Raw genomic sequence first — 55895 nt, 5'->3', positions numbered from 1 at the left:
CGCCCCGATGGAGGCGAGCAGGATCAGCACCGCCCCGCCGACCAGAAGGTCTATCCAGACCAGCCGCTTCACCGCCCGGTCGACGTCGGTCAGGTGCTGCCCGACGGCGAGCACCCGACCGTCCGGCAACTCCCGATAGAGCATCCGCCAGCGGTCTCCCCCGTCCTGTGCGGGGACATTGAACGGTTTGCCCTCCTGAGCGCGGAAGCCGGCCAGGTCTGTCGGGATCGCCGGCAGGTCGCCCGTTTGCAGGCTGCGGTCGTACCCGATGATCTGGGCCCGGTTCTCGTCGGCGAGCGCGACGACGTAGTCGGTGGGCAGCTCCGCCCGCACCCGACGGGCCTCGAGGTCGGGAAGCACCCCGCCGACCTGGATGCTGGCCGACTGCAACTCGCCGTCCACCTGACCGATCAGGTAGTTGCGCAGGAAGTACGTGGTCAGCGAGCTGATCACCACTAGCGCGGCGGCGACCAACGCCAGCACCGCCGCGACCAGCTTGATCCGCAGCGGCACACCACGCAGCTTGCCCTTTGCCTCCGCGACGGCGCTCACGCCGCCGGCTTGCGCAGTACGTACCCCACGCCGCGCAGGGTGTGGATCAGGCGGGGCTGGGTGTTGTCGACCTTGCGCCGCAGGTAGGAGATGTACGACTCGACGATGTTGTCGTCGCCCCGGAAGTCGTAGTTCCACACGTGGTCGAGGATCTGTGCCTTGGACAGCACCCGGTTGGCGTTCAACATCAGGTACCGCAGCAGCTTGAACTCGGTCGGCGAGAGTTGCACCCGCTGCCCGGACCGGTGCACCTCGTGGGTCTCCTCGTCCAGCTCCAGGTCGGCGAAGGTGAGCCGGGACGGGGCCTGCTCGCCGCTGGCCGTCCGGCGCAGCACGGCCCGGATCCGGGCGGTCAGCTCCTCCAGGCTGAACGGCTTGGTGACGTAGTCGTCGCCGCCCAGGGTCAGCCCGCGGATCTTGTCGTCGGTGGCGTCCCGGGCGGTCAGGAAGACCACCGGGGTACGCGTTCCGCCCTCGCGGAGCATCCGGATGACCTCGAAACCGTCGAGGTCGGGCAGCATCACGTCGAGGACCACCAGGTCGGGGCGGTGGTCCTTGGCGGCGCTCAGCGCGGCGCTCCCGCTGGTCGCGGTGGCCACGTCGAAGCCCGCGAAGCGGAGGCTCGCGGAGAGCAGTTCGAGGATGTTGGGGTCGTCCTCGACGACGAGCAGTCGCGCCTCGGTCTGGGTAGCGGCCATGCCGACCATCATCCGTGACGTCGCTGCGCCCATGCTGGGCGGTTGCTGGAAAAACCCTGAGAACGGCCGCCGGGCCGGTCAGCGCAGCAGGTGGCGCAGCCCGTCCAGGGCGCCGTCGAGCACCCGGATCGCCGTACGGAGCTGGGCGTCGCCGAGCCGGCCGGCGCGAACCAGGCCGCCGACCTCGACGGTGAACGCGGCCAACCGCTGGTCGAACTCGGCCAGCAGGGGCGACTCCCCCGCCGAGGCGGCCGGCCGCGCCGGGCCCCGGGGCGGCGGCTCCCACCTCGTACGCCGGGTCTGCCGGGTGGCCTCGCGCAGCTCCCGCTTGAGGTCCTGGACCGAGCCACGCACCTCGGAGCGGATCTCGCCGGCCAGGGCGGAGAGGTCCGCCACGGAGGCGCTGATGTCGGACTCCAGGGTGGCCAGTTCGCCGGCCCGCTGGCGCAGCTCGGCCCGGCCCGGCTCGGTGATCTCGTAGACCTTGCGCCCACCGGCTGCGGTGTGGGTCACCAGCCCTTCGACCTCCAGCCGCTGGAGCCGGGGGTAGATGGTGCCGGCGCTGGGCGCGTACAGGCCGAGGAAGCGGTCCTCCAGCAGGCGGATCAGCTCGTACCCGTGCTTGGGGCTGTCGTCGAGGAGCTTGAGCAGGTAGAGCCGCAGCCGCCCGTGGCTGAACACGGCGGTCACGGCAGCTCCTCCTCGTCGTCGTCGACCGGGCGGGCGAGCAACGCGATGCTGCCGGAGGTCGCGGACGCCCAGAGCTTACCCGCGCCCGTGCCGATGACCCCCTCGCTGTCCCGCAGGCCGCCCAGCCCGGACCGGTCACGCACCTCGGGGAACCCGCTGGTGATCCGGCCGGCGGTGGTGTGCAGGTGGACGGCGAGGTCGCTGTCCCGGCGGACCCGGACGGTGATGGCACCGGAGATGGTGCTGAGCTGGATCTCGCCGTCGCGCGGGTTGTCCAGGTCGCAGGTGATCTCGCCGGAGACGGTGTGCGCGCGGACCGTGCCGGCGGCGCTGTCGGCGAGGACCACCTCGCCGGAGACGGTCTCCAGGCTCAGGTCTCCGGCGACCCCCAGCGCCTCCACGGGCCCGGAAACGATCTTCGCTGAGGTCCGGCCCCGGACACCCATCAGGATGATCTGCCCCGACGTGACGTCGGCCCGGGTCTGCCGGCACAGGCCCGAGGCGACCAGCGCCCCGTCGACCAGGGTCAGGTCGGCCGGCACGTCGGCGGGGACGGCGATCGAGACGTCGGCCCGGAAGCGCCGGCCGAACTGACCGAGCCACCAGAGCATCCCGGGCATCCTCGGGTGCCGTTCGTGCCGGACGGTCAGCACCCCGTCCCGGTGCTCGACGATCAGCGACCGACGGCCGATCCGGGTGACGTCCACCCGGGCCGGCCCGTCCGCGCCGACCACGTTGAGCCGCCCGGAGACCAGGTGGACCTCCAGCGAGGTGACCGGCCCGTCCAGGGTGAGCTGCTGCGGGCCGTCGACGGTCCAACTGGCCATGGCTACCTCCCCGCCCGGACGCGTCGGGGCGGCGCGTCCATGCGGAGAGAGTAACGCGATACATCGCGACTGAACAAGACTGTCGCGTGTCGGGGAGGCGTCAGGCGGCCAGGCCGACCTCCCGCGCCGCGTCGGCGGCCCGGCTGCCCCGCCCGGTCGGCAGCGGCTCGACCGGCGCGGGGACCCGGGCCGGCACCAGGTGCACGGCCGACTCGGCGACCCGGGCGAGCTGCCGCCGGTCCGCCGCCCGCCCGGGGTGCAGCGCGGCGGCGACCGTCACCGCCACCGTCAAATCGCGGGCGGCCAGCACCCGCCAGACCGACCGGCCGAGAGTCTCCTCGCCGAGGAACGCGGCGACGGTCGTCGGCGACCCGCCGCCGGGACCCGCCCCGCTCCCGGCCGTCACGCCGGTGCCGGCGCGGACCGAGGTGCCGGCGCGGACCGAGGTGCCGGCGCTCAACCGGTAGCCGATCCGGACCGGGACGACCGGCGCACCGGCGTCGATCGCCGCCTGGAACACCGCCGGCCGGAACCCGCCGCCCGGGCGGCACCCGATCGCCGCGCCGCACCAGGTCGTGCCCTCCGGGAAGGCGGCGACCGGGTGGCCGGCCCGCAGCGCCGCGGCCACCCGGCGCACCGTGCCCGGCAGCGCCCGGGGCCGCGCCCGGTCCACGAACACCGTGCCCGCGGCGGCGGCCAGCGGCCCGACCAGCGGCCAGCCGCGCACCTCGCGCTTGGCCACCATCCGGGCCGGCGCCACGGCCAGCAGCGCGAGCACGTCCAGCCACGAGCCGTGGTTGGCCACCACCAGCGCCCGCCGCCGGGGCAACCGGCCCCGGACCACCAGCCGGACGCCGAACGCCCGGACCGTGCCCCGGGCCCAGCCGCGCAGCGCGGCCCGCCGCTCCCGGGCCGGGAGCACCGGCAGCAGCGCGGCCAGCCCGACGCCGGCCACCAGCATCGCGAGCACGGCGACCAGCCGGCCCAGCCGCCGGGCGACCGGCACGGCGGGGATCTCCCCGGGCCCGGGCAGGCAGTCCGGCCCGCAGTCGGAGGCCGGCCGCCAGAGGCCGTGGCGGGCGCTCACCGCTCGCCCCCGCCGAGGAAGTGCCGCAGGTAGCGGGGGTTCATCCGGTCCAGCGAGAACAGCACGTAGAAGTCGGCCACCCGGAAGTCCGGGTCGTACGCCGGCTCGCCGGCCACCCACGCGCCCAACCGCAGGTAGCCGCGCAGCAGCGGCGGGAGGGCGGTCCGGCCGGCCGCCGCGGCCCCGACGCCCGGAGCGCGCGCGCCGACGGTGGGCGGAACGCCCGCGCCGACGGTGGGCGGAACGCCCGCGCCGACGGTGGGCGGGGCGGCGGCCGGCGGCTCGGCGAACCAGGGCCGCAGCGGCCTGACCCGCAGCGGCGGCGGGGCCAGGTGCCGGGCCCGGACCTCGTCCCACACCCCGGCGGCGAGCAGCCCGCCGTCGTCCACCGGGACCGAGGCGCAGCCGCCCAGCCAGCTCGACCCGCGCAGGTGCAGGTAGCGGGTGATGCCGGCCCACATCAGGTTGATCACCGCGCCGGAGCGGTGGTCGGGGTGGACGCAGGACCGGCCGGCCTCCACCAGGACGTCCCGGAGCGGGTCGAGCGCGGTCAGGTCGAACTCGGTGTCCGCGTACCGGCGGGTGGTCCGCCCCGGCGGCAGCAGCCGGTACGTCCCGACCACCGCCCCGGTGCGTTCCTCGCGGACGATCAGGTGGTCGCAGTGGGCGTCGAACTCGTCGGTGTCGAGGCCGGCCGGGTCGGGGCGCAGGGCGGCCCCGAGCTCGGTGGCGAAGACCTCGTGGCGCAGGCGTTGCGCAGCCGCGACCTGGATCGGGTCGTCGGCGATCAGCACGGAGTATCCGCTGGTCGTCAGAGGTACGCCAGCGGCGGGCAGAACGGCCATGAGCACTGTGTAGGTGCCCCGGGTGCCACCAGCGGGGACGACCGGTGTCGATCCGGTGAACGCCGCCGGACGGTCGGCCCCGATCGGGATGAGAGGGTGGTCCACGACAGCGCGGACGTCAGGAGGACCCGTCCATGGCAGTGATCATCCCGGCCCGGTTCAACGGTCCGCCCGGCACCGGCAACGGGGGCTGGACCGCCGGCACCCTCGCCGCCGCCGACGGGCACGACGGGCCGGTCGAGGTGACGCTGCGGCAGCCACCGCCGCTGGAGACCCCGCTGACCGTGTCCGGCGGGCAGGTCCGCGACCCCGAGGGTCGGCTGGTCGCCGAGCTGCGGCCGGCCGGGGACGCGCCGGAGGCGGTGCCGCCGGTCGACCTCGGCACGGCGCGGGCCGCCGCGGCGGCGTACCCGGGGCTGGGAGAGCATCCCTTCCCCGGCTGCTACGTCTGCGGGCCGGACCGGGCCGACGGCCTGCGGATCTTCCCCGGCCGGCTGCCGGACGGGCGGACGGCCGCGCCGTTCACCGCGCCGGTGGAGGTCACCCCCGCGACGGTCTGGGCGGCGCTGGACTGCCCCGGCGGCTGGACGGTGCTCGGCCCCGGCCGCCCGTACGTGCTCGGCCGGATCGCCGCCGTGCTGGACGCGCTGCCGGACCCCGGCGACGAGTGCGTGGTCACCGGCGTGGCGGACGACACCGGCGGGCGCAAGGCACTGGTCCGCACCGCCCTGTACGGCCCCGACGGCCGGCTGCTGGGCCGCGCCCGGGCCACCTGGATCGCGCTGACCGGGGCGTGACCCGGCGGGGGCGGGACGGGCGATCTCGTCCCTGGGGAGGACCCTCTCCTGCCTGAGACGGAGACGGGTGTAGGTGTCGCGCCTGATTGACCTGGTTGCGCCGGCTTGCCACGCTGTGCGACGGCGCATTCGCAACGGCGCCGCACACGTCGGCGCGTTCACGCGCCACGCACGGGAGGAGAGCAATGTCTGACGGGCAGCGAAGCCCCACCACCGGCAGCGGTCAGATCGTGGTGTCCGGCCTGACGAAGCAGTACAAGAACGTCCGGGCGGTCGACAATCTGTCGTTCACGGTCGAACCGGGGCGGGTGACCGGCTTCCTCGGCCCGAACGGCGCCGGCAAGACCACGACGCTGCGCATGCTGCTGAACCTGGTCACCCAGAGTGGCGGCAGCGCGACCATCGGCGGCCGCCGGTACGCCGACCTGGCCGACCCGCTGCGCCACGTCGGCGCGGTGCTGGAGGCGTCCAGCGCGCACAAGGGCCGTACCGGGATCAACCACCTGCGGGTGATCTGCGCGGCGGCCGGGCTGCCGAAGCAGCGGGCCGACGAGGCGCTGGCCCTGGTCGGGCTGACCCCGGCGGCGAAGCGCAAGTTCAAGGGCTACTCGCTGGGCATGAAGCAGCGGCTGGGCATCGCCGCCGCGATGCTCGGCGACCCCCGGGTGCTGATCCTCGACGAGCCGGCGAACGGGCTCGACCCGGAGGGCATCCGGTGGATGCGCGGCTTCCTCAAGGGCCTGGCCCACGAGGGCCGTACCGTGCTGGTCTCCAGCCACCTGCTGTCGGAGATGCAGTTGCTCGCCGACGACGTGGTGATCATCGCGGCCGGCAAGCTGATTCGGCAGGGGCCGGTCGAGCAGGTGCTCGGCTCGATGGCGCAGGGCGGCCGGGTGCGGGTGCGCACCCCGCAGCCCGAGGAGTTGGTCGCGGTGCTGCGCGAGCAGTCCGCGACGGTGGAGACCGACGAGCACGGCGTGCTCCTGGTCGGCGGGGTGGACGCCCCGGCCATCGGCAAGGCCGCCCTGGCCGCGAAGGTGGAACTGCACGAACTGACCCCGGAGCGACCCGACCTGGAACGGGTCTTCCTGGAGCTGACGGCCGGAAAGGCGGGCATCCGATGAACCTCGTCCGATCCGAGCTGCTCAAGATCCGCACCACCAGCACCTGGTGGATCTTCGGGCTCATCTCGCTGCCGCTGTGGGCCCTCACCCTGCTGATCAACTGGTTGCAGACCGACGCGCTGGCCAGCGGCAACTTCGGCGACGTGCCGCCCGAGCAGGCCGAGCAGATCCAGGCCGTGCAGGCCGTGGACAACCTGGCCGCCAACGTCTACACCAACGGCCAGTTCTTCGGGCTGCTCATCGTGATGCTGCTCGGCATCATCGTGGTGACCAGCGAGTTCTTCCACCAGACGGTGACCACCACGTTCCTCACGGTGCCGCACCGCACGGCGGTGATGGTGGCCAAGCTGGTCGCCGCGGCCGTGCTCGCGATGCTGTTCTGGCTGGTCACCACCGTGCTCAACCTGATGTTCGGCGCGCTGATCCTGAACAGCGTGGACGTCGGCGCCCAGCTCGGCAACGACGCGGTCTGGCGGGCGCTCGGGCTCAACGCGGTGGCGTATCTGCTCTGGTCGGTGCTGGGGGTCGGCATCGGGGTGCTGATCCGCAGCCAGATCGGCGCGACGGTGACCGGCATCCTGCTCTACCTGGGCGGCTCGATCGGGGCCGTCGCCGTGCTGAGCATCCTGGCCTCCCGGTACGGGGAGTGGATCAACAAGCTCCAGGTGGTGGTGCCCTCGCTGGCGTCGTCGCTGATGGTCAGCGGGACCGAGATCCCGGGCAACCCGCCCCGCTGGGCGGGCGCGGCGGTGCTGATCGGGTACGCCGTGGTGGCCGGCCTGATCGGCGCCCTCACCATGCGGCGGCGGGACATCTCCTGACGCCCACGGACGACGGAACCCCGGCCCCGGGGCGTGATCCTGTGATCACGCCCCGGGGCCGGGCCCGTTTCCGGCCCACGGTCAACAGGACACGCCGGACTGACCGAACTTCTGGCATCTTCTGTGAAACGGACCACGCGCCGGAGGCGGAAATGCTTAGCGTATTCCTACGGCGTAGCCTGGGAGCCGTCTCCCGTCCACCCGCACAGCGGGGGGACGGCGGACACCGCGTGACACACAAACCCGCGTGAAAGAGGCGATTACCGGCCGTGTCGACCCAGCAGACTTCGCAGGAGAACCCACTGGCGGGTTTCGGCCCGAACGAGTGGATCGTCGAGGAGATGTACCAGCGCTACCTCGCCGACCCAAGCAGCGTCGATTCGGCCTGGCACGACTTCTTCGCCGACTACCGGCCGGCGCCCGGCGCCGCCGCGCCGCGTCCCGACGGCCAGGCCGCCCGGGCGGCTGCCGCCGCGCCGGAGCCCGCCGGGCAGCAGGAGGCCGCCGCCACCGTCGCCCAGCCCGCCGCGAAGGCCGAGCCGGCCGCCCCGAGGGCCGCCGAGCCGAAGGCGGCGCCGGCCGCGCAGCCCACCCCGGCGAAGGCCGCGCCCGCGAAGCCCGCCCCGGCCGCCAAGCCCGCCCCGGCGAAGCCGGCCGTCTCGGGCCCGCAGACCACCCCGCTGCGCGGCGTCGCCGCGAAGATCGTCCAGAACATGGACGCCTCGCTGAGCGTGCCGACCGCGACGAGCGTGCGGGCCGTCCCGGCCAAGCTGCTGGTGGACAACCGCATCGTGATCAACAACCACCTCACCCGGGGGCGCGGTGGCAAGGTCAGCTTCACCCACCTGATCGGGTACGCGATGGTCCGGGCGCTGGTCGAGCACCCGGAGATGAACAACTCCTTCGCCGAGGTCGACGGCAAGCCGGCGATGGTCCGCCCCGAGCACGTCAACCTGGGCATCGCGATCGACCTGGCCAAGCCCGACGGCACCCGCAACCTGGTGGTCCCGTCCATCAAGGGCTGCGAGCGGATGGACTTCCGGCAGTTCTGGCAGGCGTACGAGGACGTGGTCCGGCGCGCCCGCCGCAACGAGCTGACCATGGAGGACTACTCCGGCACCACGATCTCGCTGACCAACCCGGGCGGCATCGGCACGGTGCACTCGATCCCGCGCCTGATGACGGGGCAGAGCGCCATCATCGGCGTCGGCGCGATGGAGTACCCCGCGCCGTACCAGGGGATGAGCGAGGCCACCCTGGCCGAGCTGGCGGTCAGCAAGATCATCACGCTGACCAGCACGTACGACCACCGGATCATCCAGGGCGCGCAGTCCGGCGAGTTCCTCAAGGTCATGCACGAGCTGCTGCTCGGCGAGCACGGCTTCTACGACCAGGTCTTCACCTCGCTGCGCATCCCGTACGAGCCGGTGCGCTGGATGCGGGACGTCGCGGTCGACTCCGAGGGCCAGATCAACAAGACCGCCCGGGTGCACGAGCTGATCCACGCGTACCGGGTGCGCGGCCACCTGATGGCCGACACCGACCCGCTGGAATTCAAGATCCGCAAGCACCCGGACCTGGACGTGCTCCAGCACGGGCTGACCCTGTGGGACCTCGACCGGGTCTTCCCGGTCAACGGCTTCGCCGGCAAGCAGCGGATGAAGCTGCGGAGCATCCTCGGCGTGCTGCGCGACTCGTACTGCCGCCGGGTCGGCGTGGAGTACATGCACATCCAGGATCCGGAGGAGCGGCGCTGGCTCCAGGAGCGGGTCGAGCGCAAGTACGAGAAGCCCAGCACCGACGAGCAGAAGCACGTGCTCAACCGGCTCAACGCCGCCGAGGCGTTCGAGACCTTCCTACAGACGAAGTACGTCGGCCAGAAGCGCTTCTCGCTGGAGGGCGGCGAGTCGCTGATCCCGCTGCTCGGCGAGGTGCTGGAGTCCTCCGCCGAGGCGGGGCTCGACGAGGTCGTCATCGGCATGGCCCACCGCGGCCGGCTCAACGTGCTGGCCAACATCGTCGGCAAGCCGTACGAGAAGATCTTCTCGGAGTTCGAGGGGCACCTCGACCCGCGCTCCACCCAGGGCTCGGGCGACGTGAAGTACCACCTCGGCCAGAACGGCAAGTTCACCACCCCGGACGGCGAGCACGCCGTCAAGGTGTCGGTGGTGGCGAACCCGTCGCACCTGGAGGCCGTCGACCCGGTGCTGGAGGGCATCGTCCGGGCCAAGCAGGACCGGATCGACCTCAAGCTGGAGGGGTACACGGTGCTGCCGCTGGCGGTGCACGGTGACGCCGCCTTCGCCGGCCAGGGCGTGGTCGCCGAGACGCTCAACCTGTCGCAGCTACGGGGTTACCGCACCGGCGGCACGGTGCACGTGGTGGTCAACAACCAGGTCGGCTTCACCACCGCACCGGAACACTCCCGGTCCAGCCTCTACAGCACCGACGTGGCCCGGATGATCGAGGCGCCGATCCTGCACGTCAACGGCGACGACCCCGAGGCCGTGGTCCGGGTCGCCCGGCTGGCGTTCGAGTACCGGCAGGCGTTCAACAAGGACGTCGTGATCGACATGGTCTGCTACCGCCGGCGCGGGCACAACGAGGGCGACGACCCGTCGATGTCCAACCCGCAGATGTACAAGATCATCGACTCGAAGCGGTCGGTCCGGAAGCTGTACACCGAGGAGCTGATCGGCCGGGGCGACATCACCGTGGAGGACGCGGAGGAGCTGCTGCGCGACTACCAGTCGCAGCTGGAGCGGGTCTTCAAGGCCACCCGGGACGCCGCCTCGGCGCCGAAGCAGCCGGCCCGGCAGCGCCGCGAGGACGAGCCGGAGCCGCAGGTGGAGACCGCGACCAGCGTCGACGTGGTCAAGGCGGTCGGCGACGCCCACGTCAACCTGCCGGAGGGCTTCACCCCGCACAAGCGGATCCAGCAGCTCCTCGACCGGCGGGCCAAGATGTCCGTCGAGGGCAACATCGACTGGGGCTTCGGCGAGATCATCGCCTTCGGCGCGCTGCTGCACGACGGGGTCACCGTCCGGCTCGCCGGGCAGGACTCGCGCCGTGGCACGTTCGTGCAGCGGCACGCGTCGGTGGTGGACGCCAGGACCGGCGCCGACCACCTGCCGTTGCAGTCGCTCACCGCCGACGGCGAGCGGTCCCGGTTCTTCGTCCACGACTCGCTGCTCAGCGAGTACGCGGCGATGGGCTTCGAGTACGGCTACTCGGTGGAGAACGTCAACGCGCTGGTCTGCTGGGAGGCCCAGTTCGGCGACTTCGTCAACGGCGCCCAGTCGGTGATCGACGAGTTCATCTCCTCGGGCGAGGTGAAGTGGGGCCAGCGCTCCGCGGTCACCCTGCTGCTGCCGCACGGCCACGAGGGCCAGGGCCCGGACCACACCTCCGGCCGCCCGGAGCGGTTCCTCCAGCTCTGCGCCGAGGACAACATGCGGGTGGCCATCCCGACCACCCCGGCGAACTACTTCCACCTGCTGCGCCGCCAGGCCCTGTCGCCCAAGCGCAAGCCGCTGGTGGTGTTCACGCCGAAGTCGCTGCTGCGGCACAAGCTCTGCGTGTCCCCGGTCGAGGACTTCACCACCGGCACCTTCGCCCCGGTGCTGCGCGACACCGCCGCCGGAGCGCCGGAGCAGGTGAAGCGGGTGCTGCTCTGCTCGGGCAAGGTCTACTACGACCTGTTCCAGGCCCGGGCGGACCGGGGCGTCACCGACACCGCGATCATCCGGATGGAGCAGCTCTACCCGCTGCCCGTCGAGGAGATCCGGGCCGCCCTGGCGCAGTACCCGAACGCCGAGGACTACGCCTGGGTGCAGGAGGAGCCGGCCAACCAGGGCGCGTGGAGCTTCGTCGCGCTCAACCTGCTGGAACACCTCAGCGAGGTCCGGCTGCGCCGCATCTCCCGCCCGGCCGCCGCCGCCCCGGCGGTCGGCTCGGCCAAGATGCACGAGGTCGAGCAGAACGCGCTGATCGAGGCGGCCCTGCCCCGCCCGTGACCTGACCGCACCGCCGCGCAGCGGGGCAGCGACCGTCGCCACGACGGGCCGCTGCCCCGCTCGCGTCGACGGACCACCGACCGGCCGCCGGCCGGAGCCAGGAATGAGGACGTACGGATGTACTTCACCGACCGTGGGATCGAGGAACTGGTCGAACGCCGGGGCGAGGAGTCGGTCAGCATCGAGTGGCTCGGCGAGCGGCTGCGCGACTTCGTGGACCTGAACCCCGAGTTCGAGACGCCGATCGAGCGGTTCGCCACCTGGCTGGCCCGCCTGGACGACGAGGACGAGGACTGAGCCGCCGCGCGGCCGGAGCGGCCGGGGCCGCCCTGGCGCTGCTGCTCGCCGGCTGCGGCGCCGACCCCGCGCACCAGGCCGCGCCGGGCGGCGACGGCGGGGCCGCGCCGACGGCCCTGCCGCCCGTCTTCTACGTCGACCCGGCGAACCCGGCCGGCGAGCAGGCGGACCGCTGGGCGGCGCGGGGGCGCACCGCCGACGCGGAGGCGCTGCGCGCGATCGCCGGCCGCCCGAGCGCGAAGTGGCTCACCGGCACGCCGGCGGTCCGCGCCGAGGTGGACGCCTTCCTGGCGGCGGCGGCCGTCGCCGGGCAGACGCCGGTGCTGGTGGTGCACAACGTGCCGGACCGCGACTGCGCCCGGCGCGGCGCCGGCGGGGCCGGGGACGCGGCGGACTACCAGCGCTGGATCCGGGACCTGGCGGCCGGGGTGGCCGGCCGACCGGTCACCGTGGTCCTCGAACCCGGCGCCGTCGCGGACGCCGTGGCCGGCTGCGTACCCGACGTCGCCGGCCGGCTCGCGCTGCTGCGGGACGCGGTGTCGGTGCTGGGCAGCACCGGCAGCGCGCGGGTGTACCTCGACGCCGGACACCCGGGCTGGATCGCCGACGTCGACCGGCTCGCCGCGGCGCTGCGCCGCGCCGGGATCGCCGACGCGGCCGGCTTCGCCCTGAACGTGGCGAACTTCGTCGGCACCGAGGAGAACGTCCGCTACGGTCACCGGCTCTCCGACACGCTCGGCGGGGCGACCCGGTTCGTCGTCGACACCAGCCGCAACGGCAACGGCCCGCACCCGGCCCCCACGGTGGACGGCGCGCCGAGTTGGTGCAACCCGCCCGGGCGGGCGCTGGGCGAGGAGCCGGCGGCCGACCCCGGCCCGGACCGGGTGGACGCCCTGCTCTGGGTCAAGTACCCGGGCGAGTCCGACGGCGCCTGCCGCCCCGGGGAGCCGGACAGCGGCGTCTGGTGGCCCGAGTACGCCCTCGACCTGGCCCGCCGCGCCCGCTGACCGTCAGCCGGTGCCGGCGCGGGCGGTCGGGCGCAGGCCGGTGCGGCGCAGCTTCTGCCAGCCCAGCCGGCCGCCGGTCAGCGCGGTGACCACCGACTGGATCATCACCAGGTACATCAACTGCCGGTAGACGAACTGCTGCAACGGCAGCACCCAGAGCACGCCCAGCCTCTCCCGGTCCAGCCGGAACGCCACCACCGCGGTGAGGAACTGCACCGCCAGCATGGCCAGCCAGGCCACCACCGTCGCGGTCCGGTCGAGGAAGAACAGGCCGTACAGGGCGAGCAGGTCGATCATCGGCGCCAGTAGCGGCAGCAGCACCCCGAACAGGCTCAGGAACAGCAGGCAGCGGCGGCTGAACCGGCCGGACGCGCCGTGGTCGAGCAGCGAGCGGCGGTGCTTCCACATCGCCTGCATGGTGCCGTAGCTCCACCGGTAGCGCTGCTTCCACAACTGTCCCATCGTCGCCGGCGCCTCGGTCCACGCCCGGGCCGTCTCCTCGTACACCACCTTCCAGCCGGCCCGGCCCAGGGCCATGGTGATGTCGGTGTCCTCGGCCAGGGTGTCGTCGGTCAGCCCGCCCGCGTACCCGAGGGCCTGCCGGCGGAAGCCGCCGATCGCGCCGGGCACGGTCGACATGCACCGCAGGGTCTCGTAGAGGCGGCGGTCGAGGTTGAACCCGATGACGTACTCGATGTGCTGCCACTTGGCGATCAGGCTGTCCCGGTTGCCCACCTTGACGTTGCCGGCGACCGCGCCCACCTGCGGGTCGGCGAACGGCTGGACCAGCCGGCGCACGGCGTCCGGCTCGAAGACGGTGTCGCCGTCGACCAGCACCAGCAGCTCGTGGCGGGCCAGCGCCACGCCGGTGTTGAGCGCGCTCGGCTTGCCGCCGTTCGGCTTGCGGACGACCCGGACGTTCGGCAGGCCGAGCCCCTCGGCGATGTCGGCGGTCCCGTCCGTCGAACCGTCGTCGACCACGACGACCTCGATCCCCCCGGGGTGGTCGCCGGTGGCCAGCGACCGGACCGCCGCGGCGATCCCCTCCTTCTCGTTGTACGCGGGGACGATCACCGACACCGGCTCGGTCACCGGCGGCCCCCAGGCCCAGTCCCGGGCCCGGCGGCGCCGGGCGTGCCGCCCGGCGAGCAGGAACAGCAGGACGGTGCGGCCGACGGTGAGCACGCCGACGAGCACGAAGAGCACGCCGAAGACGGTGAGCGTGCGGTCGGCACCCCGCACCGCCCAGACCAGCATCCGGCCCCGCCACCGGTCCGCCCCGGACGCGGCCGGGTTCCCGGTCACCTGGTGGTCGACCCCGGCCACGGCCAGCGCCAGGTTCAGCCCCTCGGTCGCGGTGGTGAACCGGTAGCCGCGTTCCTTCATCAGCGGGATGAAGCGGTCCAGGGCGGCGACGGTCTGGGCCCGGTCCCCGCCGGCGTCGTGCCACAGGCTGATCGCGCCCGAGTAACCGGTCGGCGTGGCGTTGGCGACCGTGACGTCCACCCCGGGCAGCGCCCAGTCCCGGCTGTCGGTGTCGTTGAGCACGGTGAGGTAGCCCAGCTCGCCGGCCTCGGTGACCAGTGGCCAGTCCCGGTCGTCGATCGCGTCGGCGTGCGAGGAGTACGGGAACCGGATCAGCGAGGACCGGACCCCGGCCGCGCCGGCGAGCACGAGCTGGGTCTGGGCGTACTCCAGGCGGCGCCGCCAGCCGGGCAGCGTGGTCAGGTCGGGGTGGGTGAAGGTGTGCACGCCGACCTCGTGCCCTCCGGCGACCAGCTCCCGGACCAGCCCGGGGTGCCGGGCGGCCTGCGACCCGACCACGAAGAAGGTGCCCTTCACCTGGTGGGCGTCGAGGACCCGCAGCACCTCGCGGGTCCACGTCGGGTCGGGACCGTCGTCGAAGGTGAGCGCGACGGTGCGCGGGGGCAGCCGGTAGGAGCGGTGCTGGCCGCCGGCGGCGTTGATGATCGGGCCGCCGTCGACCACCTCGGTGGGCACCCGGTCCTGGCCGTCGTCGTGCTGCGCGCGGTCGGGGACGAAGGCGGCGTTCGCGTACGCCCCGACGAAGAGCACGCCGGCCAGGACGACGAGCACGACGCCCAGCAGGGCCCAGCTCGGCGGCGGCGCGGTCCGGCGGGCCCGCCGGCTGCGGCGGGCGGGCGGCGGGGGCCGACCGGTGAACGGATTGGCGGCTGTCCGCACGCTACTCGCCCGGTTCCGGGAGGGCCGGCGGGCCGACCGGGGGCGGGGCGGTCGTGGGCGGCGCGGTGCTGGGCCGCACGGTCGTCGGAGGCGCGGTGGCGCTTGGCGGCGACGCGGCGCTCCGGCTGGGACGCGGGCTGCCGGTGCCGGCCGCCGGGGGCGACGGCCGGGACGACGCCGTGGCGGGCGCGCGCCGGGTCGACGTGGCGCGGGTCGGTCCGGAAGCCGGTGTGCCGGGTTTCGCGGTCGTCGGGGCGAGGGCCGGGGCGTCCGGCGGCGCGGGCGCCTCCCAGGGTCGCTGCGTCGACTCGACGAAGGGCAGCACGTTCTCCGGGCGCACCGGCCCCCCGGCGAAGCTCAGCCCGACCAGCGCGGTGTACGCCAGCCCGGCCAGCCCGGCGGCGTACGCGATCCGCCGCAGCCGGGTCCCGCGCCGCCCGCTCGGGTCGACGAAGACCGGCGGCAGGTCGGGAACCGCGGCCAGGACGGTCGTCGGCACGTCGGTCACGGGCGGCAGGACGACCGTCGGACGGTCCGTCACGCAGAGTACGACCGTCGGACCGTCCGTCACGGGGAGTGCGACCGTCGGACCGTCGATCACGGGCCGCACCGCCGTCGGACCGTCCGGCACGGCCCACCCGACGGTCGGCTGCTCGGGCGGGGGCGGGACGGTGGTCCGGCGATCGGTCACGAGTGGCGAGTCTAGGAGGCACGGATCCTGAAGTCCCTGGTCAGCGGCCCGAGTGAGACGAGGATCCCCCAGGTCAGGATGGTGCCAGCGGCGCTGCGGGCGGCGATCTTGTAGCGTGGGTGCGTGGCCCGGAGCGTATATCTGACCAGTGTGGGTTCCGGCGGGGGAAAGTCGACCATCGCGCTCGGCCTCGCCGAGCTCCTCTCCCGACAGGTCGAGCGGATCGGCGCGTTCCGGCCGCTGGTCGCCGGCAAGGGCCCCGACCCGATCCTCGCCCTGCTCACCGACCGCTACCGGATCGACCTGCCGGTGGCCGACCTGCACGGCGCCACCTACCCGCAGGCCACGGAACTGGTCGCCGACGGCCGGCGCGAGGAGCTGATCTCCCGGCTCGTCGCGCGGTACCGGGACGTCGAGCGGCGCTGCCCGGCGATGGTGGTGGTGGGCAGCGACTTCGCCGACGGCGGGGACGGCGCGGGCCCCCGCGAGCTGGCCTTCAACGCCCGGCTGGCCACCGAGTTCGGCAGCGTGGTGGTGCCGGTGGTCGACGGCTTCGGGCAGGAGCCGGAGGCGATCGCGGCGGCGGCGCGCGGGGCGTACCACGACCTGGCGGACCTGGGCGCGACGGTGCTGGCGGTGATCGCCAACCGGGTGCCGGGGGAGATGACGCTGCCCGAGCTGCCCGTCCCCGCGTACGCCATCCCGGAGGTGCCCACCGTGTCGGCGCCGACGGTGGCCGAGGTGGCGGCGGCGCTCGGCGCCACCCTGCTGGCCGGCGACGAGGCCGCGCTCGCCCGCGACGTGCTCGACTACGTGGTCGGCGCGGCGCACGTGCCGACGCTGCTGGACCACCTGACCGAGGGCGCGCTGGTGATCACCCCGGGCGACCGGGCGGACCTGCTGGTGGCGGCGAGCGCCGCGCACGTGGCCGGCCAGGTCTCCGTGGCCGGGCTGGTGCTCACCCTCGGCGAGCGGCCCGACCCCCGGGCGATGCGGCTGGTCGAGGGGCTGAACACCGGCCTGGCGGTGCTGTCGGTGCCCAGCGACAGCTACGACACGGTCGAGGCGTCCAGCCGGATCGAGGGCCGGCCCAGCGTCGCGAACCCGCGCAAGGTGGAGGCGGCGCTCGGCGCGTTCGAGGCCTGCGTGGACACCGACGACCTGGCCCGCCGGCTGCGGGTCAGCCGGTCCGAGCGGGTCACCCCGCTGATGTTCGAGTACGACCTGATCGACCGGGCCCGGGCCACCCGCCGCCGCCTGGTGCTGCCGGAGGGGGCGGAGGAGCGGATCCTGCGCGCGGCGGAGATCCTGCTGCGCCGGGGTGTGGCCGACCTGACCCTGCTCGGCCGCACCGACGACGTCGCCCGGCGCACCCGGGAGCTGGGCATCGACATCACCGGCGCGGCCGTGGTCGACCCGGCGACCAGCGAGTGGCGCGACGAGTTCGCCACGGCGTACGCGAAGCTGCGCGCCCACCGGGGCGTCACGCTCGACCTGGCGTACGACGTGGTCGCCCACCCGAACTACTTCGGCACGATGATGGTGCACACCGGGCACGCCGACGGGATGGTGTCCGGGGCCACCCACACCACCGCCGCCACCATCCGCCCCGCCTTCGAGATCATCCGCACGGTGCCCGGGGTCTCGGTGGCGTCCAGCGTCTTCTTCATGCTGCTCGCCGACCGGGTGCTGGTGTACGGCGACTGCGCGGTCAACCCCGACCCGGACGCCGCCCAGCTCGCCGACATCGCCATCTCCTCGGCCGACACCGCCGCCCGGTTCGGCATCGAACCCCGGGTGGCGATGCTGTCGTACTCGACCGGGGACTCCGGGGCGGGGGCGGACGTGGAGAAGGTCGCGGCGGCCACCCGGCTGGTCCGCGAGCGCCGCCCGGAACTGCTGGTGGAGGGCCCGATCCAGTACGACGCGGCGATCGACCCGAAGGTCGCGGCCACCAAGCTGCCCGACAGCGCGGTCGCCGGGCGGGCCACGGTGTTCATCTTCCCGGACCTGAACACGGGCAACAACACGTACAAGGCGGTGCAGCGCTCGGCCGGGGCGGTGGCCGTCGGGCCGGTGATGCAGGGCCTGCGCCGGCCGGTCAACGACCTGTCCCGGGGCGCCACCGTCCCGGACATCGTCAACACCGTCGCGATCACCGCCATCCAGGCCGCCGCCGGGGAGTCGTCATGAGTCGGGTGCTCGTCCTCAACTGCGGTTCGTCGTCGGTCAAGTACCGGCTGTACGACGGCGACGAGGTCCGCGACTCCGGGACGGTGGAGCGGATCGGCGAGCCGGGGGGCGGCCCGGCCGACCACGAGACGGCGGTCCGGGAGATCCTCGGCCGGCTCGACCTGGCCGGGCTCACCGCCGTCGGGCACCGGGTGGTGCACGGCGGGCGGCGCTTCGCCGAGCCGGTGCTGGTCGACGACGCGGTGTTCGCGGCGATCGAGGGCCTCGTCCCGCTCGCGCCGCTACACAACCCGGCGAACCTGGCCGGCATCCGGGTCGCCCGCGAGGCGCTGCCGGGCGTGCCGCAGGTGGCCGTCTTCGACACCGCGTTCCACCACACCCTGCCCGAGGCCGCCGCGACGTACGCGATCGACCGGGACACCGCCGCGCGGTACGACATCCGCCGGTACGGCTTCCACGGCACCTCGCACGCGTACGTCTCGCGGCGCACCGCCGAGCTGCTGGGCCGGCCGTACGAGGAGCTGAACACGATCACCCTGCACCTGGGCAACGGGGCCAGCGCGTGCGCCGTGGCCGGCGGACGTAGCGTGGCCACCTCGATGGGGATGTCCCCGCTGGAGGGCCTGGTGATGGGCACCCGCAGCGGCGACCTCGACCCGACCATCATCTTCCACCTGCGCCGCGAGGGCGGCCTGGGCGTGGACGAGATCGACGACCTGCTCAACCACCGCAGCGGCCTGCTCGGCCTGGCCGGGGTCAACGACATGCGCGAGGTGCTGGCCCGCCGCGACGCCGGGGATCCGGCCGCCACCCTCGCCTTCGCCGTCTACACGCGTCGGATCACCGGGTACGTCGGGGCGTACTACGCCCTGCTCGGGCGGGTGGACGCGGTCACCTTCACCGCCGGGGTGGGCGAGCACGCCGCCGCGGTGCGGACCGCCGCGCTGGCCGGCCTGGAGCGGCTGGGCATCGCCGTCGACCCGGGGCGCAACGCCGGCAGGGGCGACCGGGTGATCTCCCCGGACGGCGCGGAGGTCACCGTCTGCGTGGTCGGCACCGACGAGGAGCGCGAGATCGCCCGGGAGACCCGCGCGGTGGCCGGGGCGACCCGCTGACCCCGCCCCCGGCCCGCTGAGCCCACCAGCGCCTCCGCCGACCCCGGCCCACTACGGCCGGTTCGGTGCGGCCGGCCTGGTGCGGCTCGGCCGGTTCGGTGCGGCCGGTCAGGCCAGGGCCAGCCAGGCGACCACGGCCACCAGCACCACCACGGCGACCGCAACGCCGGCGACCAGGGGCGTCCGGGACGCGTCCGGGGCGGTCGGCCCCCCGGCCTCCGGCGCGTGGGCGAACGCCCGGAACTGCTCTGTGTTGCCGCTCGGGTCCACATACTTGTCAGACATGGGCCAGACCATAGCCAAGGCGGCCCGGCCGAAGCGTCCCACGCGGGCGAAACGCCGCAGGACCGCCCGTTGGGGGGAGCCGCCCCCAACGGGTGGCTTCGCCGACCGGTCCGGACGGCGGGGCCGCCCCGGGCCCCGGGCCGCCTAGCGTAGGGGCGTGGGGGTACGACGGCTGGTCGCCGTGCTGATGACGGCGCTGCTGGCCGGCTGCGGCCCGGCCACCGCCGCCGCCCCCGGCGGGGAGCCGCCCGCCCGGTCCGCGCCCGCCGGGGCGTACCCGGTCGGGGTGCGGACGTTCACGCTCGACCCGGCGGGCGCGCGCCCGCTGCCGGTGACCGTCTGGTATCCGGCCGGCCCCGGCGGGGTCGCCCGGGGCCGGTTCCCGGTCGTCGTGTTCAGCCACGGGCTGCACAGCCTCCCCGAACTGCACGCCCCGCTGACCACCCGGTGGGCCGCCGCCGGGTTCGTGGTGGCCGCCCCGGCGTACCCGCACACCCGGCGCGGGGCGGTCCGGTTCACCCGGGCGGACGTACGCAACCAGCCGGCCGACGGCTGGCGGCTGATCCGGCACCTGGTCCACCTCGACGCCCGTCGGGGCGACCCGCTCGCCGGACACCTGGACGTCGCCCGGTTCGCCGCGGCCGGGCACTCGGCGGGCGGGTTCACCACCGCCGGGATGCTCACCTCCGGGCACTCCTCCCGGCTGCGGGCCGGTGTCGTGATCGCCGGGGGTGGCCTGGCCGGCGCGTTCGCCGGCCCCGCCGCGCCGGTGCTGTTCGTGCACGGCGGCGCCGACCCGGTGGTGCCGGTGACCGTCGGCCGGGCCGCGTACGCCCGCGCGCCCGGCCCGGCCGCCTTCCTCACCGTCACCGGCCAGGGCCACGGCGCGTACCTGATCCCCGGCCACCGGGGCTTCCCCCAGGTCCTGGCCGCCACCACGGACTTCCTCCGCTGGACCCTCTACGGCGACCCCGCCGCCCTCCACCGCCTCCCCACCGCCGCCCGCTCCCCCGGCACCACCACCTGGCTCTCCCGCCTCCCCACCCCCTAGTCGGTGGGGCCGAGCCCACTGCCCGGGTGATTGGCCGTTCGCCTGCCGTCGCGATGCTGGCCGGCGGCCCCGCGCCGCGAGGCACAATCGGATTCATGCCCCGTCGTCGCACCGCTGCCCTGCTGGCCGCCGCCCTGCTCACCGTCGGCGTGGCCGGCTGCTCGGGCGACCCGGGGCCCGCCTGGCGCGCCGCCGCCCCGACGGAGTCGCCGAAGGCGACCGCCCCGGCCCCGCGCGTACCGGCCGGCACCGCGCCGAGCGAGCCCTTCGCGGTCGGGGTACGTCGGCTGGAACTCAACCGGGACGGCGACCGGCCGCTGCCGGTGACGATCTGGTACCCGGCCCGGGGCACGGCCGGCGGCTCGGCGGAGCAGTCCGCGCCGGCGGCGACCGGCCGCTTCCCCGTGGTGATGTTCAGCCACGGCCTGAACGGCCGGCCGGACGACTACGCGACCCTGCTCACCCGCTGGGCGGCGGCCGGCCTGGTGGTGGCCGCGCCGACCTTCCCGCACACCGCGCGGGGCGCCGACGGCAACCCGCTGGACGTGCTCAACCAGCCCGCCGACGTGTCGTACGCGCTGACCCGGGTGCTCGCCCTCGACGCGAAGACGGGCGACCCGCTGCGCGGCCGGCTGGCCACCGACCGGGTGGCCGCGGCGGGGCACTCGGCCGGCGGGGTGACCACGATCGGCCTGTTCACCGCCGGGCGGGACGACCGGCTCGACGCCGGAGTGGTCTTCGCCGGCACCGCCCTGGGGGTGGGCACGGCGTTCGCCGGGGCCGCCGCGCCGCAACTCTTCGTGCACGGCGAGGCCGACGAGGTGGTCGGCTACGCCTCCGGCCGGGCGGCGTACGACCGGGTGCCCTGGCCCAAGGCGATGCTGAGCCTGCCGAAGGGCGACCACGGCCGGGCCCTGCTCACCGACGGCGCGGCCCTGCGGGTGGTCTCGGACACCACCGTCGAGTTCCTCCGTTGGACCCTGTACGGCGACGCGGCGGCCCGGGACCGGCTGCCGGCCGAGGCCACCCGTGGCGGCCTCGCCACCCTCGACGACCGGCTGTGAGGCCGAGGGCGGCTCAGGCCGTGTGATCGATGACGATCTTGCCGAAGACGTCGCCCGAGTACAGCCGGGCGAAGGCGTCCGCGACCCGGCTGAACGGCAGCACGCTGTCCACCACCGGACGCACGTCGTGCTCGGCGCAGAACGCCAGCAGCTCGGTCAGCTCGCCCGGGGTGCCCATCGAGGTGCCGATGATCTCCAGTTGCATGGCGAAGACCCGGCGCAGGTTGATCTTCGGCTCGTGCCCGGCGGTCGCCCCGGAGACCACGATCCGGGCCATCGGCGCGGCCGACTTCAGCGAGTGGTCGAAGGTGGCCGCCCCGACCGTCTCGATCACCACGTCGACCCGCTCCGGGAGCCGGGCGCCAGGCGCCAGCGCGGTCGCCCCCAGCTCGGTGATCCGCTCCCGCTTGCCGGGGTCGCGGCTGGTCGCGTACACCCGCTTGCCGAGCGCGACGGCGAGCGCGACGGCCGCCGTCGCGACGCCCCCGCCCGCGCCCTGGACCAACACCGACTCGCCGTCGGAGACCCGGCCCCTGGTGGTGAGCATCCGCCACGCGGTGAGCCACGCGGTGGGCAGGCAGGCGGCGTCCGTCGCGGACACGCCGGCCGGCAGGGGCAGCAGGTTCATCCGGGGTACGGCCACCCGCTCGGCGAGGGTGCCGGGGAAGTGCTCGGAGAGGATGGAGGTCCCGCGCGGGTCGCCCGGGTCGGCGACCAGCGGGTAGACGACCACGTCGCGGCCGTCCGGGTCGGTGCCGACGGCGTCACAGCCGAGGATCATCGGCAGCCGGTCCGCGCCGAGCCCCACGCCGCGCAGCGACCACAGGTCGTGGTGGTTGAGCGAACTGGCCCGCACCTGCACCGTGACCCAGTCGTCCTCGGGGTGGGTCGGCTCGGGGCGCTCGCCGACGGTCAGCGCGGCGAGCGGGTTGTCGGCGTCGAAGCTCGACGCGAAGGCGGCACGCATGATCCGCACCGTAACAAGGACCAGGGGCGTTGCGAAGGGCCTCCTCCCATCCCGAGTGCGACGGGAAGGGGCCCTTCCACCACGCCTCAGGCGCGGGCGACGCCGTCGCGGCGGGCGGCCTCGGCGACGGCCGCGGCCACCGCGGGGGCGACCCGGGGGTCCAGCGGGGACGGCACGATCGCGTCGGCGGTCAGCGCGTCGGCGACCACGCCGGCGATCGCGTCGGCCGCGGCCACCTTCATCCCGTCGGTGATCCGGGTCGCCCGGGCGTCCAGCGCGCCCCGGAACACGCCGGGGAAGGCCAGCACGTTGTTGATCTGGTTGGGGTAGTCGCTGCGGCCGGTGGCGACCACCGCGACGTGCCGGGCGGCCACCTCGGGGTGCACCTCGGGGGTCGGGTTGGCCAGCGCGAAGACGATGCCGCCGGGGGCCATCCCGGCCACCGCCTCCTCCGGGATCTGCCCGCCGGAGACGCCGACCAGCACGTCCGCGCCGCGCAGCGCCTCGGTCACGTCGCCCCGGCGGCCCTCGGCGTTGGTGTCGGCCGCGAGGGCGGCCTTGGTGCCGGTGAGCCCGGTCCGGTGCCGGCCGATGATCCCCTTCGAGTCGCAGACCACCACCCGGGCCGGGTCCACTCCCCCGGCGATCAGCATCCGGGTCACCGCCACGCCGGCCGCGCCCGCGCCGCTGACGGCCACCCGCAGGTCGCCCAGCTTACGGTTGAGCAGGGCAGCCGCGTTGCGCAGCGCGGCGAGCACGACGATCGCGGTGCCGTGCTGGTCGTCGTGGAACACGGGGATGGGCAGCGCCTCGTCGAGCCGGCGCTCCACCTCGAAGCAGCGCGGGGCGCTGATGTCCTCCAGGTTGATCCCGCCGAACGAGGGGGCGAGGGCCTTCACCACCGCGACGATCTCGTCCACGTCCTGGGTGTCCAGGCAGACCGGCACCGCGTCCACGCCGCCGAACTGCTTGAACAGCACCGCCTTGCCCTCCATCACCGGCAGCGCCGCGCGCGGGCCGATGTTGCCCAGCCCGAGTACGGCCGAGCCGTCGGTGACGACCGCGACGGTGTGCCCCGCCCAGGTGTACTCGTCGGCCAGGGCCGGGTCGGCGGCGATCGCCTCGCACACCCGGGCCACCCCGGGGGTGTACGCGAGGGAGAGGTCCTCCCGGCTGGTCAGCGGGACGGTGGAGGCGACGGCCATCTTGCCGCCGACGTGCAGTTGGAAGACGGGATCAGCGGGGTCCACAGTGGACGAAGACATGGTGACTCCAGGATCTGTCGAGCAGACGAAGCAGCCGGCGCGGGCGCAGGTGAGGCGACGAGCGGCGGTGGCGCGGTGCGGGGGGTCACCCGGGCACCTGCCGAGCATAGTGTCGCGGGCGCCACCCTGATGTGAGTAGGGTCATACTGGCGGGTAGCTCAGGGGTGACGCAGGCGGCCCGGGCGGGGCCAGTACCGGGCCACCACCCGGCCCTGCACGTCGGCCACGCCGTACACCCGGGAGTCGTCGGTGACCAGGTCGTTGTCGCCGCGTACCCACCAGCCGCCGTCCTGCGGCCGGACGGCGCGCTTGACCACCAGCAGCTCCGGGCGACTGCGGAAGACGGCGACTACGACGTCGCCGGGGTGGACGGGGCGGCCACCCCTGCGGACCAGCACGGCGTCGCCGTGGCGCAGGGTGGGCGCCATCGAGGGACCGGCCACCAGCACGGCGGCGAGCGGCCCACGCAGCCGGTCCGCGGCCCGGGATTGGTCAGGGCGCACCCGGGTTTCACCTCCGCCCCGCCGGGGAGCATGTCCAGGAGTAATGTCGTCTTGGATCATCGCAAACTTCCCATGGAGGATCCCGATGCGACTTCCGCGCATCCTCACGCCGCGCGTCACCGCCAGCGCCCACTGCGACCTGCCGTGCGGTATCTACGACCCGGCCCAGGCCCGGATCGAGGCCGAGTCGGTCAAGGCGATCGCCGAGAAGTACCAGGCGAACACCGACCCCGAGTTCCGCACCCGGGCGCTGATCATCAAGGAGCAGCGCGCCGAGCTGGTCAAGCACCACCTGTGGGTGCTGTGGACGGACTACTTCAAGCCGGCCCACTTCGAGAAGTACCCGAACCTGCACACCCTGTTCAACGAGGCCACCAAGCTGGCCGGCGCCGGCGGCGCCAAGGGCAGCGTGGACCCGGCCAAGGCCGACGAGCTGCTGTCCAAGATCGACGAGATCTCGAAGATCTTCTGGGAGACCAAGCAGGCGTGACCGCCGGCCTCACCCCGACCGTACGGCCGGCACGTTCCGAGGACGTGCCGGCCGTCGTCGCGATGGTGCACGAGCTGGCGGAGTACGAGCGGGCGCCCGACCAGTGCCACCTGAGCGCCGAGCAGCTCGACGCGGCCCTCTTCGGCCCGGCGCCGGCGCTGTTCGGTCACGTGGCGGTGGACGACGCCGACGCCCCGCTCGGCTTCGCGCTCTGGTTCCTCAACTTCTCCACCTGGGCCGGCGGGCACGGCATCTACCTGGAGGACCTGTACGTCCGCCCGGAGGCCCGGGGCAGCGGCGCGGGCCGGCGGCTGCTGGCCACCCTGGCCGCGATCTGCGTGGAGCGGGGCTACCGGCGGCTCGACTGGTCGATGATCGACTGGAACCCGGCCGCCCGGTTCTACGCCACGGTGGGCGCCGCGCCGTTGGCGCAGTGGGTGCCGTACCGGCTGACCGGGCCCGCCCTGCACGCCCTCGCGGCGCAGGCGACCGGCGGCGCGGCCGCCCACCCGTCGGCCTGACGGGGTAGAGTCCCCGCCGGGGGGATGAGGCGTGACTCAACTGACCGGCCAGCCAGCGACCGACGACGACGTGGTGCACCTCACCGTGCCCGCCGACGGCGGTTACCTCGGCGTGCTCCGCACCGCCACGGCCGGCCTCGCCGCCCGTCTCCAGTTCGCCCTCGACGAGATCGAGGATCTGCGGATCGCCGTGGACGAGGCGTGCGCCATGCTGCTCGCGATCGCCACCCGGGACGCCGAGCTGGAGTGCCGGTTCACGGTGACCGACGACGCGCTCACCGTCGAGGTGACCGTGCCCACGGTGCGCGGCGCGACGCTGCCCTCCGAGTCGTCCTTCGCCTGGAAGGTGTTGACCGCGCTGACCACGGCCGCCTCGGCGAACGCGGCGAACGGCCGGGCCACCATCTCCCTGCTCACCCGACGCGCCTCCCGCTACTGACTCCCCGCGGTGCGGGGCGGCGGGCCGGCTAGAAGCCGAGGGCCCGGGTGGCCGGCGGGCTGACCAGCAGCGCGGCCACCCCGACGCCGAGCGCCATCAGCGGCAGGCCCAGCCACCCCAGGCCGCCCTGGATCATGTACCAGCCGACCGGCAGCAGCATGAGCTGGAGGACGATCGCCGGGGCGCGGGCCCCGGCCCGGCGCCGACCCAGGGCGCCGCCGAGCCCCCACAGCGCCGCCGCGCCGCCGAGGGCGAACGCGGTCACCAGCAACGCCGACGGCAGGTCGGTCGTGTCGGCGGTGAGGTCGGCCCAGATCAGCCAGCCGGCCACCAGGCCGAGCGCGACCGCCTCCGCCCGGAGCAGCCGGACCGCCCATCGCAGCGCGGTCGGATTCCGGTCCGAGTCGATGGTCACGCGCGACACGATACCCGCGCTGGATCGCGGTACAGTGCCGCCCATGCGGGCCGTCCTGGTCGTCAATCCGAAGGCCACCACCACCAGCGAGCGCAGCCGGGACGTCCTGGTCCGGGCGCTGCGCAGCCAAGTCGACCTGTCGGTGCGGTACACCCGCCGGCGGGGCCACGCCACGGACCTGGCCCGGGAGGCGGCCGAGGAGGGCGTCGACCTGGTGGTCACGCTCGGTGGTGACGGCACGGTGAACGAGGTGGTGAACGGCCTGATGACGGCCGAGCCACCGACGATCCGCACCGGCGGAACACCCGCCGAGCGCCTGCCGGCGCTGGCCACCGTCCCGGGCGGCTCGACGAACGTGTTCGCCCGGGCGCTGGGCCTGCCCCGGGAGTGGCCCGAGGGCACCAGCATGATCCTGGAGGGGCTGCGGCTAGGCCGGTCCCGGACGATCGGGCTGGGCCGGGCCGACGACCGCTACTTCACCTTCTGCGCCGGCTTCGGCATCGACGCGGCGGTCATCCACCGGGTGGAGCAGGCCCGCCGGCGCGGTCGGGTCTCCACCCCGGCGCTGTACCTGCGGTCGACGGTGAACCAGTACTTCCTCCGCTCGGACCGGCGCCACCCCACGATCACGCTGGAGCGGCCCGGGGAGGCCGCCGTGGGCGAGCTGGCCACCGTCATCATCCAGAACACCGCGCCGTGGACGTACCTGGGCGAGCGCGAGATCAACCCGAACCCCGAGGCGTCCTTCGATCTCGGGCTGGACGTGCTGGCGATGCGTCAGCTCCGCGTGGCGAGTACCGCACGCACGGTGACTCAGGCGTTCTCCCGGGACCCGGACCCCCGAGGCCGCCAGGTGTTGCGGCTGCACGACGTGAACGAGTTCACGCTGCTCACGAGCCGTCCGCAGGCCTTCCAGCTCGACGGGGACTATCTCGGCGAGCGGGAGAAAGTTAGATTCGCATCCATTCCCGCCGCACTGAGAGTAATCTGTTAGGTCTCGGGTACAGCCCTTGGTCGAGCGGTCCCCCACACCGCACGACGCGGTGGCCGCCACACCGAGGGCGAGGTGCCGGAAATGTCAGCAATGTCACGCGGACTGTACTATATTGATCCTCGACTGTGGTACACCGGGCAACTGGATCACTCCGGAACCCGGACAAAAGGGTCGTGAGCTTGCTCACCGCCCGGAGTTTTTCCGAGCGCCACCCTTGACATCGCGTGAGTTCGTGAAAGTATTCACAAGCGAACTTGAGTTACCGGGACATTGCCTGGATACGCTCATCATGTTGAGCTGTTCCAGCAGGTCCCAGGGTCACAAGAGCCTGCTCACGCAGCGCCGAATTGATGGACGCGAACCGTCACCATTCGGCGTGCGGACGCATATAGGAAAAGCACCAAAGCAAATCTGCCACCCATCCAGAATGAGGAGTGTTGCCGCCATGGACTGGCGTCACCATGCTGTCTGCCGCGACGAGGACCCGGAGCTGTTCTTCCCGATCGGGACGTCCGGTCCGGCTCTCCTGCAGGTCGAGCAGGCCAAGGCCGTCTGCCGGCGCTGCTCCGTGACCGACCAGTGCCTCCAGTGGGCGCTCGAGTCCGGTCAGGACGCCGGCGTCTGGGGCGGGATGAGCGAGGAGGAGCGGCGCGCCGTCAAGCGGCGCGGCGGCCTCCGGGTGCTGCGCGCTCACTCCGCCTGACCGACACCGCACCACAAGGCATCCACGCCCCGGCAGGGCAACCCCTGCCGGGGCGTTCTGCCGTCCGGGCGGTGGCGGGTGGTCAGGCCGGCCGCTCACCGCGTCGCGGCGTCCACCCGACGCAGCACCAGCGCGGCCAGTTCCGGGGCGTCGGTGAGCGGCCCGGACACCGTCACGGCGCCGGCCGACCGGGCCCCCGCCAGCACGGCGTCGTGGAAGAGGCCGGGGGCCAGGAAGTACGCCGACACGGCCACCCGGCGGTGGCCCGCCGCGCGCAGTCGGGCCACCGCCGCGCCCGTGCGCGGTGGGGCGGCCGAGGCGTACGACACCCGGCAGGGCACCCCGAGGTCGGCGCCGAGCGCCGCCGCGACCCGCCCCACCGAGCCGCGCGCCCGGTGGTCCCGGGTGCCGGCCGCCGCCAGTACCAGCGCGTCGAACCGGCCCGGCTCCGCCTCGGCCAGCCGGCGTCGCAGCCCGGCCAGCAGCGCGGCGTCGACCACGCCGTCGGCGGGACCGAGCACGTCGGAGACGCGTACGTCGATCGGCGGACCCGACTCCCGGGCCGCCGCGACCGCCGCCGGGACGTCGACCCGCCGGTGGTACGCGGCGGTGAGCAGCAGCGGCACCAGCACCGCCCGGGGGTGGCCGGCCGCCGCGAGCGACCGCAGCACCGCAGTCGGCCCGGGCTCGGTGTGGTCCAGCCAGCTCGCCGCCACGGTCATGCCGGGACGGGCTGCGGCGACCGCCCGGGCCAGCGCCAGGGTCGCCTCGGCAGCCCGGGGCTCCCGGCTGCCGTGCGCGACCAGGACCACCGGGTCCGGGGCCGCAGGCGACGCGCCCGCGACCCCGACGACAGTCAGACGTGCAGGCCGCACTCGGTCTTCTCGAACATCGCCCACCGCCCGGCCCGGGGGTCCTCCCCCGCCTTGGTCCGGCGGGTGCACGGCCAGCAGCCGATCGAGCCGTAGCCGCGCTTGAACAGCTCGTTGACCGGGATGTCGTGGCGGGCGATGTAGGCGTCCACGTCCGCCTGGCTCCAGGCGGCGATCGGGTTGACCTTCACCTTGCCGCGCCGGGCGTCGAAGGTCACCACCGGCGTGTTGGCCCGGGTCGGCGACTCGTCGCGGCGCAGGCCGGCGGCCCAGGCGTCGTAGCCGGTCAGCGCCCGCTCCAGCGGCTCGACCTTGCGGAGCTGGCAGCAGTCGTCCGGGGAGCGGTTGAACAGCCGGGGGCCGTACTCGCCGTCCTGCTGGCCCACGGTGAGCCGCGGACGGATCGAGCGGACGTTGACGGGCAGCCGCCGGGCCACCTCGTCGCGGACCCGCAGCGTCTCCGGGAAGTGCAGGCCGGTGTCGAGGAAGACCACGTCCACCCCGGGGGCGACCCGGGAGACCAGGTGGGCCAGGACGGCGTCGGCCATCGAGCTGGTCACGCAGAACCGGTCGCCGAAGGTCTCGGCCGCCCAGCGGGCGATCTCCGGTGCCGGCGCGCCCTCCAGCTCCCGCCCGGCCCGCTCGGCCAGCGCGCGCAGTTCCTCCGGGCCGCGCCGGGCCGGGTCGGCGGGCGCCGGGCCGCCGAGCCCGACCAGCCCGAGGCCCGCCGCGGAAACGACGTTCATCGGGTCACCGCCCGGCCGAGCAGTCCGGCCAACCGCACCGTGAAGACCCGGGCGCAGGCGTGGCACTCCCAGGCGCCGTGGCCGGCCTCGCTCGGCCGCAGGTTCTCCTCGCCGCAGTACGGGCAGTACAGCGGCACCGACCGGGTCTCACTCATCGCGACACCTCGCTTCGCTCGCTCATCTGAGTTCCTCCTCGTCGACCCTGATCACCCAGTTGGCGAACGTCTCGCCCGCGGTCCGGCCGGCCAGGTAGCGGCGGGCCAGCCGCTCCACGTACTCGGGAAGCTCGTCGGCGGTGGTCTTCAGGCCGCGCAGCTTGCGGCCGAAGCCGGCGGTCTGCCCCTGCGCCATGCCCAGGCCGCCGCCCAGGTGCACCTGGAAGCCCTCCACCTGGCGGCCGTTCGGGCCGACCACGAGCTGGCCCTTGAGGCCGATGTCGGCGACCTGGGTGCGGGCGCAGGCGTTCGGGCAGCCGTTGATGTGGATGGAGATGTCCGCGTCGAAGTCGCGCAGCCGCTCCTCCAGCCGGGCCACCAGTTCCTCGCCACGTGCCTTGGTCTCGACGATGGCGAGCTTGCAGTACTCGATTCCGGTGCACGCCATGGTGCCGCGCCGCCAGGCCGACGGCCGGGCCTCCAGGCCGATCCCGCGCAGCGCCGCCACCAGCGAGTCGGTCCGCTCCGCCGGCACGTCCAGCACCAGCAGCTTCTGGTACGGGGTGAGCCGCACCCGGTCGCTGCCGTGCGCCTCGACCACGTCGGCCAGCCGGGCGAGCTGGGGGCCGGAGACCCGGCCGACCACCGGGGCGGCCCCGACGTAGTGACGCCCGTCGCGCTGCGGGTGCACCCCGATGTGGTCGACCGGCCGCTTGGGCAGCTCGGGGGCGGGACCGTCGAGCAGCGTGCGACCCAGGTACTCCTTCTCCAGCACCTCGCGGAAGCGCTCCACGCCCCAGTCGGCGACCAGGAACTTCAGCCGGGCCCGGTTGCGCAGCCGGCGGTAGCCGTAGTCGCGGAAGATGCCCACCACGCCGGCCCAGACGTCCGGCACCTCGGCCAGCGGCACCCAGACGCCGAGCCGCTTGGCCAGCATCGGGTTCGTGGACAGGCCGCCGCCGACCCAGACGTCGAAGCCGGGGCCGTGCTCGGGGTGGTCGACGCCGAGCAACGCGATGTCGTTCGCCTCGTACGGGGTGTCCACCAGCCAGGACATCGACGTCTTGAACTTGCGCGGCAGGTTGGAGTACCGCTTGTCGCCGACGTACCGCCGGACGATCTCGTCGATCGCCGGGGTCGGGTCGAGCAGCTCGGCCTCGGCCACCCCGGCGACCGGGCTGCCGAGCACGATGCGTGGGCAGTCGCCGCACGCCTCGGTGGTCTGCAGGCCGACCGCCTCCAGCCGGCGCCAGATCTCCGGCATGTCCTCGACCCGGATCCAGTGGAACTGGACGTTCTGCCGGTCGGTGATATCGGCGGTGTCCCGGGCGAACTCCCGGGAGATGTCGGCGATGACCCGGAGCTGGGCCAGGTTGAGCTGCCCGCCGTCGATCCGGACCCGGAGCATGAAGAACTCGTCCTCCAGCTCGTGCGGCTCCAGCACGGCGGTGCGCCCGCCGTCGATGCCCGCCTTACGCTGGGTGTACAGCCCCCACCAGCGGAACCGGCCGCGCAGGTCCTGGGGGTCGATCGAGGCGAAGCCCCGGTGGGCGTAGATGTTCTCGATCCGGGCCCGGACGTTCAGCGGGTCGTCGTCCTTCTTGATCCGCTCGTTGGGGTTGAGCGGCTCGCGGTGGCCGAGCGCCCACTGCCCCTCCCCGCGCGGGCGGCGGGGGGCCCGGGCGGCGGGTGCCGTGGGTGCGTCGGGCCGGGCGGGGGTGCTGCTGACCGCCATCGCGGCGTCCTCCGTTGTCTGCTGTGCCTCAGAGCGCGGGCGCGCGGCCGGCCCGTGGGACGGGCCATGGACGGCAGTGTCGGACGGCCGGCGCGGGAACGCGCCCGAGACGAGTGGGTCGGGCGTCGTCAGTGGGCCGGACAGATGGCGCTGCGCACGCGGCCGTAGTCGACGTGGCGACGGGCCACGAGGCGACGGACGACAGCGGCAAGCATGCGGCCATGCTCCCACACCCCGGGGGGCCCGACCAATGACAGCGTGGGTGATCCCACATCACGGGCCGCCGATGCGAGCGAAGGGCAAGATCGCCCTCGATCAGGGGAACCGTCCCCTCCCCGTCGCGCCGGGGGCACTGTCCCCGGGTTCGAGCGCGATGTCCGCTGGGCCGCCCCGGGGCGGCCGGCGCTGTGGAAGGCTCGGCACCGTGGACGAATCGCCCCCGATGCGGCAATTGCCGGGGTGGCTCGGCCCGGTCTGGGCGTGGCCGGCGCTGGTGACCCTGGCGGTGACCGGCGCGGGGGTGGGCGCCGCCCAGCCGTGGCGGGACGAACTGGCCACCTGGAGCGCGGCCACCCGCCCGCTGGGCGACCTGGCCCGGATGGCCGGCGTCATCGACGCGGCGAGCTGGCCGTACTACCTGCTCCTGCACGGCTGGGTGGCGGCGTTCGGCGACTCCCCCACGGCGCTGCGGCTGCCGTCGGTGCTGGCCGCGGCCGGTACGGCCGGGCTGACCGCCGCCCTCGGGGGCCGGCTGTTCGGCCAGCGGGCGGGGCTGCTGGGCGGGCTGCTGTTCGCGGTCCTGCCCGGCACCTCCCGGTACGCCCAGGAGGCCCGCCCGTACGCGTTCGTCGCCCTGTTCGCGGTGCTGGCCACGCTGCTGCTGGTCCGGGCGCTGGACCGGCCGGGATGGCGCTCCTGGGCCGGCTACGCCGCCGCCGTCGCCGGGCTCGGCCTGGCCCACCTGGTCGCCATCACCCTGCTCGCCGCCCACGCGGCGACCGCGCCGTGCGCCCGCCGGGCCCCCGCCCCGCCCCCGGTCGGGGCGCCACGGGCCGTCCCCGGGCGCGCCCGTCGACCCCGGCCGCCGTGGGGCTGGCTGGCCGCGGTGCTGGCCGCGCTGGTGGTGCTGGCCCCGCTGGTGGTGCTGGCGGTCGGCCAGCGGGGCCGGCAGCTCGACTGGGTCGACCGCGCCCGCCCGGCCGACCTGACCGCCCTGCCGGGCGCGCTGGCCCAGAGCGGCGCGGTGGGCGGGCTGCTGCTGGGGCTCGCCGCGCTCGGGGCCGCCCGGTGGGGCCGGCGCGCCCTGCTCCCCGCCGCGTGCGTGGCGCTGCCGGTGCTGCTGGTGTTCCTGGCCGGGCTGGCCGGGCCGCTCTGGGTGCCGCGCTACCTGTTCTTCACCGTCCCGTTCGCCTGCGTCCTGGCCGGCGCGGCGCTGGGCGCGGGGGCGGCTCGCCCTGCGGCGTCGGTGCCGGCGGGCGCCGGGGTGGCGCTGCCGGCGGCGCTGGCCGTGGTGCTCCTCGCCGGCCTGCTCGGCCTGCCCGACCAGGCCGCGCTGCGGCGCAGCCACGAGTGGCCGCGCGACGCGCTGGTCGACTACCGGGGAGCGGCCCGGGTCGTCGACGAGGGACGCCGGCCCGGGGACGTGATCGTCTTCGCCCCCCGGAACGGCTGGCTCTTCCTCGACCTCGGCGTCCGCTACCACCTCGGCGACCGGCAGCCCCGCGACGCCCTGGTCGTCCGGGACCGGAACGCGCGCGGGGACTACTGGGCCGACGAGTGCCCACGCCCGGCCGAGTGCCTGGCCGGGGTCGACCGGGTCTGGCTGGTGGTCGCCGGCCGGCGCGCGGACCCGGTCGGCGCGGTGCCCGGCGTGGCCGGGGACGCGCTGCGCGACGGCTTCACCGTCGAGCGGGTCCGCCCGCGCCCGGGCCTGACCGTGGCGCTGCTCACCCGCTGACGGCGGCCCGCCGGTCAGGGGCGGACCAGGGGGACCACCAGCACCGCCTCGGTGCCGCCCTCGGCGCCGTTGCGCAACTCGATGGTGCCGCGCAGCTCCCCGGTCACCAGCGCCCGGACGATCTGGAGGCCGAGCCGGCTGCCGCGCTCGGTGTCGAACTCGGCCGGCAGGCCGCGCCCGTTGTCGGCGACGGTGACGTGCAGCTGCTTGCGGAACCGGTGCGCCGAGACGACCACCAGCGGCGCGGCCACCGGGCGGGGCTCCGTGGCGACCGGCAGGACGGGGCCCGCCTCCGGTCGCGCGGCCCCGCCCGCCGCCGGGGACGCGACCCCCGGCGCCCCAACCGCCGCCGGGGTCCCGGCCAGCGGGGCGGGCCCGGTCGCCGGGGCCTCCGCGGCCGGCGGGAAGCCGTGCTCGACCGCGTTGAGCAGCAGCTCGTTGAGGACCATGACCAGCGAGGTGGCGATCTCGGCGGGCAGCACCCCGAAGCTGCCCCGGCGGCGCATCCCGACGGTCTGCTCGGTCGCGGCGACCTCGGTCGCCGCACTGGCCACCCGGTCGACGATGCCGTCGAACTCGACCGCCTCGTCGCTGGACATGGAGAGCGTCTCGTGCACCAGGGCGATGGAGGCGACCCGGCGTACCGACTCCTCCAGCGCGACCCGGGCCTCCGGCATGGCGACCCGGCGGGCCTGGAGACGCAGCAGCGCGGCGACGGTCTGGAGGTTGTTCTTCACCCGGTGGTGGATCTCCCGGATGGTGGCGTCCTTGGTGATCAGGGCGCGGTCGCGGCGGCGTACCTCGGTGATGTCGCGGACCAGGACCAGCGCGCCGATCGGCACCCCGGCGGGCATCAGCGGCAGCGCCCGGGTGAGCATGGTCGCGCCCCGGGCGTCGATCTCCCGCCGGGGCGGCGCCTCGCCGCGCAGCGCCGCCAGGATGGCGTTGCCGGCGTCGGTGCCCTCCAGCGGGTCGCCGGCCAGCCGGCGGTGCAGCTTGGCCAGGTCCTCCCCCACGAGGTGCGAGGCGTAGCCGAGGCGCCGGTACGCGGACTGGGCGTTCGGGCTGGCGTAGGTGACCTTGCCGTTGGCGTCCAGCCGGACCAGGCCGTCGCCGACCCGGGGCGCGGAGGTGGTCTCCCCGGGATGCCGGGGCGGCGGAAACGTGCCGTCGGCGATCATCTGGGCCAGGTCGTCGGCGGTGGTGAGGTAGTTCAGTTCGAGCTGGCTGGGCGTGCGGGCGGTGGACAGGTTGGTGTCCCGGCCGACCACCGCGATCACCTCACCGGCCTCCCCGTCGGCGCTACGCAGCCGGACCGGGATCGCCTCGTGCCGGGCCGGCACGTCGCCGTACCAGACCGGGTCGCCCTCCCGCCAGATCCGGCCCTGCCCGTACGCGACGTCCAGGTGGGCCACCTCCGGCCCGCCGACGATCCGCCCCACCTGGTCGTCCTGGTAGGCGGTGGGGGCGGTCGTCGGGCGGACCTGGGCCACGCAGAGGAAGCTGCCCTCGCCGTCCACCGGCACCCAGAGCAGCAGGTCGGCGAAGGACAGGTCGGACAGCAGCTGCCAGTCTCCGGCGATCCGGTGCAGGTGGTCGATGTCGGCGGGGCGGAGCTGGGTGTGCTCCTCGGCGAGGTCGCGCAGCGTGGACACGCTGACCAGCGTGCCACGCCGGACCTCACATCGTCGCGGTGACCTTCTTGAGGCCGCGCGGGGCGTCCGGGTCCTCGCCCCGGGCCAGCGCCAGCGCCAGCGCCAGCCGCTGCAACGGCAGGATGTCCAGCAGCGGGGCGTAGCGCTCGTCGACCTCGGGCACGGCCATCCGGGTGGCCCCCTCGACGTCAGCGGAGCCGACCACCACCACGTCGGCGCGGCGCTCGCCCAGCCGGGGCAGCACCTCCCCCATCGACCGGCCGCCGGGGCCGGAGCCGACCACGGCCAGCACCGGGACGTCCGGGTCGGTCATGGCGAGCGGGCCGTGCAGCAGGTCCGCGCCGGAGAAGGCCAGCGCCGGCAGGTACGACGTCTCCATCAGCTTCAGCGCCGCTTCCCGGGCGGTCGGGTACGCGTACCCCCGGCCGGTGGTGACGAGCTGGGCGGCGAACCGGTAGCGCGGGGCGAGCTGGGCCGGGGTGGCGTCGTCCAGGGTGCGGGCGGCCAGCTCGGGCAGGGCGGCCAGCGCCGCCCGCTCCTCGGCGGGCAGCGCGCCGTCGCCGGCCCGGATGCCCTCCACGAGCAGCAGCAGGGCGAGCAGCTCGGCGGTGTACGTCTTGGTGGCGGCCACCGCCCGCTCGTGCCCGGCGGCGATGTCGACGCTCAGCTCGGCGACCTCGACCAGCGGGGAGCCGGGGTTGTTGGTGACGGCGAGGGTCAGCGCGCCCGAGGCGCGGGCGGCGCGCAGCACCTCGGCCAGGTCGGGCGAGCCGCCGCTCTGGCTGACCCCGACCACGAGCGCGTCGGACAGGTCGGGCCGGGCGCCGAAGAGGGTGACCGCGCTGGGCGAGGCGAGCCCGGCGGGCAGGCCGAGCCGGATCTCGGTCAGGTACGCCGCGTAGAGGGCGGCGTGGTCGGAGGTGCCCCGGGCGGTGAAGACCACGTGTCGGGGGCGGCGCTGCGCGATGGCGGCGGCCACCCGGGCGATCGCCTCGGTGTGCTCGGCGGAGAGCAACCGCTCGTAGCCGGCCGGCTGCTCGCTGATGTCGGCGGCCATCCCGGCCCCTGCACGCGTCACGGATACCCCTTCCCTGCGCGATAGCCGCGCGTTTCCTGCTCAGCCTTGCACGTTTGATTCGACGCGAGCAATCCAGCGAGCAACATTGCGCAGCGGATCACCATGCCGTGCCAACATCACCTACGCTTGCCCGGCCCGGCGCCGCACCGACGAGCGGGCCCGCCCGCCTCCGGCGAGCGCCCTGCGCGCGGGACGAACCCGCCGACGGCGAGCTACCTACGAGCGAGAGGCCCACGTGTCCGAGGGAAGGGACGATCCCCCGCTGTCGGCGGAGGAGGAGCTGGCCCTGGCCCGGCTCGCGCTGGACGAGGGCGACCTGTCGCACGCCGCCGGGCACGTGGCCGGTGCCCTGACCCGGGCGCCCACCCTGCCCGAGGTGCACGAGACGCTGGCCCGGCTCGCCACCGCCAGCGGCGGGGGCGTCGACCTGTTCCCGCTGCACCAGCGTGCCTTCGTCGGCGTCGTGGTGGCCCGCGCGCACCTGCTCGCCGCGACCGGGCGACCCGCCGACGGGCTGGAGCTGCTGGCCGCCGCCACCGGGCACGACCCCCGCGCCGACTGGGCCGGGGTGCCCTGGGTGACCGCCCCCGAGCTGCCCGAACGGCTCGATCCCGAGCGCGTCGCCCGGGTGCTGATGCAGGTCTGCGCCACCGTGGACGACCCGGTGCCGCGCGCCGACCGGGGCCCGCTGTCGCCGTACCTCACGCTGGCCCGCAACGCCGTCACCGTCCACCCCGACCACGGCCTGCTGCTCGGCGCGGCGTCCGCGCTGGCCCGGCGTCTCGGCGAGGTCACGCTGGCGATCCGCTGGGCCAGCCGGGGGGTACGCGTCCAGCCGTCGAAGCTCGGCGAGGTCTGGCTCGGGTACGCCTACCGCAGCGCCGGCCGGACCCGGGACGCCCTCGCGGCACTGCGCCGGGCCGTCGAGCACGACCCGGCCGACCTCGCCGTGTACGCCGACATCGCCGGCACGCTGGCCGACAACGGCCGGCTCGACGAGGCCCTGGACTGGATCGACCGGGCCCTGGTCCGGGACCCCACCTTCGACTGTGCCGTGCACACCGCGCACCGGCTGCGCTTCCAGCGCGACGGCGACGTGGCGCACCTGGTGGCGCTCGCCGACTTCGTCCGCGACCACCCCGACGACTCGCACGAGCACGGCGACCTCGCCGAGTGCTGCCGCAGCCGGCCCTGGCTCGGGCAGGTCACCCCGGCGGTCGGGGCGGCGGTGGCCGCGCTGCGTCACGCCCTGACCGAGGAGAACCGCGGCCACGGCGCGACCGTACGGCTGGCGACGCTGGAGCCGCCGAGCGCCATGCGTACCGTGGCGGCGGCCGTGCCCGGGCTGCGGGTCGAGGTGGCCGCGGTGGCCGACCCGGACCCGCGCGAGCCCCGTCGGGCCAGCGACCGGCCGCTGTGGCGCTGGGACGGCATGGTCGCCGCCCCGACGGTGCCGGCGCCCTCGGCCGGGGCCGCGGACCGGATCCGGCAGCTCGCCCACCCGGCCTGGCCGAACCCTCCGGCGGCGTACGACGCGGCGGTCGGCCTGGCCACCCTGGGTGTGACCGACCTGCTCGGGCTCCTGGTCCACCCGCCCGCGGCGCCCGCCACCGGGATGGGCCGGGTGCTGGCCGGCCAGGACCCGTCCCTGTGGGTGCGCTGCGTGCAGGTCTGGGCGTGCCTGGGCCTGCTGCACCACCGCACCGACGAGCCGTGGCCGGAGTCCACCCGCCGCCGGGTGCTGGTCGACCTGGTCTGGGGGGTGGAGGACTGGATCACCGAGGCGGCCCTGTTCGCCCTGGTCACCGCCGCCTGGGTCGACCCGTCCGTCCGGGCCGACGTGGCCGGGGTGGTGGCCGAGCGGCTCGCCGACGTGGCGACCGTGTCCCGGCAGCGGCCGGCGCCGATCGCGGTGTCGCTGGCCTACCTGGCGCTGGCCACCCCGGCCCTCGACGCGGGCACGGCCACGCTGGCCGGCGAGCTGATCTCCGGGCCGGGACCGCGCCGGGCGGGACCGGTGCGCCGCCTCTGGGCCCGGCTCACCCGCTCCCGACGCCGCCCCTGACCGACCGGGCAGGCGGTGGTCAGGCCGAGGGGGCCCGGCCGAGGGCGACCTCGGCCTGCTCCTCGCCGGTGTCCGCCGGCGGGGTGTCGTTGGTCGAGCGCAGCGGGACCTCCCGGATGAACCAGGCGAGCACCGGCACCAGGACGGTGAACAGCACCGCCCACCAGAAGACGTGCGAGATGGCGTCGGAGAGGCCACCGAGCACCAACTCCCGGGCCTGCGCCGGCAGCTCCTTGAGCTTGTCCAGGTCGAGCTGGCCGCCCTCGCCGCCCCCGCCGCTGAACGCGGACCCGGCGGACGAGCCGGCGAGCCGGTTGGCGAAGATCGCGCCGAACAGCGAGATGCCGAACGAGCCGCCGATGGAACGGAAGAAGGTGGCCGCGCCGCTGGCCGCGCCGAGGTCCTTCTGCTCGACGCTGTTCTGCGCGATCAGCATCGACGTCTGCATGAGGAAGCCCATGCCGACGCCGAGGACGACCATGTAGAGCGAGGACTCCCACTTGCCGGTGCCGACGTCGAGCCGGGTCAGCAGCGCCAGGCCCGCGACCATCACCGCGCCGCCGACGATCGGGAACATCCGGTACCGGCCGGTCTTCGTGATCGCCCGGCCGACCACCAGCGAGACCACCAGCATGCCGAACATCAGCGGGAGCAGCAGCAGGCCGCTGTTGGTGGCCGAGGCCCCCTGCACCGTCTGCTGGTAGAGCGGCAGGAAGTTCATCGCGCCGAACATCGCGAAGCCGAGCAGGAAACCGATCACCGAGATCAGCGCGAAGTTGCGGTTGGCGAACAGCCCCAGGGGCAGGATCGGCTCCGGGGCCCGGCGCTCGACGAGGCCGAACACGACGAGGGCGACCAGGGCCAGCGCCACCAGGCCGAGGATCTGCGGGGAGACCCAGTCGTAGGAGTTGCCGCCCCAGGTGGTGATCAGCACGATCGCGGTGATGCCGACCGAGAGCAGCCCCGCGCCGAGCCAGTCGATCCGGTGCTCGGTGCGGTACTTCGGCAGGTGCATGGTGGTGGCGAGCAGCACCAGCGCGACGCCGCCGAGCGGCAGGTTGACGTAGAACGCCCAGCGCCAGGAGAGGTTGTCGGTGATGAACCCGCCGACCAGCGGGCCGGCGACCATGGCGATGGCCATGATGCCGGCGATCATGCCCTGGTAGCGGCCCCGCTCCCGGGGCGGGACCAGGTCGCCGATGATCGCCATCACGCCGACCATCAGGCCACCCGCGCCGAGGCCCTGGACCGCCCGGAAGGCGATCAGCTCGACCATGCCGCTGTCCGTCCCGCCGAACGCCCCTGAGCCGGCCATCCCGCACAGCGCCGAGCCGATCAGGAAGACGACCACCGAGGTGAGGAAGACGGACTTGCGGCCGTAGAGGTCGCCCAGCTTGCCCCAGATCGGGGTCGAGACGGTGGTGCCCAGCACGTACGCGGTGACCACCCAGGTGAAGTGGTCCACCCCGCCGAACTCGCCGACGATCCGCGGCAGTGCGGTGCTGACGATCATGTTGTCGAGCATCGCGAGCATCATCGCGATCATCAGGCCGAAGAGGACCACCCGGACGTTGGGTCGTCGCTCCACGGTCTGCTGCTCCGCCTGGGTCATCGGTAAACTCCCCCGAGATGTGACTGACTTACTTGCCGGCCGGCTAGCTACCTTACTAGCCGCACGGTAGGTTCGGTAGCAACATGACGTCAAACGAGTTGGGTGGTCCACGGTGAGAGAGAGCACAGGCGGCACGCGGGAGCGCATCAAGACCGTGGCCCTGGAGCTCTTCACCGAGCAGGGGTACGAGAAGACATCGCTACGCGAGATCGCCGAGCGGCTCAACGTGACCAAGGCCGCGCTCTACTACCACTTCAAGAGCAAGGACGAGATCGTCAGCAGCTTCGTCGACGACCGGCTGGACCGGATGGACGCGCTGATCGCCTGGGCCGAGGGACGGCCGGCCACGGTGGCGACCCGGCAGGAGCTGATCGCCCGGTACGCCGACACCATGTTCGCCGCCGAGGAGCCCTCGGTGATGCGCTTCTTCGAGCAGAACCAGACCGTGCTGAAGAGCCTCACCGCCGGGCAGCGGATGCGCGACCGGATGATGCGGCTGGCCCTGGCGCTGGCCCGGGGCGACGACTCACCGGGCGCCCAGCTACGCGCCTCGGTGGCGCTGTTCGCCGTGCACAGCAGCTGGTTCGCGATCCGCGGCCCGCACGTCACCGACGCCGAGCGGCGCAAGCTCGCCCTGGAGGTGGCCGACGAACTGCTCGCCAGGATCGGCGAGGGCTGAGCGTCAGGGGGTCGGCGAGGGCTGAGCGTCAGGGGGTCGGCGCGGGCAGTTCCCGGCGCAGGCCGAGCAGCTCCACCCCGGGCAACGGCGACCAGTCCCGCTCCGGCGTGCGGACGAAGCCCAGCCGCTCGTAGAGCCTCCGGCCGGCCTCGGCGAAACCGGCCCGGACACAGATCACCACCGCCGAGCAGCCCAGCCCGGTGGCGCGGGACAGGCAGGCCCGCACCAGCGCCGCGCCGGCTCCCCGGCCCTGGGCGGCCGGGTCCACCGCGAGCATCCGGAACTCGGCCTCGCCGGGGCCGCAGAGTTCGGCGTACGGGGTGCCGGGCAGCACGAACGTGACCGACCCGAGCAGCTCGCCGGTGGCCTCGTCCACGGCGACCAGCACCTCGCCACCGGCCGCCCGGGTCGCCACGTCGGCGAGCGCGACGGCGTAGCCGTTCTCCCCCTTGAGCTGCCCGTCGGCCTCGTACGCGGCGACGGTCAGCCGGGCCACCGCCGCGAAGTCGGCCTCGTCGGCCCGCCGGACCAGCAGGCCGGTCAACCGATCACAGCGATCAGGTCGCCGTCCTGCACCACGTCGCCCTCGCTGACCGCGAGCTGCTGGACGACACCGTCGGCCTCGGCGATGACCGGGATCTCCATCTTCATCGACTCCAGGATCACCAGGGTGTCCCCCTCGGCGACGGTGTCCCCGGCCGCCGCGACGACCTTCCACACATTGGCCACCATCTCGGCGCGGATCTCCTCGGCCATGTCGGACCTCCCTCTCCACCGGTGTGTCTGCGATCGGTATCCAATCATGCGCCGGCTCGTGGCGGGGGCGGAGTGGGTGACGGCGTACGACACGCGTCGCGCCCGGGACGGGACAGGGGTCGCGCGCGAGCACTGCCCCGGCGGACCACGCCGGACGCCGGCCGCACTAGCATCAGCGGGTCGGCCCGCGGGTGTCCGAGGGCCGGTATCCGACCACCGCCGCGTTCTCTCGCGGGCGGAAGTGACCAGCACCTGAGGAGGTCGACATGGCGAAGAAGTCCCGGAAGAAGAAGGCCCGGAAGAAGAGCAGCGCGAACCACGGCAAGCGCCCCAACTCCTGACCGGCGCGGCGGCCTGCCCGCCGCCCCCGGCCCACGGGGCCGGGACACGATGGTGGCCCGGGTCGACCGACCCGGGCCACCATCGTGTGGTCGTGGCGGGTACCCGTCAGTCGGCCAGCTCGCGCGACTCGGTCGGCTCGAAGACGATCAGCTCGGTGAGGCGGACCCGCAGCCGCTCGCGCAACTGCTCCGGCGCGGTCTCGTTGCCGCAGCACCGAGCCACCAGCGCCTTCACCTCCTGCTCAAGGCCGTACTCGCGCAGGCAGGGCCCGCACTCGTCGAGGTGGCGCCTGATCAGCAGGCGGCGCTCCTCGGCGCACTCCAGGTCCAGGTAGAGGTAGACCTCCGCGAGCACCTCGTGGCAGTCCGTCTCGTGCGGCTTCCCACAGCTCACGTCACACCTCCCGGCCGGCGGCGGCGGTCGAACCCTTGGCCGGCTGCGCAGCGGTGAAGCCGCGCTCGGCGGCGTACCGTTCGAGCAGCTTGCGCAGATTACGTCGGCCGCGGTGCAGCCGCGACATCACCGTGCCGATGGGGGTGCCCATTATGTCGGCCACCTCCTTGTAGGAGAAGCCCTCGACATCGGTGAGGTAGACGGCCAGCCGGAATTCCTCCGGCAACTGCTGGAGGGCCTGCTTGACGTCGCTGTCGGGCAGTCGGTCCAGCGCCTCGGTCTCGGCCGAGCGGAGCCCGCTGGAGGTGTGCGACTCGGCCTCGGCGAGCTGCCAGTCGGTGATCTCCTCGGTGGGCGCCTGGATCGGCTGGCGCTGCCGTTTGCGGTAGGAGTTGATGTAGGTGTTGGTCAGGATCCGGTACAGCCAGGCCTTCAGGTTCGTGCCCTGTTCGAACTGGTGGAAGGCCGCGTACGCCTTCAGGTACGTCTCCTGGACCAGGTCCTCCGCGTCGGCCGGATTGCGCGTCATGCGCAGCCCGGCGGCGTAGAGCTGATCGACGAAGGGCATCGCATCCCGCTCGAAGCGGGCCCTGCGCTCGTCCGTCTTCTCGGTGGTCAACCGCACATCCCCTCGCGTCGGATGCTTTCCCGCCGAGGATACGCGCCAGGGCCCGGGCGCAGATTCACTTTCGGCCGGTGTGCTGGTCCTCACCGCCGCGGGCCCGTCCGGCCGCGCCGGGGCGGGCCACTCCGGCGCCTTGAGCAGCCGTCTGAGCTGCCGCGCCTCCCGCTCGTCCCGTTCCCGGCTCCGTGTCTCGGTCGGCACCGGTCACACCCCCCTGAAGCAGAAATCTCGTCCGTGGGAGGTAACGCGGGCCGCCACGCCTGGCATTCCGGCCGATCGCCCCCGTTCCTGGTCCCGGCCCCGGCGAGCGCCGACGCTGGGACCAGGAAGGGCCTGGGAGGGACGGTGCCGGTCGCCAGGATCGGGCACCCGACACCACCGGAGACAACGACGCGTGCCGCTCCCGGTCACGGCCGCGCTCCGGTCCCGCCCGCCCGCGTCCGGGGGGTGGCGGGCGACCGGGGCCGCCGGTCAGGGCGACGCCCAGCCGCGCCCGCGCAGCCAGTCGATCACCACGGCGGCCGTGCCGGCCGGATCGTCGCGCAGGTCGTGCCGCTCGCCGGGGCGGACCACCACCCGGACCGGCGGGCCCGCCGCGGGCACGCCGAAGGGGTCCCGGTCGCCGTTGACCACCAGCGTCGGCAGGCCGGTGGCCAGTTCCGCCGCCCGGGAGCGCTCCGGCCGGCCCGGCGGGTGCAGCGGGAAGGCCAGCGCCAGCACCGCGTCCGCGCCGACGGCCACTGCGGTACGGCAGGCCACCCGGGCGCCGCTGGACCGGCCGCCCACCACCAGCGCCCGCCCGGCGGGGTGTCGCCGGCGCACCTCGGCCACGACCGCCGTCCACGCCTCGTCGAGGTGCCCGGCGGGGGCCGGGGCGCGCCGCCCGGCCACCCGGTACGGCTGGGTCACCCGGACCACGGCCACCCCGGCGGCGACCGCCGCGTCCCGGACCGCGACCAGGTCGGGCGCGCTGACATCGCCGCCCGCGCCGTGCCCGAGCACCAGCAGGGCGAACGGCGGGCCGGCCGGCAGGTCGGTGTCGACCCGGGCCGGCCCGCGTGGTGTCCCGATCTCGTCGTCGTGCCGCACGGGCCCATTCTGCGGGTCGGCGGGACGGCGCAGTGGGTCCGCCGCGGGATCGCGCCCCGGCCCGTACGCCGGGCACGGCGGACCACCAGGCCCTCGCCGGCACCGGCGAAGATCGCCGCGCCCTTGACGGGTCAGCTCAGCGGGACCAGGGTGAGCAGCCGGTCCCGCACCGGCGGGCCGGCCTCGTCGGCCGCGTCCGGGTCCGGGTCCACCTCGCTGCGCCAGGCGACCAGCATCGCCCGGCGCTCGCGCGGCGTGGTGCCGCCCCAGACGCCGTGGCAGTCGCCGACATCCAACGCCCAGGCCAGGCAGGATCCCTGTACATCGCAACTGCGACAGAGGGCCACCGCCACATCGGCCGGTTCGTTGGGCGCCGGAAAGAACGTCTCCGGATCCACACTCTGGCAGGTCCCTCTGGTCCGCCAGGCTTCGTCCTGTCGCCGTTCACGCAACGCCCGCAGCAGTCGCGGATCTCGTCGTGCGGCGGCCACCTCATGCGGGCGGGGCATACGCGCCCGTGTCATCCACCCACCTCCCCCGTGGGACCGGAAAGATCGATGGGCGGCGTTCGCACCGTGCGAATCGTCGCCCACTACCGGCGCTGTGTTGTATCGCACTTCCGGACACGGGGACAAGGGTCTCGCGGGAAGAATGACTAAAAAGGCGGTCGACGATCCGGCGCAACCCTGGCGAATCAGTCCGCGACAATGTGCTTCGTCGCTTGTCAGAAAAGCGTGATGTCCCCGGTCAGCGCGGTCTGCGCCGGCACCCGGGCGGTCAACTGCGGCCCGTCGTTGCGGACGTTGCCGACCGCCGACCCGACCGGCCGGACCTCCAGGCCGGCCAGCCAGTCGGCGGCGGGCGGGGCGAGCAGCACGGCCGGGTCGTCCACGGGCCCCAACCAGGACGCCCAGCGCTCCCGGGGCAGCAGCAGCGGCATCCGCTCGTGCACCTCGGCCAGTTCGCCGACGGCAGCGGTGGTCAGCACGCTGAACGTCAGCACGGGCCCGGCCGGCCCCTGCCAGGTCGTCCAGATGCCCGCCAGGGCGAGCACGGAGGCGTCGGCCGGGGTCATGTAGTAGGCCCGCCGGCCGCCCTCCGGCCGGCGGACCCACTCGTACCAGCCGTCGGCGGGGACCAGACAGCGGCGGCGGGCGAACGCGGGCGCGTACGCCCGGCTGGTGGCCACCGTCTCGGCCCGCGCGTTGATCATCCGGGCCCCGTCGCCCGGCGAGCGCGACCACGGCGGCAGGAACCCCCAGCGGCCGGCGGACAGGACCCGGTGCCCCTCGGCGGAGAGCCGGACCAGCGGCACGGCGGAGGTGGGCGCCACGTTGTGGCTCGACCGGACGCGGCCGTCGGTCTCGTCGTACGACTCGAACAGCCCGCTCAGCTCACCCGCGCCCCGGGTCGTCGCGTACCTCCCGCACATGGGGCACACGCTAACGTCCCGCGCCGCGTTCGGCTGTCCCGCCAACCGGGAGCGGACCCGCCGGCCCGCCGAGCCGGGGCGGGACACGGCAGAATGTCACCGTGGGGATTCCGACCGCGACCCGGCCGTTACAGCCGTGGACCGCTCCGACCGCGTCCGATCCGGTGGTGGCCACGCTGCGGCTGCCCGGCTCCAAGTCGATGACCGCCCGCGCGCTGGTGCTCAGCGCGCTGGCCAGCGGTCCCTCCACGCTGGCCGGGCCACTGCGGGCCCGGGACACCGAGCTGATGGCCGGCGGGCTGCGGGCACTCGGCGCGCACATGTCGATCGCGGACGACGACCGGTGGCTGGTCCGGCCGCACCCGCTGGCCGGCCCGGCACACGTCGACGTCGGCCTGGCCGGCACCATCATGCGGTTCGTGCCGCCGGTCGCCGGCCTCGCCGACGGGCGGGTCACCTTCGACGGCGACCCGCAGGCCCGCACCCGGCCGCTCGGCCCGCTGATCGGGGCGCTGCGCACCCTCGGGGTGCGGGTCGAGACCCCGACCACCGGCAGCCTGCCGCTGACCGTGTTCGGTGCCGGCCGGGTGGCCGGCGGCGAGGTGGTGATCGACGCCTCCGCCTCCAGCCAGCTCGTCTCCGGCCTGCTGCTGGCCGCGCCCCGCTTCGACCGGGGCGTGGTGGTCCGGCACGTCGGCCCGCCGGTCCCGTCCGCGCCGCACCTGCGGATGACCGTGCAGATGCTGCGGGCCGCCGGGGCGGCCGTCGACGACAGCGTCCCGGACGTCTGGGTCGTCGAGCCGGGTCCGCTGAGCGGGCGGGGCTGGGAGATCGAGCCGGACCTCTCCGGCGCGGTGCCGTTCTTCGCCGCCGCGCTGGTCACCGGGGGCGAGGTGACGCTGCGGGGCTGGCCGCGCAGCAGCGCCCAGCCGGTCGAGCAGCTCCGCGCCCTGCTGTCCCGGATGGGCGGCGAGGTGACCCTCACCACCACCGGCCTGACCGTGCGCGGCACCGGCACGGTGCACGGGATCGACGCCGACCTCTCCGACGTCAGCGAGCTGACCCCGGCGCTGACCGCGCTCGCCATGCTCGCCGACTCGCCGTCGCGGTTCACCGGCGTCGCGCACATCCGGGGGCACGAGACCGACCGGATCGCCGCGCTCGCCCGCGAGTTCGCCGGACTCGGCGCGGACCTCACCGAGTCCGCCGACGGGCTGGAGATCCGCCCCCGACCGCTGCGCGGCGGGACGTTCCGCACGTACCACGACCACCGGATGGCGCACGCCGCCGCGGTGACCGGGCTCGCCGTCCCCGGCGTCGAACTTGACGACGTGTCGTGCACCTCGAAGACCATGCCGGAGTTTCCGGCACTATGGTCGGCGATGGTGACCGGAAAGAGCTGACACGGCGGGGGGACGTCCTGGCGACCAAACGGCGGGAGTACGACGAGGACGACGTGCGGGTCCGGCCCGGGAAGTCCTCGCGCCCACGCACCCGGACCCGACCCCGGCACGAGGACGCGGTCGACGGCCTCGTCATCGCCGTCGACCGGGGCCGCTACACCTGCGTCCTGCCCGACGCCGGCCCGGACGCCCCGCTGGTGACCGCCATGCGGGCCCGGGAGCTGGGCCGCAAGTCGGTGGTGGTGGGCGACCGGGTGGGCCTGGTCGGCGACACCTCCGGGGCGGCCGGGGCGCTGGCCCGGATCGTCCGGATCGCCGAGCGCAGCTCGGTGCTGAGGCGCACCGCCGACGACGACGAGAACACCGCCGAGGGGCGGCTGGAGCGGGTCGTGGTGGCCAACGCCGACCAGCTCGTGATCGTCAGCGCGCTGGCCGACCCGCCGCCGCGAACCGGGTTCATCGACCGCTGCCTGGTGGCCGCGTACGACGCGGACATCGAGCCGCTGCTCTGCCTGACCAAGGCCGACCTGGCCGGCCCCGAGCAGGTGCTCGGGTACTACGCCGAGCTGGAGCTGCCGTACGTGCTGGTCCGACCCGACTCCGACCTCGACGCGCTGCGCGACCTGCTCGCCGGGCGGGTGTCGGTGCTGGTGGGGCACTCCGGGGTGGGCAAGTCGACGCTGGTCAACCGCCTCGTCCCGGACGCCGACCGGGCGGTGGGCGTGGTCAGCGCGATCGGCCGGGGCCGGCACACCTCGACCAGCGCGGTGGCCCTGCGGCTGCCGCCCCGCCCGGGCGGGGACACCGACCCGGGCTGGATCGTCGACACCCCGGGGGTGCGCAGCTTCGGGCTGGCGCACGTCTCGGCGGACAGCCTGCTGCACGGCTTCCCCGACCTGGTCGAGGGGACGGTCGACTGCCCGGTGAACTGCCCGCACACCGCCGACGAGGCCGGCTGCGCGCTGGACGCCTGGGTGGCCGCCGGCAAGGCCGACGCCCGCCGGCTGGCCTCGTACCGCCGGCTGCTGGCCTCCCGGTCCGGGGAGGGCGACGCGCGCGAGCCCGACCAGCGCAACCCCGGCGACCCGCTCGCCGGGTCGTGATCCGCCAGCCGGGCGCGACCCACCCGACCGGGCCAGACCTGGCCGCCGCTACCGTCTCCGGCATGACCGGGTACGCCGACGACCTCGCCCTCGCCCACCTGCTCGCCGACCGGGCGGACGAAATCTCCACGGCCCGGTTCCGCGCCCTCGACCTGCGCGTCGAGGCGAAGCCGGACCTGACCCCGGTCTCCGACGCCGACACCGCCGTCGAGCGGAAGATCCGCGCGCTGCTGACCGAGCGGCGCCCCGGCGACGGCCTGCTCGGCGAGGAGTACGGCGAGCAGCCCGCCGCCGGGCCGGGCGGGCGGCGCTGGGTGGTCGACCCGATCGACGGCACCAAGAACTTCGTCCGGGGGGTGCCGGTCTGGGCGACCCTGATCGCCCTGCTGGAGGGGGACCGCCCGGTGCTCGGGCTGGTCTCCGCGCCGGCGCTGGGCCGGCGCTGGTGGGCCGCCCTCGGCGAGGGCGCGTACGCGGGCCCGGACGCCGCCCACGGCGCCCCGATCCGGGTCTCCGGGGTGAGCCGGCTCGCCGACGCCAGCTTCTGCTACTCGTCCCTGTCCGGCTGGGAGGACGCCGGCCTGCTGGAGCCGGTGCTCCAGCTCATGCGGGACACCTGGCGCAGCCGGGCGTACGGCGACTTCTACGGCTACATGCTGCTGGCCGAGGGGGCGCTGGACGTGATGGTCGAGCCGGAGCTGTCCCTGTGGGACGTGGCCGCGCTGGTGCCGATCGTCACCGAGGCGGGTGGGACGCTCACCGACCTGGCCGGCCGGCCCGCCCCCGGCGGCGACGCGGCCGGGGAGCACAGCGCGGTGGCCAGCAACGGCCGGCTGCACGCCGACGTCCTGGGCAGGCTGGGTCGGCCGGCCGCGCGCTGAACGCCGCCAGCCTCTATCCTCGCCAGGTGGTGTCCTCCGGTTGGTGCTTCCTGGCGGCGATGATCGTCGCGTACGGCATCGCCAACCTCCTCCAGTCCGTCGCCGCGGCGCGGACCACCCTGCACCACACCTTCGACCCCGGGCTGCTGCTGCGGCTGGCCGGCCACCGCACGTACCTGGTCGGGCTGGGCTGCCAGGTCGCCGGCTTCGTGCTGGCCTTCCTGGCCCGCCGGGACCTGCCCCTGTTCCTGGTCCAGGCCAGCGTGGCGGCCGGGCTGGGGGTGACCGCCATCCTCGGCGTGCTGGTGCTCAAGTGGCGGCTGCCGAGGGCGGAGATCGGGCTGCTGGCGCTGCTCTTCGCCGGGATCACCGGCCTGGTGCTGTCCGCGCAGCCGGCACCGTCCCGGCAGCTCGGTACCGCCGGCCTGGTCGCGCTCGCCGTGGCGCTGGCGGTGATCGCCGTGGTCGGCGTCTTCGCGGTACGCCTGCACGGCGCGCCCGGCTCGGTGGCGCTCGGCTCGCTCGCCGGACTGGCCTTCTCCGCCGCCGCGGTGGCGGCCCGCCCACTCGCCTCCGCCACCACCGTGGAGGGGTTCGTCCGGGACCCGCTGCTCTACCTGCTGGTGGCCCACTCGGTGGTCGGCCAGCTCCTGCTCGGCCTGGCCATGCAGCGCGGCTCGACCACGGCGGCGGTCGCCGCGATGGACGCGGCCGGGGCGGTGCCCGCCGCGATCGTGGGGCTGCTGCTGCTCAACGACAAGATCTGGCCCGGCCGGGAGTGGCTGGCCGCGCTCGGTTTCCTGACCACGCTGGCCGCGGTGATCGGCCTGACCAGGTACGCCGAGCCGCAGCACCACCACGAGGTGGCCCGGGAACACGACCGGGGTTTGCTGCCCGCCCGAGCCCCGGCCCGGCGGGCGGCCGGCGACCGCTACGCCGCTTCGACCGGCCGGCGCCGGCCGACCACCCGCTCGTAGAGCCGCTCCAGCGCGCCGGCCGTCCGGTCCCAGGTGTAGCTGCACCGCACCCGGTCCACCGCGGCGTGCCCGTAGGCGAACCGGCCGGCGTTGTCGGCGAGCAGCCGGCGCAGGGTCACCCCCAGGGCCCGGACGTCGCCGGGGGGCACCAGCTTCCCGGTGACCTCGTCGACCACGGCGTCGGCGATGCCGCCCATGGCGTACCCGACGACCGGCACGCCGCAGGCCATCGCCTCCAGCGACACCCGGCCGGCCGAGGAGTAGTGCGGGGTGCAGGCCACCACGTCGGCCGAGCGGTACCAGGTGGCCATCTGGTCGTGCGGCACCGCGCCGACGAGCTTCACCTGGTCGGCCATGCCGGTGCGCTCGGCCAACTCGCGCAGGCGGCGGGCCTCGGCGTGGTGCGTGAGCTGGTCGACCGGCGGCCCACCGGCGATCACCAGTTCGGCGTCGCCGACCAGCCGCATCGCGCGGACCAGGTCCTCCTGCCCGTGCCCGGGCGACAGTCCGCCGACGGAGAGGATCCGGGGGCGCTGGTCGCGCGGGGCCGCCTCCCCGTCGGGGTGGAACTGCTCGGTGTCCACCCCGGCGGGCACCATCGCCACGGACGTGCGTTGCAGCCCCATCCGGGTCAGCTCGTCGACCTCGTCGTTGCACTGGGCGACCGCGATGTCCACCGCCCGGGTCAGGGCCCGCTCCAGCGGGATCCGGGTGCCCGGCCCGTCGTAGCGGGGGCCGAGGTGGCGAAGCTGCTCCACGCCGAGGGAGTGGAAGGTCTGCACGACCGGGATGTCGGTCTCCCGTACGGCCTGCGCGGCGGCCAGCCCGCCAACCCAGTAGTGCCCGTGCACCACGTCCGGAATCCACCCGCCGGACCACCGGTCGGCCAGCCAGCGGCCGAACTCGGCCACGTGCGGGACCAACTCGGCGGTGGGCGTCGGGGCGGCCGGGCCGACCGTGGCCCGCTCCACCCGGTAGCCGTCGCGCTCCAGCGTCGCCGGCAGCGCCGGATCGTCACGGCGCTCGTACACATGCACGTCGTGGCCGCGACCGGCCAGTTCGGCGGCGACCCGCGCGATGTGGTCGCGCGTGCCGACCACCGGACCGTCGGCGGACCGCGACGGGCCGGAGTGCGCGCACACTAGGCCGACGCGCATGGGTCACCTCCACGCGTTTGCTGAGCTGGTGGTCCTCCCGGTCAGAGGGTCCCATTAACCGCGACTCCGGGCAGCGAAACCTGGCAAGTCGGAAACGTACGACCGGCCGGGACCGGGCCGGGCGGGACGAGACGGGGCGGGAAGGGGCGCGCCGTGACGGCCGGGACGGCTATCCGACCTGGGCCGGCGGCATGAGCGGGCGCGTCGAGGGTACGGGCGAGGAATGCCTCTCTCCCGCAGCCTCGACGACGCGAGCATCGTGCTCACCGGTGCCTCCAGCGGCATCGGCACGGCGACCGCGTACGCGCTGGCCCGCCGCGGCGCGGCCGTGGTGCTGGCGGCCCGCAGCGAGGAGGCTCTGGAGCGGGTGGCGTCCCACTGCCGTGAGCTGGGCGGCCGGGCGCTGGCCGTACCCACGGACGTCACGGACCCGGTGGCCGTGGAACGCCTCGCGGCTCGCGCGGCGGAGGAGTTCGGCCACCTCGACGCCTGGGTCAACAACGCGGCGGTCAGCGCGGTGGGACTCTTCGACGAGATCCCCGTCGGGGAGTTCCGCCGGGTGCTGGAGGTGAACCTGCTCGGTGCCGCGTACGGGATGAAGGCGGCCCTGCCGTACCTCGACGCGGCCGGCGGCGGGGTGCTGGTCAACAACGTCTCCGTGCTGGCCGAGGTGGCGATGCCCTACCAGTCGGCGTACAACGCCACCAAGCACGGGATCCGGGGGCTGGCCGACACGGTCCGGCAGGAGCTGCGGGTCACCGGTCGGGGGAACATCTCGGTCTGCACGGTGCTGCCGGCCTCCACCGACACCCCGTTCTTCCGGCACGCCGCCAACCACACCGGCCGGGAACTGGTGCCGCCGCCACCGGTGTACTCGCCGGAGGTGGTGGCCGAGACCATCGTGCGGGTGCTGCGCCGGCCCCGCCGGGAGGCGTACGCCGGGGGCGCCGCCCGGCTGATCGGCGCGCAGTGGCGGCTCGCCCCGGCGCTGGCCGAGCGGGCCCTCGGCTGGTACGCCCACCGCACCCAGTTCGGGCCCGCCGGCCGGCTGGACAGCGCCGGCAACGTCTTCGTCGCCGACGCGGCGGCCGAGCGGGACGGCGGGTGGCACGGCCGGCGGCGACAGCTCGTCCGGATGACCGCCGCGGTCGGGCTCGCCGCCGGCACCGCGGTCGGCACGATGGCGGCGATGCACCGCCGGACCCGGATGAACCGCTGATGAATCGCCCTGATCGGCCGGATGCGGGCGACACCACCGGCGTGCAGAATGGGACGGTCATGCCGACCGACCTGCGCTGCCTGGTGGAGACGGACGAGTCGTCCGGCTTGTTCCGGTTGTCCGGCGTGCTCGATTCAGCCGCCACCGACGCCGTACGCGACGCGCTGCTCCTGCGGCTCTGCGACCGGCCCGGCCCGGTGGTGGTCGACCTGTCCCGGCTGCGGATGATCGATCCCGCCGCCCGACGGGTCTTCGCCGAGGTGCGCCGCGAGGTCGCCGACTGGCCAACGGCGGACGTGCTGGTCCTCGACCCCACCGGGGCGGCGGCCGGCGACGGGCTGGCGGTGTACCGGACCCTCGACGAGGCGACGGCGGCGCTGGCCCGGGCCCCGATGGCCGCGGCGACCACCATGGAGCTGGCCCCGGTCGTCGGCGCCGCGCGGCAGGTCCGGATGCTGGTCACCGACGGCTGCGCCCGGTGGGGGATCGGTGCGCTGGCCGAGGCGGGTTGCATCGCGGCGACCGAGATGGTCAACAACGTGGTCGCGCACGCCCGCACCGGGATGACCGTCCGGCTGGCGCCCCGCGGCGGCACGCTGCACATCGGCGTACGCGACCACTCCCGGCGGCAGCCGGCGTACCGCGGATTCGCCCCGGTGGACACGGCGGGCGGCCGGGGCCTGCTGCTGATCGACACCGTGGCCCAGCGCTGGGGCAGCACCCTCCTACCCGACGGCAAGCTCGTCTGGGCCGTCCTGCCCCCCACCCCCCTCCCCCACTGACCCAGTGCCGCCCCACCCCGTGCCACCCCACCCCGCCCCGTGCCACCCCGCCCCGCCCCGTCGATCATGGACTTGTGGTGGCCGTTTCATGCCGCTTCACGGCTTTCGCCGGGCACCACGACTCCATGATCGACGAGGGCGGAGGTGGGTCGGGTGGGGAGACAGGTGGGAGACGAGTGCGGGGGTCGGTTACGGGCGGTGGGCAGCGGGTAGTGATCAGCCATGCGTGACGACGAGTACCCGACCCCCGTTTCCGATCCCGAGGCCGAGGGCCTGCCCGACACCGCCGACGACGACTCGACGGCCAACGACGACGTCGAGACCGGTCGTGAGGCGGACGGCCCGGAGCCGGCCCAGCTACCCGGGGACCGCACGCCGGTGGCGGTGGACCGGTACGGCACCACCGCCGAGGAGCAGCTCGACGGCGAGTCGCTGGACTACAAGCTCCATCGGGAGAGCTACGAGCGCCCCGCCGACGACCCGCTGGCCGGCCCGGTCGACCCGGACATCGCCGCCGAGGCCGACAGCGAGGAGCAGGCGGCCCAGGCGCAACTCGACGCCGACGTGATCGACCCGGGTCCGACCTCCGACCCGCACTCCCCGGTCTCCCTGTACGACCACGGCCAGCTCGGCAGCGTCGCCGACGCCGAAGTCGGGCGGCTGGTGGAACCGGACGAGGGGGCGCACAGCGACCTGGAGACCGACAACGTCGCGTACGACGCCGGGTCGGCCGGGGGCGGGGCGAGCGCCGAGGAGCTGGCGATCCACGAGACCCGCCCGCCCGAGTCGCACTGAGCGGACCAGAAGCGGCAGAACCCGCAGGAGCGGGGTCACCGCCCCGCTGGCACTCCTGCGGCGATCAACCAGTCGCGCACCTGCTGGACCGGAACGGGCTCGCCGCCGGCCAGCGACCGGAGTTCGGCGGCGACGCTCCGGTGCCTGGCCGGCGTTCCGTGAAGAACCCGCTGGTTCAGCATCGCTGCCCGGGCCGACTCGGCGTCGAGATGCTTGCAGAAGACCTGGGACCGTGCCAGGGCGCCTCCCGAGTACGCTCGACGGTGGAGCCGGGTGTTGGGAAGGATCCTGCCGAGCGACCTCGCCACCGATGCCCGCATGTGCCACGGGGGTGTGCCGACATATGGCGGAGCAGACGATCGTCGTTCGTGATGCCGTGCCAACGGATGCCGACGCCATGGGCCGGGTGCAGGGTGAGGCGTGGCGGGTCGGCTACGCCGATGTCTTCGAGCCCGGATTTCTCGTCACCGCAGTTGAGCAGCGCCGGGCCGGCTGGGGCCGGCTCTTCGCGCAGCGGCGGATACAGCAGAGCCGCGTGCTGGTGGCCGAGATCGACGGCACGGTGCGGGGACTCGCCCGGTTCGGGCCCGTCGACGATGACTCCGGCGCCTGGGAACTCTTCGCGCTCTACGTCGAGCCGTCATGCTGGGGGACGGGGGTGGCCACCGCCCTGATCAGCCGGATGCACGACGAGCTGCGGCAGGCCAGCCTCCGCGAGGCGACGCTGTGGACGCTAGCCGCAGCGCGCCGGGCCCGGCGGTTCTACGAGAAGTCCGGCTGGGAGCTGACGTCCGCGCACCGGGAGCGGGACTTCGGCGACGGCGTCGCCCGGGCCTTGGTGCGGTACCGCCTGCCTGGCTCTCGGACCAGGGCGGCCGACCCTGTCCCGGCATCCGACGGCAGCTGCCAGTAGCGCCGCGGCTAGCACGACGAACCCCCGGTCTATCCGGTGCCGGCGCTCAGGACGTCAGTCGTCCAGCCCCCGCTCTATGGCGTACCGGGTCAGCTCGACCCGGTTGTGGAGTTGGAGCTTGCCGAGCGTGTTCTGCACGTGGTTCTGCACCGTCCGGTGGGAGAGCCCCAGCCGCTCGGCGATCTGCTTGTACGACATCCCCTTGGCGACCAGGCGCAGCACCTCGGTCTCCCGGTCGGTGAGCCGGGGCGCCGTGTCGTCCCGGGTCGCCGGGCCGGCCGCCAGCCGCCGGTACTCCCCCAGCACCAGCCCCGCCAGGCTCGGCGTGAAGACCGGTTCGCCGGCCGCCGTGCGGCGCACCGCGTCCAGGAACTCGGCCGGGGCGGCCGACTTGACCAGGTAGCCGGTGGCGCCGGCCTTCACCGCGTCCAGCACGCTCTGCGGCTCGCCGCTGGCCGACAGCATCAGCACCCGCACCTCGGGCAGCGCGGCGCGCAAGCCGCGGATCACCTCGACCCCGGAGACGTCCGGCAGTTGCAGGTCGAGCACGACCACGTCGGGGCGGGCCGCGGCGGCCACCCGGACGGCCTGCCGCCCCTCCCCGCTGGTCGCGACCACCAGGTGCCCGGCCTCGGTGAGGTCGCGGGCCACCCCCTCACGCCACATCGGGTGGTCGTCGACCACCATCACCCGGACGCCGGTGCTCATCGCCCACTCCTCGGCACGCTCAGCTCGATCTCGGTCCCCGCGCCGGTGGTGGAGACGATCCGCACCTCGCCGCCCAGGTCGGCGACCCGGCCCCGGATGGACTGCGCCACTCCCAGCCGCCCCTGCGCCGCGGCCTCGGCCAGCCGCCCCGCCGGGATCCCCGGCCCCTCGTCGCGTACCGAGACGGTCACCGTCTCCCCCTCGTCCTCGATCAGCACCCAGGCCCGACCGCCGGCGTGCCGGGTCACGTTGTCCAGGGCCGCGCCCACGGCGGCCGCCAGCTCGGCGGCCACCCACCTGGGCAGCGGAACCGGGGTGGCCGGCGCGGAGACCGCGACCGCCGCCGAGGCATACCGGTCGAGCATGGCCCGCAGGTCGCGGGGGTTTCCGTCCCCGGCCGGCGCGACGGCGCCCGCCCGCCCGATGAGGGCGCGCAGGGCGGCCTCCTGCTCCCCGGCCAGCCGGGCCAGCTCGCCGGCCTCCCCGTCGAGGTGCGCGCCGCGCCGCTGCACCAACGCCAGGACCTGGAGCACCGAGTCGTGGATGTCCCGGGCGAGCCGTTCCCGTTCCCGGGTCGCCGCCTCCAGCTCGACCGCCCGGTGCAGCCGTTGCTCGGCGGTCACCGCGAGCCGGGCGACGTGCCCGACCACCGCGCCGGCCAGCAGCAGCAGGATCGCCCCGGTGAGGGTGGACTGGCCGATCCGGTCCCGGGTCGCCAGGTCGACCCCGCCGACCAGCAGCGCGGCCACCGTGCCCCGACGCCGGCCGCCGGAGACCGCCCAGGCGAGCACCGGCCCGGCCAGCCAGACCACCGCGAGGCTGGGGGCGCCGGTGGAGAGCGCCGCCCGCCCCTCCACCCACGGACTGACCAGCAGGACCCCGAGCACGACCGCGAGGTCGGCCACCAGCAGCGGCCAGCCCCGCCAGGCCGGACGGGCGTAGCCGAACGCGGTGGTCACCGTCCAGCCGAGCATCGCGAGCAGGACCACCCCGGCCAGCACCGGGTGGGCGTACCGGTCGGCGTCGCGCAGGACCAGCAGGCCGACGTACGCCAGGGCGGCGAACCGGAACACCGCGACGGCCCGCCAGAGCGGGACCTCGAAT

The 55895-nt window shown here is 74.7% G+C and carries 56 protein-coding genes and 2 pseudogenes (2 of these 58 only partly in view); 27 read left to right on the top strand and 31 right to left on the bottom strand.

Annotated elements, in window-relative coordinates:
- From C5N14_RS03500 to C5N14_RS03475, 7 genes and pseudogenes are all read right to left on the bottom strand, one after another.
- Positions 1-243 (bottom strand): annotated as a pseudogene (locus C5N14_RS03500) (sensor histidine kinase) (its annotated part extends 1002 nt beyond the left edge of the window); the annotation flags it as partial.
- Between the two features lie 143 nt (positions 244-386).
- A pseudogene (locus C5N14_RS34080) lies at positions 387-552 on the bottom strand (two-component sensor histidine kinase); the annotation flags it as partial.
- On the bottom strand, positions 549-1250 hold the full coding sequence (locus C5N14_RS03495; protein ID WP_117665530.1) for a response regulator transcription factor: 702 nt from the start codon (positions 1248-1250) through the stop codon (positions 549-551). The pseudogene C5N14_RS34080 and the gene C5N14_RS03495, both read right to left, overlap by 4 nt.
- Before the next feature lie 78 nt (positions 1251-1328).
- The gene (locus C5N14_RS03490) at positions 1329-1940 is read right to left on the bottom strand and encodes a PadR family transcriptional regulator (RefSeq protein ID WP_117665403.1); all 612 of its coding nucleotides are present in this window, start codon (positions 1938-1940) and stop codon (positions 1329-1331) included.
- Complete coding sequence (locus tag C5N14_RS03485) at positions 1937-2767, bottom strand: DUF4097 family beta strand repeat-containing protein (RefSeq protein ID WP_117665401.1); 831 nt, start codon at positions 2765-2767, stop codon at positions 1937-1939. The genes C5N14_RS03490 and C5N14_RS03485 overlap by 4 nt, the downstream gene beginning before the upstream one ends.
- Positions 2768-2867: 100 nt before the next feature.
- Positions 2868-3854 carry a 1-acyl-sn-glycerol-3-phosphate acyltransferase gene (locus C5N14_RS03480; protein ID WP_117665399.1) on the bottom strand — a complete coding sequence of 329 codons (987 nt, stop codon included), beginning with the start codon at positions 3852-3854 and terminating at the stop codon, positions 2868-2870.
- A complete protein-coding gene (locus C5N14_RS03475) occupies positions 3851-4699 on the bottom strand; it encodes a GNAT family N-acetyltransferase (RefSeq protein ID WP_117665528.1) in 849 nt (282 codons plus the stop codon). The genes C5N14_RS03480 and C5N14_RS03475 overlap by 4 nt, the downstream gene beginning before the upstream one ends.
- Positions 4700-4839: 140 nt before the next feature.
- On the opposite strand from C5N14_RS03475, the gene C5N14_RS03470 reads away from it, so the two are divergent.
- The 6 genes from C5N14_RS03470 (at position 4840) to C5N14_RS03445 (ending at position 12761) form a co-directional block, all read left to right on the top strand.
- Complete coding sequence (locus C5N14_RS03470; protein ID WP_117665527.1) at positions 4840-5496, top strand: hypothetical protein; 657 nt, start codon at positions 4840-4842, stop codon at positions 5494-5496.
- 185 nt (positions 5497-5681) lie between these two features.
- On the top strand, positions 5682-6620 hold the full coding sequence (locus tag C5N14_RS03465) for an ATP-binding cassette domain-containing protein (protein ID WP_117665397.1): 939 nt from the start codon (positions 5682-5684) through the stop codon (positions 6618-6620).
- The gene (locus C5N14_RS03460) at positions 6617-7441 is read left to right on the top strand and encodes an ABC transporter permease (RefSeq protein WP_117665395.1); all 825 of its coding nucleotides are present in this window, start codon (positions 6617-6619) and stop codon (positions 7439-7441) included. The genes C5N14_RS03465 and C5N14_RS03460 overlap by 4 nt, the downstream gene beginning before the upstream one ends.
- A gap of 269 nt (positions 7442-7710) precedes the next feature.
- Complete coding sequence (locus C5N14_RS03455; RefSeq protein WP_117665393.1) at positions 7711-11457, top strand: multifunctional oxoglutarate decarboxylase/oxoglutarate dehydrogenase thiamine pyrophosphate-binding subunit/dihydrolipoyllysine-residue succinyltransferase subunit; 3747 nt, start codon at positions 7711-7713, stop codon at positions 11455-11457.
- A gap of 117 nt (positions 11458-11574) precedes the next feature.
- Entirely contained in the window at positions 11575-11754 is a 180-nt protein-coding gene (locus C5N14_RS03450) for a DUF6104 family protein (protein WP_117665391.1), read from the top strand.
- A 116-nt stretch (positions 11755-11870) separates the two neighbouring features.
- Positions 11871-12761: a glycoside hydrolase family 6 protein gene (locus C5N14_RS03445; RefSeq protein ID WP_207892604.1), complete on the top strand. Its 891-nt coding sequence runs from the start codon at positions 11871-11873 to the stop codon at positions 12759-12761.
- A 3-nt stretch (positions 12762-12764) separates the two neighbouring features.
- Here C5N14_RS03445 and C5N14_RS03440 read toward each other — a convergent pair whose 3' ends face one another.
- Positions 12765-14966 (bottom strand): bifunctional polysaccharide deacetylase/glycosyltransferase family 2 protein, encoded by a 2202-nt coding sequence (locus C5N14_RS03440; protein WP_117665389.1) that lies wholly within the window; start codon positions 14964-14966, stop codon positions 12765-12767.
- A 1-nt stretch (position 14967) separates the two neighbouring features.
- On the bottom strand, positions 14968-15657 hold the full coding sequence (locus C5N14_RS03435; protein ID WP_117665387.1) for a hypothetical protein: 690 nt from the start codon (positions 15655-15657) through the stop codon (positions 14968-14970).
- Positions 15658-15780: 123 nt separating this feature from the next.
- Here C5N14_RS03435 and pta point away from each other — a divergent pair, with 123 nt between their 5' ends.
- A complete protein-coding gene (pta, locus tag C5N14_RS03430) occupies positions 15781-17850 on the top strand; it encodes a phosphate acetyltransferase (RefSeq protein WP_117665385.1) in 2070 nt (689 codons plus the stop codon).
- Complete coding sequence (locus C5N14_RS03425) at positions 17847-18965, top strand: acetate/propionate family kinase (RefSeq protein ID WP_117665383.1); 1119 nt, start codon at positions 17847-17849, stop codon at positions 18963-18965. The genes pta and C5N14_RS03425 overlap by 4 nt, the downstream gene beginning before the upstream one ends.
- A gap of 108 nt (positions 18966-19073) precedes the next feature.
- Here the strand turns inward: C5N14_RS03425 and C5N14_RS31975 are convergent, their stop codons facing one another.
- A complete protein-coding gene (locus C5N14_RS31975; RefSeq protein WP_165878023.1) occupies positions 19074-19250 on the bottom strand; it encodes a hypothetical protein in 177 nt (58 codons plus the stop codon).
- Between the two features lie 157 nt (positions 19251-19407).
- Here C5N14_RS31975 and C5N14_RS03420 point away from each other — a divergent pair, with 157 nt between their 5' ends.
- Both C5N14_RS03420 and C5N14_RS03415 read left to right on the top strand, forming a co-directional pair.
- Positions 19408-20301, top strand: a complete 894-nt coding sequence (locus C5N14_RS03420; protein ID WP_243639110.1) for an alpha/beta hydrolase — start codon at positions 19408-19410, stop codon at positions 20299-20301.
- A gap of 95 nt (positions 20302-20396) precedes the next feature.
- Positions 20397-21365 carry a chlorophyllase gene (locus C5N14_RS03415; protein ID WP_117665381.1) on the top strand — a complete coding sequence of 323 codons (969 nt, stop codon included), beginning with the start codon at positions 20397-20399 and terminating at the stop codon, positions 21363-21365.
- Between the two features lie 13 nt (positions 21366-21378).
- Here C5N14_RS03415 and C5N14_RS03410 read toward each other — a convergent pair whose 3' ends face one another.
- From C5N14_RS03410 to C5N14_RS03400, 3 genes are all read right to left on the bottom strand, one after another.
- Complete coding sequence (locus C5N14_RS03410) at positions 21379-22341, bottom strand: zinc-binding dehydrogenase (RefSeq protein WP_207892598.1); 963 nt, start codon at positions 22339-22341, stop codon at positions 21379-21381.
- Positions 22342-22418: 77 nt separating this feature from the next.
- Positions 22419-23597 (bottom strand): NADP-dependent malic enzyme, encoded by a 1179-nt coding sequence (locus C5N14_RS03405; protein ID WP_117665379.1) that lies wholly within the window; start codon positions 23595-23597, stop codon positions 22419-22421.
- Positions 23598-23755: 158 nt separating this feature from the next.
- Complete coding sequence (locus C5N14_RS03400) at positions 23756-24100, bottom strand: S24/S26 family peptidase (protein ID WP_243639108.1); 345 nt, start codon at positions 24098-24100, stop codon at positions 23756-23758.
- Between the two features lie 85 nt (positions 24101-24185).
- On the opposite strand from C5N14_RS03400, the gene sodN reads away from it, so the two are divergent.
- From sodN to C5N14_RS03385, 3 genes are read left to right on the top strand one after another with little or no spacing between them, the layout of a single operon-like run.
- Positions 24186-24590, top strand: coding sequence for a superoxide dismutase, Ni (gene sodN / locus C5N14_RS03395; RefSeq protein WP_117665375.1), 405 nt, complete (start codon positions 24186-24188; stop codon positions 24588-24590).
- Positions 24587-25111, top strand: a complete 525-nt coding sequence (locus tag C5N14_RS03390; protein ID WP_243639105.1) for a GNAT family N-acetyltransferase — start codon at positions 24587-24589, stop codon at positions 25109-25111. Before sodN ends, C5N14_RS03390 begins: the two co-directional genes overlap by 4 nt.
- 31 nt (positions 25112-25142) lie before the next feature.
- Positions 25143-25550 carry an ATP-binding protein gene (locus C5N14_RS03385; RefSeq protein ID WP_117665373.1) on the top strand — a complete coding sequence of 136 codons (408 nt, stop codon included), beginning with the start codon at positions 25143-25145 and terminating at the stop codon, positions 25548-25550.
- Positions 25551-25578: 28 nt separating this feature from the next.
- On the opposite strand, the gene C5N14_RS03380 is transcribed toward C5N14_RS03385, so the two are convergent.
- Positions 25579-25965 carry a hypothetical protein gene (locus C5N14_RS03380; protein ID WP_117665371.1) on the bottom strand — a complete coding sequence of 129 codons (387 nt, stop codon included), beginning with the start codon at positions 25963-25965 and terminating at the stop codon, positions 25579-25581.
- A 43-nt stretch (positions 25966-26008) separates the two neighbouring features.
- On the opposite strand from C5N14_RS03380, the gene C5N14_RS03375 reads away from it, so the two are divergent.
- Positions 26009-26959 carry a diacylglycerol kinase family protein gene (locus C5N14_RS03375; protein WP_117665369.1) on the top strand — a complete coding sequence of 317 codons (951 nt, stop codon included), beginning with the start codon at positions 26009-26011 and terminating at the stop codon, positions 26957-26959.
- Between the two features lie 445 nt (positions 26960-27404).
- Positions 27405-27662 (top strand): WhiB family transcriptional regulator, encoded by a 258-nt coding sequence (locus tag C5N14_RS03370; protein WP_007072794.1) that lies wholly within the window; start codon positions 27405-27407, stop codon positions 27660-27662.
- 95 nt (positions 27663-27757) lie between these two features.
- On the opposite strand, the gene C5N14_RS03365 is transcribed toward C5N14_RS03370, so the two are convergent.
- From C5N14_RS03365 to C5N14_RS03355, 4 genes are read right to left on the bottom strand one after another with little or no spacing between them, the layout of a single operon-like run.
- Positions 27758-28537, bottom strand: coding sequence for a sirohydrochlorin chelatase (locus tag C5N14_RS03365; protein ID WP_117665367.1), 780 nt, complete (start codon positions 28535-28537; stop codon positions 27758-27760).
- On the bottom strand, positions 28519-29280 hold the full coding sequence (locus C5N14_RS03360) for a phosphoadenylyl-sulfate reductase (protein WP_117665365.1): 762 nt from the start codon (positions 29278-29280) through the stop codon (positions 28519-28521). Before C5N14_RS03360 ends, C5N14_RS03365 begins: the two co-directional genes overlap by 19 nt.
- Positions 29277-29435, bottom strand: coding sequence for a hypothetical protein (locus tag C5N14_RS31970; protein WP_165878022.1), 159 nt, complete (start codon positions 29433-29435; stop codon positions 29277-29279). The genes C5N14_RS03360 and C5N14_RS31970 overlap by 4 nt, the downstream gene beginning before the upstream one ends.
- Positions 29436-29457: 22 nt before the next feature.
- Positions 29458-31170: a nitrite/sulfite reductase gene (locus C5N14_RS03355; protein WP_117665363.1), complete on the bottom strand. Its 1713-nt coding sequence runs from the start codon at positions 31168-31170 to the stop codon at positions 29458-29460.
- A gap of 442 nt (positions 31171-31612) precedes the next feature.
- Here C5N14_RS03355 and C5N14_RS03350 point away from each other — a divergent pair, with 442 nt between their 5' ends.
- Entirely contained in the window at positions 31613-33127 is a 1515-nt protein-coding gene (locus C5N14_RS03350) for a glycosyltransferase family 39 protein (protein WP_117665360.1), read from the top strand.
- Between the two features lie 14 nt (positions 33128-33141).
- Here C5N14_RS03350 and C5N14_RS03345 read toward each other — a convergent pair whose 3' ends face one another.
- Positions 33142-34782 carry a PAS domain-containing sensor histidine kinase gene (locus C5N14_RS03345; RefSeq protein WP_117665358.1) on the bottom strand — a complete coding sequence of 547 codons (1641 nt, stop codon included), beginning with the start codon at positions 34780-34782 and terminating at the stop codon, positions 33142-33144.
- Positions 34783-34807: 25 nt separating this feature from the next.
- Positions 34808-35839: an SIS domain-containing protein gene (locus C5N14_RS03340; protein WP_117665356.1), complete on the bottom strand. Its 1032-nt coding sequence runs from the start codon at positions 35837-35839 to the stop codon at positions 34808-34810.
- A 256-nt stretch (positions 35840-36095) separates the two neighbouring features.
- Between C5N14_RS03340 and C5N14_RS03335 the strand changes: the two genes are divergently transcribed.
- Positions 36096-37925 carry a tetratricopeptide repeat protein gene (locus C5N14_RS03335; RefSeq protein ID WP_117665354.1) on the top strand — a complete coding sequence of 610 codons (1830 nt, stop codon included), beginning with the start codon at positions 36096-36098 and terminating at the stop codon, positions 37923-37925.
- A gap of 19 nt (positions 37926-37944) precedes the next feature.
- On the opposite strand, the gene C5N14_RS03330 is transcribed toward C5N14_RS03335, so the two are convergent.
- On the bottom strand, positions 37945-39684 hold the full coding sequence (locus C5N14_RS03330) for an MDR family MFS transporter (RefSeq protein WP_371685792.1): 1740 nt from the start codon (positions 39682-39684) through the stop codon (positions 37945-37947).
- On the opposite strand from C5N14_RS03330, the gene C5N14_RS03325 reads away from it, so the two are divergent.
- Complete coding sequence (locus C5N14_RS03325) at positions 39650-40216, top strand: TetR/AcrR family transcriptional regulator (protein ID WP_117665350.1); 567 nt, start codon at positions 39650-39652, stop codon at positions 40214-40216. The two genes, C5N14_RS03330 and C5N14_RS03325, sit on opposite strands and share 35 nt — an antisense overlap.
- Positions 40217-40244: 28 nt before the next feature.
- Here the strand turns inward: C5N14_RS03325 and C5N14_RS03320 are convergent, their stop codons facing one another.
- Both C5N14_RS03320 and C5N14_RS03315 read right to left on the bottom strand, forming a co-directional pair.
- Positions 40245-40760, bottom strand: coding sequence for a GNAT family N-acetyltransferase (locus C5N14_RS03320; RefSeq protein WP_117665348.1), 516 nt, complete (start codon positions 40758-40760; stop codon positions 40245-40247).
- Positions 40757-40972, bottom strand: a complete 216-nt coding sequence (locus C5N14_RS03315) for a biotin/lipoyl-binding carrier protein (protein ID WP_117665346.1) — start codon at positions 40970-40972, stop codon at positions 40757-40759. Before C5N14_RS03315 ends, C5N14_RS03320 begins: the two co-directional genes overlap by 4 nt.
- Positions 40973-41238: 266 nt before the next feature.
- On the opposite strand from C5N14_RS03315, the gene C5N14_RS34075 reads away from it, so the two are divergent.
- Positions 41239-41313 (top strand): 50S ribosomal protein bL37, encoded by a 75-nt coding sequence (locus tag C5N14_RS34075; protein WP_370657623.1) that lies wholly within the window; start codon positions 41239-41241, stop codon positions 41311-41313.
- Between the two features lie 106 nt (positions 41314-41419).
- Here C5N14_RS34075 and rsrA read toward each other — a convergent pair whose 3' ends face one another.
- From rsrA to C5N14_RS03285, 5 genes are all read right to left on the bottom strand, one after another.
- A complete protein-coding gene (rsrA, locus tag C5N14_RS03305; RefSeq protein ID WP_117665342.1) occupies positions 41420-41707 on the bottom strand; it encodes a mycothiol system anti-sigma-R factor in 288 nt (95 codons plus the stop codon).
- 1 nt (position 41708) lies between these two features.
- On the bottom strand, positions 41709-42533 hold the full coding sequence (locus C5N14_RS03300; RefSeq protein ID WP_117665340.1) for a sigma-70 family RNA polymerase sigma factor: 825 nt from the start codon (positions 42531-42533) through the stop codon (positions 41709-41711).
- A 270-nt stretch (positions 42534-42803) separates the two neighbouring features.
- On the bottom strand, positions 42804-43421 hold the full coding sequence (locus tag C5N14_RS03295; protein ID WP_117665338.1) for an alpha/beta family hydrolase: 618 nt from the start codon (positions 43419-43421) through the stop codon (positions 42804-42806).
- 131 nt (positions 43422-43552) lie between these two features.
- A complete protein-coding gene (locus C5N14_RS03290; protein WP_117665336.1) occupies positions 43553-43945 on the bottom strand; it encodes a WhiB family transcriptional regulator in 393 nt (130 codons plus the stop codon).
- Between the two features lie 200 nt (positions 43946-44145).
- Positions 44146-44853 carry an SOS response-associated peptidase gene (locus C5N14_RS03285; RefSeq protein WP_117665334.1) on the bottom strand — a complete coding sequence of 236 codons (708 nt, stop codon included), beginning with the start codon at positions 44851-44853 and terminating at the stop codon, positions 44146-44148.
- Between the two features lie 101 nt (positions 44854-44954).
- On the opposite strand from C5N14_RS03285, the gene aroA reads away from it, so the two are divergent.
- From aroA to C5N14_RS03265, 4 genes are all read left to right on the top strand, one after another.
- Complete coding sequence (gene aroA, locus C5N14_RS03280; RefSeq protein WP_117665332.1) at positions 44955-46256, top strand: 3-phosphoshikimate 1-carboxyvinyltransferase; 1302 nt, start codon at positions 44955-44957, stop codon at positions 46254-46256.
- The gene (rsgA, locus tag C5N14_RS03275) at positions 46226-47359 is read left to right on the top strand and encodes a ribosome small subunit-dependent GTPase A (RefSeq protein WP_117665330.1); all 1134 of its coding nucleotides are present in this window, start codon (positions 46226-46228) and stop codon (positions 47357-47359) included. The genes aroA and rsgA overlap by 31 nt, the downstream gene beginning before the upstream one ends.
- 62 nt (positions 47360-47421) lie before the next feature.
- The gene (hisN, locus tag C5N14_RS03270) at positions 47422-48240 is read left to right on the top strand and encodes a histidinol-phosphatase (RefSeq protein WP_117665517.1); all 819 of its coding nucleotides are present in this window, start codon (positions 47422-47424) and stop codon (positions 48238-48240) included.
- Positions 48241-48299: 59 nt separating this feature from the next.
- The gene (locus C5N14_RS03265; protein WP_117665515.1) at positions 48300-49217 is read left to right on the top strand and encodes a hypothetical protein; all 918 of its coding nucleotides are present in this window, start codon (positions 48300-48302) and stop codon (positions 49215-49217) included.
- Here C5N14_RS03265 and C5N14_RS03260 read toward each other — a convergent pair.
- Positions 49172-50374 (bottom strand): glycosyltransferase, encoded by a 1203-nt coding sequence (locus C5N14_RS03260; RefSeq protein WP_117665328.1) that lies wholly within the window; start codon positions 50372-50374, stop codon positions 49172-49174. The two genes, C5N14_RS03265 and C5N14_RS03260, sit on opposite strands and share 46 nt — an antisense overlap.
- Positions 50375-50597: 223 nt before the next feature.
- Here C5N14_RS03260 and C5N14_RS03255 point away from each other — a divergent pair, with 223 nt between their 5' ends.
- The 4 genes from C5N14_RS03255 (at position 50598) to C5N14_RS03235 (ending at position 54083) form a co-directional block, all read left to right on the top strand.
- A complete protein-coding gene (locus C5N14_RS03255; RefSeq protein ID WP_117665326.1) occupies positions 50598-51593 on the top strand; it encodes an SDR family oxidoreductase in 996 nt (331 codons plus the stop codon).
- A complete protein-coding gene (locus C5N14_RS03250) occupies positions 51593-52375 on the top strand; it encodes an ATP-binding protein (RefSeq protein ID WP_117665324.1) in 783 nt (260 codons plus the stop codon). The genes C5N14_RS03255 and C5N14_RS03250 overlap by 1 nt, the downstream gene beginning before the upstream one ends.
- 222 nt (positions 52376-52597) lie before the next feature.
- Positions 52598-53170, top strand: coding sequence for a DUF5709 domain-containing protein (locus C5N14_RS03245; protein WP_117665322.1), 573 nt, complete (start codon positions 52598-52600; stop codon positions 53168-53170).
- A gap of 376 nt (positions 53171-53546) precedes the next feature.
- Positions 53547-54083: a GNAT family N-acetyltransferase gene (locus C5N14_RS03235; protein WP_165878020.1), complete on the top strand. Its 537-nt coding sequence runs from the start codon at positions 53547-53549 to the stop codon at positions 54081-54083.
- 54 nt (positions 54084-54137) lie between these two features.
- Here the strand turns inward: C5N14_RS03235 and C5N14_RS03230 are convergent, their stop codons facing one another.
- Together C5N14_RS03230 and macS are read right to left on the bottom strand one after the other, a co-directional pair.
- Positions 54138-54791, bottom strand: coding sequence for a response regulator transcription factor (locus C5N14_RS03230; RefSeq protein ID WP_117665317.1), 654 nt, complete (start codon positions 54789-54791; stop codon positions 54138-54140).
- Positions 54788-55895, bottom strand: partial view of a MacS family sensor histidine kinase gene (gene macS / locus C5N14_RS03225; protein ID WP_371685791.1) — the 3' portion only. Its footprint extends 29 nt past the window's final position; only the last 1108 of its 1137 coding nucleotides appear in the window; the start codon falls outside the window, past its right edge — the gene reads right to left on this strand; the stop codon is at positions 54788-54790. The genes C5N14_RS03230 and macS overlap by 4 nt, the downstream gene beginning before the upstream one ends.

Source organism: Micromonospora sp. MW-13 (assembly GCF_003434305.1).
Lineage (GTDB): Bacteria > Actinomycetota > Actinomycetes > Mycobacteriales > Micromonosporaceae > Micromonospora.
Note: the sequence above shows the minus strand (reverse complement) of the source record. Positions and strands in the feature narration are given on the sequence as shown.

Excerpts from the sequence above, each read along its gene's own strand:
- C5N14_RS03495 (WP_117665530.1), bottom strand. The coding sequence starts at position 1,250 with ATGGCCGCTACCCAGACCGAGGCGCGACTGCTCGTCGTCGAGGACGAC.
- C5N14_RS03485 (WP_117665401.1), bottom strand. The coding sequence starts at position 2,767 with ATGGCCAGTTGGACCGTCGACGGCCCGCAGCAGCTCACCCTGGACGGG.
- C5N14_RS03475 (WP_117665528.1), bottom strand. The coding sequence starts at position 4,699 with ATGGCCGTTCTGCCCGCCGCTGGCGTACCTCTGACGACCAGCGGATAC.
- C5N14_RS03465 (WP_117665397.1), top strand. The coding sequence starts at position 5,682 with ATGTCTGACGGGCAGCGAAGCCCCACCACCGGCAGCGGTCAGATCGTG.
- C5N14_RS03460 (WP_117665395.1), top strand. The coding sequence starts at position 6,617 with ATGAACCTCGTCCGATCCGAGCTGCTCAAGATCCGCACCACCAGCACC.
- C5N14_RS03450 (WP_117665391.1), top strand. The coding sequence starts at position 11,575 with ATGTACTTCACCGACCGTGGGATCGAGGAACTGGTCGAACGCCGGGGC.
- C5N14_RS03425 (WP_117665383.1), top strand. The coding sequence starts at position 17,847 with ATGAGTCGGGTGCTCGTCCTCAACTGCGGTTCGTCGTCGGTCAAGTAC.
- C5N14_RS31975 (WP_165878023.1), bottom strand. The coding sequence starts at position 19,250 with ATGTCTGACAAGTATGTGGACCCGAGCGGCAACACAGAGCAGTTCCGG.
- C5N14_RS03415 (WP_117665381.1), top strand. The coding sequence starts at position 20,397 with ATGCCCCGTCGTCGCACCGCTGCCCTGCTGGCCGCCGCCCTGCTCACC.
- C5N14_RS03405 (WP_117665379.1), bottom strand. The coding sequence starts at position 23,597 with ATGTCTTCGTCCACTGTGGACCCCGCTGATCCCGTCTTCCAACTGCAC.
- sodN (WP_117665375.1), top strand. The coding sequence starts at position 24,186 with ATGCGACTTCCGCGCATCCTCACGCCGCGCGTCACCGCCAGCGCCCAC.
- C5N14_RS03375 (WP_117665369.1), top strand. The coding sequence starts at position 26,009 with ATGCGGGCCGTCCTGGTCGTCAATCCGAAGGCCACCACCACCAGCGAG.
- C5N14_RS03370 (WP_007072794.1), top strand. The coding sequence starts at position 27,405 with ATGGACTGGCGTCACCATGCTGTCTGCCGCGACGAGGACCCGGAGCTG.
- C5N14_RS03360 (WP_117665365.1), bottom strand. The coding sequence starts at position 29,280 with ATGAACGTCGTTTCCGCGGCGGGCCTCGGGCTGGTCGGGCTCGGCGGC.
- C5N14_RS31970 (WP_165878022.1), bottom strand. The coding sequence starts at position 29,435 with ATGAGTGAGACCCGGTCGGTGCCGCTGTACTGCCCGTACTGCGGCGAG.
- C5N14_RS03355 (WP_117665363.1), bottom strand. The coding sequence starts at position 31,170 with ATGGCGGTCAGCAGCACCCCCGCCCGGCCCGACGCACCCACGGCACCC.
- C5N14_RS03350 (WP_117665360.1), top strand. The coding sequence starts at position 31,613 with ATGCGGCAATTGCCGGGGTGGCTCGGCCCGGTCTGGGCGTGGCCGGCG.
- C5N14_RS03340 (WP_117665356.1), bottom strand. The coding sequence starts at position 35,839 with ATGGCCGCCGACATCAGCGAGCAGCCGGCCGGCTACGAGCGGTTGCTC.
- C5N14_RS03330 (WP_371685792.1), bottom strand. The coding sequence starts at position 39,684 with ATGCGCTCCCGCGTGCCGCCTGTGCTCTCTCTCACCGTGGACCACCCA.
- C5N14_RS03315 (WP_117665346.1), bottom strand. The coding sequence starts at position 40,972 with ATGGCCGAGGAGATCCGCGCCGAGATGGTGGCCAATGTGTGGAAGGTC.
- C5N14_RS03290 (WP_117665336.1), bottom strand. The coding sequence starts at position 43,945 with ATGACACGGGCGCGTATGCCCCGCCCGCATGAGGTGGCCGCCGCACGA.
- C5N14_RS03285 (WP_117665334.1), bottom strand. The coding sequence starts at position 44,853 with ATGTGCGGGAGGTACGCGACGACCCGGGGCGCGGGTGAGCTGAGCGGG.
- rsgA (WP_117665330.1), top strand. The coding sequence starts at position 46,226 with ATGGTCGGCGATGGTGACCGGAAAGAGCTGACACGGCGGGGGGACGTC.
- hisN (WP_117665517.1), top strand. The coding sequence starts at position 47,422 with ATGACCGGGTACGCCGACGACCTCGCCCTCGCCCACCTGCTCGCCGAC.
- C5N14_RS03265 (WP_117665515.1), top strand. The coding sequence starts at position 48,300 with ATGATCGTCGCGTACGGCATCGCCAACCTCCTCCAGTCCGTCGCCGCG.
- C5N14_RS03260 (WP_117665328.1), bottom strand. The coding sequence starts at position 50,374 with ATGCGCGTCGGCCTAGTGTGCGCGCACTCCGGCCCGTCGCGGTCCGCC.
- C5N14_RS03255 (WP_117665326.1), top strand. The coding sequence starts at position 50,598 with ATGCCTCTCTCCCGCAGCCTCGACGACGCGAGCATCGTGCTCACCGGT.
- C5N14_RS03250 (WP_117665324.1), top strand. The coding sequence starts at position 51,593 with ATGAATCGCCCTGATCGGCCGGATGCGGGCGACACCACCGGCGTGCAG.
- C5N14_RS03245 (WP_117665322.1), top strand. The coding sequence starts at position 52,598 with ATGCGTGACGACGAGTACCCGACCCCCGTTTCCGATCCCGAGGCCGAG.
- C5N14_RS03230 (WP_117665317.1), bottom strand. The coding sequence starts at position 54,791 with ATGAGCACCGGCGTCCGGGTGATGGTGGTCGACGACCACCCGATGTGG.